This window comes from Sphingomonas sp. CCH10-B3, from assembly GCF_001556185.1.
Lineage (GTDB): Bacteria > Pseudomonadota > Alphaproteobacteria > Sphingomonadales > Sphingomonadaceae > Sphingomonas > Sphingomonas aquatica.
Window position 1 is genome coordinate 1 of sequence record NZ_LSIJ01000062.1, and the last position, 46236, is coordinate 46236.

Here is a 46236-nt window from a genome sequence, read left to right on the forward strand (position 1 = left end):
GTGTGGGGCACGCCGGGGGCGCTGCTGGCGGTGCCGCTGCTGATCATCCTGCAGACGATATTGGGTGCCGCAGGAAAGCCCGACATCGCCGGATTCCTGTTCGAACACGGCACGCTCGACCAGCGGCGAAGGCAAGGCAGCGCCGACATGCGAAACCCGCGATGATCGCGGTTGACAGGGTGGGGCGGCTCGCTTAGTTGCCGCGCCTCACGCTTCGCAAGCGGGTGTAGCTCAGTTGGTTAGAGCGCCGGCCTGTCACGCCGGAGGTCGCGGGTTCGAGCCCCGTCACTCGCGCCATGCGCGTTTCCCGACAGATCAGCGCCAGCGCCCGGTTTCGACCCATTTGAGCAGCGGGCCAAGCGGCAATATCCAGACCACGCCCGCCACCAGATAGAAAATCGTCTGCACGGCAATCGGCCAGCCGCCGACATAGCTCGACAGGCTGGTGACGATCGCGGCCCAGACGCCGATCAGCGCGATGATAAGGAAGGCACCCGCAGGTTTGCGCCAGCTGGGATTCATAGGATGTCGGGTCCGATCCATTGGTGTTCGGTCAGCACCGCGTGGAGCGGGATGTCCCACGCGTCAACCGGGACCTTGGGAACCTGTTGCGCCGACCAAGCAATGCCGATGCGCAGGGCGTCGGGAAGTGCCGCAAACGCGCGGTCGTAATAGCCGGCGCCCTGACCGAGACGGTTCAGCGCAGTATCGAATGCGACCAGCGGCGTCAGGATGAGGTCGGGCGCCACTTCATGCGCGTCATCGGCGGGCTGGCGCAGGCCGAAGGGGCCGCCGATCAGGGGCTTGCCCGGTGTCCAGCCGAGGAAACGCATTGGCCGGTCGCGAGCAGTGACGTGCGGCAGTGCAAGTTGCCAGCCAAGTGCCAGCGCGGCATCGGTAATCGGCGCGGGATCGATTTCTCCCGCGATCGGCAGATAGCTCGCCATGACGCCGGGGCGTTCCAATCGCGTCTGCAGGGCCGTTGGTACCCGAAGCGGTGGACCGGCAAAGCCCAGCCGCGCGGCCCGCAGCCGGGCTCGCAACGCCGCTTTGTCATCGGCGATCATGGCTTCGCTTTCCAAATAGCAAGTCGGGAATGTGGCGGGACCACCATGGGTCGGTTGCTTGAATATCCTCTGACGCCTGTAACGTCAGGTGGGGACCATGTTCTCAGACCAGAATCTGCAAAGGGACAGCCCCCTTGGATGATGATATCGCCTCAGGGATGTTCGCTAAGCTCGTACCGGGCAGTTCCCGCCACTCCTGAATTTAGGCGTTGTCGTCGTCTTTCTCAAGGGCCGTCGCCAGTGCCTCGAGCCGTTCGGCGAGTTGGTCGAGCAGCGGATGGTCGCCCGATGGTGCGCGCATCTCGGCATCGTTCAGCGCATCGGCCAGCATCAGTGCGACCAGCAGCATCGTGCGTTCACCACCGACGCCGCCCGAGGCGCGCTGGGCCGCTTCCCAGCGGCCCGCGACCATTTTGCCGAGCCGGATCAGATGCGCTTCCTGTCCGTCGGCGCAGCCGATGCGATGGTCGCGATCACCGATGCGGAGCGTGACTTCGGCCATCAGCCGCGCGCATCCGCGAGCAATTTGTCGAGCGCTTCGATTGCTTCGCCCATCCGTGCGCGCAGCGCGGCGTGGCGCCGGATCAGGGCCTGATGCGCCTCGGCGCGCGCGGCAATGGCTGTGTCGATCCGGGTGAGCGCGCGGTCGATCCGATCGGTCGCCGCCAGTTTTTCCTCCGTCATCGCGTATCGATAGCAGGCTCGCGCGGCACCGCAAGCACCGCCAAGGTTGACGCGGACGCGCGACGCCCGCAAAGACGCGGCCACATATCGACTCGCCGGAATTAGCCCCCTTGTCAGCGCTGAGCCCGGCCATCCGGGGATATTGATGGGCGTCGCCGACTCCGACTTAGCCAATGCCATCCGCGCGCTGTCGATGGATGCAGTGGAGGCCGCCAATTCGGGCCATCCCGGCATGCCGATGGGCATGGCCGATGTCGCAACGGTGCTGTTCACGCGCTATCTGAAGTTCGATCCCGCCGATCCGCAATGGCCCGACCGCGACCGCTTCGTGCTGTCGGCGGGGCATGGATCGATGCTGATCTACAGCCTGCTCCACCTGACCGGCTATGCGCGGCCGACGATCGACGACATTCGCCATTTCCGCCAGCTCGGCAGCCCGTGCGCGGGGCACCCTGAGAATTTCGAGCTGGCCGGCGTCGAATGCACCACCGGGCCGCTGGGGCAGGGGCTGGCGATGGCCGTCGGCATGGCAGTCGCCGAGCGGCATCTGAACGCGGTATTCGACGATGCGCTGGTCGATCACCGCACCTGGGTGGTGGCGGGCGACGGCTGCCTTATGGAAGGCATCAACCACGAAGCCGTTGGGCTGGCGGGGCACTTGCGGCTCGGGCGGCTCAACGTGCTGTGGGACGACAACCGCATCACCATCGACGGCGCGGTATCGCTGTCGTCGAGTGAGGATATCCCTGCGCGCTATGCCGCGAGCGGCTGGCACGTCGTCGAATGCGACGGGCATGACTTTGCCGACATCGCGCGCGCGATTGAGGAAGCCATCGCCGATCCGCGCCCCTCGCTGATCCGCTGCCGCACGATCATTGGCAAGGGCGCCCCCAACAAGCAGGGCACGTCGAAGACGCATGGCGCCGCGCTCGGCAAGGACGAAGTCGCCGCCGCACGCGAACATCTGGGCTGGAGCGCGGCGCCATTCGAAATCCCCAGCGACATTCGCGACGCGTGGCTCGATTTCGGCAAGCGTGGCGCGCCCGCGCGGGCGGCATGGGCTGAGCGGCTCGCCGCGCATGCCGACGGCGCCGAATTCACGCGGCGGATGGCGGGTGAGGTCGATGTGGAAGACGCGACCGGCTGGGCCTTCGCCAATTGGGACAAGGTGCCCGCGTCGGTTGCGACCCGCAAGGCATCCGAATTCGCGCTCGGCGGCCTGACCGCGGCGATGCCCGAGCTGATCGGCGGCTCGGCCGACTTGACCGGCTCGAACCTCACCAAGACGCCGGCGCTGACGACGTTGTCGGCGGACGATTACGCCGGGCGCTACATCAACTACGGCATCCGCGAATTCGGGATGGCGGCGGCGATGAACGGCATGGCGCTCCACGGCGGCGTGATTCCGTTTGGCGGCACGTTCCTTGTGTTCTCGGACTATGCGCGACCCGCGATCCGGTTGTCGGCGCTACAGCGCGCGCGTGTCGTCTATGTGATGACGCATGATTCGATCGGCGTGGGCGAGGATGGCCCGACGCACCAGCCGATCGAGCATGTGATGAGCCTGCGGATGATCCCCAATCTCGACGTCTATCGCCCGTGCGATGCGGTCGAGACGGCGGAATGCTGGGCGCTGGCACTGGCGAAGCAAGACGGCCCCGGGCTGTTGGCACTCTCCCGCCAGAACCTGCCGCTGTTGCGCGAGACGGGCGACATGCTGAGCGCGCGCGGCGCCTACCGCCTCCGGGCCGCCACCGCTGCGCGGCAGGTCGTGCTGATCGCGAGTGGCTCCGAAGTGTCGATTGCGGTCGAGACTGCCGACGCGCTCGAAGCGCAGGGCATCGGCGCCGACGTCGTGTCGATGCCGTGCTGGTCGCGCTTCGACGCGCAGGACGCCGCTTATCGCGCCGACGTCCTCCCCGCCGATGTGCTGAAAGTTTCGATCGAGGCGGGCACAACGCTGGGTTGGGAGCGTTACACCGGGGACGGCCTGCGCATCGGCATCGACAGTTTTGGTGCCTCCGGACCTGCGGGCGATCTCTACAAGCATTTTGGCCTGACGGCAGACACCATCGCGCCGAAGATCATCAATAAATTGAAGAACTAACGGAGTCTTTTTGACATGACAGTCAAGGTTGCAATCAACGGTTTCGGGCGCATTGGTCGGCTCGTCGCGCGCGCAATGCTCGAACAGGGCGACACCGGGCTGGAACTGGTCGCGGTCAATGACCTCGCCGACGCCAGTGCGAACGCCTGGTTGTTCAGCCGCGACAGCGTCCATGGCAAATATCCCGGCACCGTCACCGCCGAGGGCAATGACATCGTGATCGACGGCAAGCGCATCCGCGTCACCGCCGAGCGCGATCCGGCGAACCTGCCGCACGCCGAACTTGGCGTCGACCTCGTACTCGAATGCACCGGCTTCTTCACAGATCGTGCGAGCTGTCAGAAGCATCTCGATGCAGGCGCAAAGAAAGTGCTGATTTCGGCGCCGGGCAAGGGTGTCGACCTGACCGTCGTCTACGGCGTCAACCACGACAAGCTGACCGGCGATCACGTCATCGTGTCGAACGCGTCGTGCACCACCAATTGCCTCGCGCCGGTCGCCAAGGTCCTCAACGACGCGATCGGCATCGAGCGCGGGCTGATGACGACGGTGCATGCCTATACCAACGACCAGAAGATCCTCGACCAGGTCCACAGCGATCCGCGCCGCGCGCGTGCCGCCGCGATGTCGATCATCCCGACCACCACGGGTGCTGCCCGCGCGGTCGGCGAAGTGCTGCCCGAATTGAAGGGCAAGCTCGACGGCTCGGCGATCCGCGTGCCGGTGCCCGACGTCAGCCTCGTCGATCTGACCTTCACGCCAAAGCGTGACGTGACCAAGGACGAAGTCAACGCGATCCTGAAGGCAGCGTCGGAAAGCGGTCCGCTCGCGGGTATCCTCGATTACACCGACGAGCCCCTGGTCTCGATCGACCTGATGCACAATGCAGCATCCTCGACGGTCGACAGCCTCGAAACCGCCGTGATCGACGGCAAGCTGGTGCGCGTCGTCAGCTGGTACGACAATGAATGGGGCTTTTCGAACCGCATGGTCGACACCGCCAAGGCTATGGCGGCGTTCCTCTAAGCGATGGGCGTCCTTGCCGGGATTGCGCGGCACGGACGCCCGCGCGGGTCGATCGAATTGCTCGATACGGTCGAGGTCACGCGCGACGGCGGGCTGGCCGGCGATTTTCGCGGCGCGGTGAAACCCGGCGGGCGCGGGCGGCGGCAAGTGTCGCTGATCGAGCGCGCCGACTGGGACGCGGCCATGCGTGACCTTGGCGTGAACCACGATTGGTCGGTGCGGCGCGCGAACCTGCTGGTCGATGCGTTGGACTTGCCCCAGCAGCCGGGCAGGCGGCTGCGGATCGGTGCGGTGCTGCTCGAAATCACGCAGGAATGCGATCCGTGCAGCCGGATGGAAGAGATTGCGCCGGGGTTGAAGGCCGCGCTGACGGCCGACTGGCGCGGCGGGGCATTGGCAAAAGTGATCGAAGCGGGCCGCATCGCAATCGGCGACCCCATCAGCTTGGAGGACGAGGCGTGAAAGCTTTCAGGACGCTCGACGACATGGGCGACATCAGCGGCAAGCGTGTGCTGGTGCGCGAGGATCTGAACGTGCCGATGGCCGACGGCAAAGTGAGCGACGACACGCGGCTGCGCGCGACGGTACCGACGGTGGCCGAACTGGCGGATCGCGGCGCGATCGTGCTGATCCTTGCGCATTTCGGCCGGCCGAAAGCGCCGAGCGCCGAATTCTCGCTTCACCAGATCGTCGAACCCTATGCGGCCGTGCTCGGCCGCCCGGTCCATTATGTCGACTGGGAAGGCGATACCGCGGCGGTTGCGAAACTTCAGTCCGGCGATGTCGCGATCGTCGAGAACACGCGCTTCTTCGGCGGCGAGGAAAAGAATGATCCGGCGACCGTCGCGCGCTTTGCCGCGCTCGGCGATCTTTATGTCAACGATGCCTTTTCCGCCGCGCACCGCGCGCATGCCTCGACCGAGGGCCTTGCGCATGTGCTGCCCTCCTTTGCCGGGCGCGCGATGGAGGCCGAGCTCGACGCACTCGACAAGGCGCTCGGCAATCCCGAGCATCCGGTCGCAGCCGTCGTCGGCGGCGCCAAGGTGTCGACCAAGCTCGACGTGCTGCGACATCTGGTCGCGCGCGTCGATCACCTGATCATCGGCGGCGGCATGGCCAATACCTTCCTCGCCGCGCGCGGGGTGAAGGTCGGCAAGTCGCTGTGCGAGCATGAACTGACCGGGACGGCGGACGACATCTTTGCCGCGGCCGAAGCGGCCAATTGCACGATCCATCTGCCCTATGACGTGGTCGTCGCAAAGGAATTCGCGCCCAATCCGGCGTCCTTGCGGACTTGCAACGTCCATGAGGTCGCCGAGGATGAAATGATCCTCGATATCGGCCCGGCAGCGACCGAGGCGCTGGCGGATGTGCTCAAGACCTGCCGCACGCTCGTGTGGAACGGCCCGCTCGGCGCGTTCGAGACTCCGCCGTTCGATGCCGCGACGATGGCGCTCGCGCGCACGGCGGCGGCGCTGACGAGCGAGGGGTCGCTGGTGTCGGTCGCGGGCGGCGGCGATACCGTCGCGGCGCTCAACAAGGCGGGGGTGGGCGACCAGTTCAGCTTCGTGTCGACCGCGGGCGGTGCCTTTCTCGAATGGATGGAAGGCAAGCAACTGCCCGGCGTGGCGGCACTCGCGCGCTGATCCTGATCCCCGTGGTTGCGAAGGCTCGGGGGGGCGGCTAACAGCGCCGCAGCATTCGTATGCATCGAACCAGGGGAACCCCATGACGCCGACCGTCAAAGCCATTCTTGCCAATTATGAATCCGACAATCCCGGTGTGAAGGCCAATCTGGCACGCATCCTGATGCAGGGGCGACTGGGCGGCACCGGAAAGCTGATCATCCTGCCGGTCGACCAGGGTTTCGAGCACGGTCCGGCACGCTCATTCGCGGTCAACCCGCCCGCCTATGACCCGCATTATCATTTTCAGCTCGCGATCGATGCAGGGCTCAGCGCCTATGCCGCACCGCTCGGCATGATCGAGGCGGGCGCCGGCACTTTCGCCGGGCAGATCCCGACCATTTTGAAGGTCAATTCGTCGAACAGCTGGGCGACCAGCATCAACCAGGCACTGACCGGCAGCGTCGAGGATGCGCTGCGGCTTGGCTGCGCGGCGATCGGCTTCACCATCTATCCGGGCGCCGACGACGTGTTCGACATGATGGAGGAAATCCAGCAGATGTCGGCCGAAGCCAAGTCGGTCGGCATCGCCACCGTGATCTGGTCCTACCCGCGCGGCGGCAAGCTGTCGAAGAAGGGCGAACTCGCGCTCGACGTTGGCGCTTATGCCGCGCACATGGCGGCGCTGCTCGGCGCGCACATTATCAAGGTCAAGCTGCCGACCGATCACATCGAGCAGGACGACGCGCAAAAGGCCTATGAAGGCTTCGACGCTTCGACCCAGGCAAAGCGGGTCGCGCATGTCGTGCAGTCGTGCTTCAACGGGCGCCGGATCGTGGTGTTCTCGGGCGGCGCGGCCAAGGGGGCCGATGCGGTCTATCAAGACGCGCGCGACATCCGCGATGGCGGCGGCAATGGCTCGATCATCGGCCGCAACACCTTCCAGCGGCCGCGGGACGAGGCGCTCGCGATGCTCGACAAGCTGGTCGCGATCTATAAGGGCGAGGAAGCCTGAACCCGTTCGACCTCAGCAGCCGCGTCGCGCTGGTGACGGGCGCGGGGCGGGGGCTGGGGTTCGAGATTGCGCGCGCGCTGGCATTGGCTGGCGCGCGCGTCGTGCTAAACGGGCGTGACGAAGCGCGGCTTGCCGATGCGGTGGCGCGGATCGGCGGCGATGCCGTGGTGCGTGCCTTCGACATCACCGATGCGGCAGCGGTCGATGCGCATGTTGCAGCAATTGCTGCGCAGCATGGCAGCATCGACATCCTCGTCAACAACGTCGGGCAGCGCGACCGGCGGGCGCTCTCCGACTTCGCGGTCGCCGAAGTGCGGGCGCTGACCGAGGCCAATCTGATCGCGCCGCTGATGCTCGCGCGCGCGGTCGCGCCGGGGATGATCGAGCGCGGACGCGGGCGAATCATCAACATCACCTCGATCGCCGGGCCGATCTCGAACAGCGGCGATCCGGTCTATACGATGACCAAGGGCGGGCTGGCGGCGCTCACGCGCGCGCTTGCCGCCGATCTCGGCCCGCACGGGGTGACCGTGAACGGCATTGCGCCGGGCTTCTTCGCTACCGAAGCCAATGCCGCAATGGTCGCCGACGCAGGCATCGCCGACTGGCTGGGCCGGCGGACCTCGCTCAAGCGCTGGGGGCGGCCCGAAGAAGTCGCGGGCGCCGCCGTCTTCCTTGCCTCGGATGCGGCGTCCTATATCACGGGCGAGATCATCACCGTCGACGGCGGCTATCTCGCGCATTTTTAAAGGCAAAGCAGCATGAGCGACTGGTCCAGCGTCGACGATTATATTGGCGGCAAGCTGCTTGGCGATGATGCCGCGCTCACGGCGGCGCTCGTAGCGAATGCATCTGCCGGACTGCCGCCGATCGATGTTTCGGCAGCACAGGGCAAGATGCTGCATCTCCTTGCGCGGACAGCGGGCGCGCGCCGCATACTCGAAATCGGCACGCTCGGCGGCTATTCGACGATCTGGCTGGCGCGTGCGCTGCCCGATGGCGGTCAAGTCGTGACGCTCGAAATCGAGCCGTACCATGCCGAAGTCGCCCGAGCGAATATCGCGCATGCGGGACTTGCCGAACGCGTCGATCTGCGGGTTGGCGCCGCGACCGCCACGCTGGCGGCAATGCAGGCGGGCGGTGAGGGGCCGTTCGATTTCGTCTTCATCGACGCCGACAAGGAAAATGGCGAAGGCTATGTCCGTGCCGCCATCGCGCTGGGCCGTCCGGGGACGGTGATCGTCGTCGACAATGTCGTGCGCGAAGGCGGCATTCTCGATCCCGCAAGCGACGATCCCAGGGTCATCGGCACGCGGGCGCTGTTCGACTATGTAGCGGATGAACCCCGGCTCTCCGCAACCGCTGTGCAGACGGTGGGTGCGAAGAAATGGGACGGATTTCTGCTCGCGATCGTGCAATGACGGATGACATGATGCTTGACGACGACCCGCTCGGCCCGCTTGATCCCGATTTTGCCGCGCAGTTCGTGCGCGACGACCGGCGGCCGCCGTGCCAGCTCTACCTCGTTTCGCCGCTCGACGTCGGCGGCGGTTTTCCTGAACGGCTGAAGCGCGCGCTGGGGGCGGGGCCGGTCGCAGCCTTCCAGTTCCGGGTGAAGGGCGTCGATCAGCATGAAGCCGCGCGGCTCGCCGAGCCGCTCCAGCGCATCTGCGCCGATGCCGACGTCGCCTTCATCGTCAACGACAGCGTTGCGCTCGCGAAGCGGCTCGGCGCCGACGGCGTCCATCTCGGCCAGAGCGACGGCGATCCACGCGAGGCACGGCTGGCGCTCGGGCCGTCGGTGCAGATCGGCGTGACCTGCCACGCCAGCCGCCACCTCGCGATGGAAGCGGGCGAGGCGGGCGCCGATTATGTCGCCTTCGGTGCCTTTTACCCGACGACGACCAAGGTGGTCGAGCACCATGCGGACCCGGTGCTGCTCAGCTGGTGGTCGACGCTGTTTGAGCCGCCCTGCGTCGCGATCGGCGGTATCACGCCCGCCAATGCCGCGCCGCTGGTGGCGGCGGGAGCCGACTTCCTCGCGGTGTCGGGCGCCGTCTGGGGCAGCGACGAGGCTGCTGCGGTGGCCGCCTTCGACGCGGTGTTGCGCGGGTGAAGACCAGCCCTGTCGACGCCGTCCGCGACGCATCGCGGCAACGCGCGAGGCCGCGGTCCAGCCGAACGACGCGCTCGTCTGTCGGCGCCGCGATCCGTGCGGACAGCTTGCCCGATCCACAGCGCCCCGCTACAGCGCGTCGCTTGTTTCTAACCTGGCGGGACTTCCATGAAAATCAGCGGTGTCGACATTCGCCCCGGCAACATCATCGAATATGAAGGCGGCATCTGGCGTGCGGTTAAGATCCAGCACACCCAGCCCGGCAAGGGCGGCGCCTATATGCAGGTCGAAATGAAGAATCTGCGCGACGGGCGCAAAAACAACGTCCGTTTCCGTTCGGCTGAAACGGTCGAGCGCGTGCGGCTCGATACCAAGGACTTCCAGTTCCTTTATCCCGAAGGCGACATGCTCGTGTTCATGGACAAGGAAACCTATGAGCAGACGACGCTGCCGCGCGATCTGCTCGGCGATGCTGCTGCCTTCCTGCAGGACGGCATGGACGTGGTGATGGAATTGTACGACGAAGAGCCGATCAGCGTTCAGCTGCCCGACACGATCGAAGCGACGATCGTCGAGGCCGATGCCGTGGTGAAGGGCCAGACGGCGTCGTCGAGCTACAAGCCTGCGGTGCTCGATAACGGCGTGCGCGTGATGGTGCCGCCGCATATCGGCGCTGGCACGCGGATCGTCGTCGACGTGTACGAACAGACCTACGTCCGCCGCGCAGACTGACCCCGAAGCGTGGTTTCCCACTCCGGCCTCATCACCGTCATGGAGCGCGCCGCGCGCAAGGCGGCGCCGCGTCTTCGGCGCGACTTCAACGAAGTCCAGCTCTTGCAGGTCAGCCGCAAGGGGCCCGCCGATTTCGTCTCGATGGCCGATCAGCGCGCCGAACAGACGATCTTCGAGGAACTGAGCCACGCGCGCCCTGACTGGGCGTTCGTGATGGAGGAACGCGGCGATGTGACGGGCGACCCGACCAAGCCGCGCTTCGTCGTTGATCCGCTCGACGGCACCAGCAATTTCCTCCACGGCATCCCGCATTTCGCGATCTCGATCGCCGCCGAAGAGCCCAAGCCCGGCGGCAAATGGGAAACGATGGCAGCGCTCGTCTATCAGCCGCTGACTGACGAGAGCTTCTGGGCGGAAAAGGGGCGGGGCGCTTGGCTCACCGACCAGCGGCTGCGCGTGTCGGCACGGAATGACCTGTCCGAAGCCCTGATCGCGACCGGGATCCCGTTCCTGGGGCACGGCGATTTCGCCGAATGGAGCCGCATCTTCGGTGCGGTAGCGCCCGGTGTGGCGGGCATCCGGCGGCTCGGCTCGGCGGCGCTCGATCTCGCCTGGGTCGCGGCGGGGCGGTTCGACGGCTTCTGGGAATCAGGCTTGCAGCGTTGGGACGCGGCAGCGGGGATGCTGCTGGTGCGCGAAGCGGGCGGTTACATCACCGACTATCGCGGCGGCGACAAGATGCACGAACGCAGGGAGTATCTCGCTGCCAATGACGGGCTGCATTCGAAGCTGCACAAGCTGGTCGCGAGCGCGCTGCGCTAGGCAAGGCTTGAAGCTGCACGCTTCAAAATCCCTACGTCATTCCCGCGAAGGCGGGAATCCATAGGGGCTGGGGGCACAGATATTCGCGACCGTTTGCGATTATGGATCCCCGCCTTCGCGGGGATGACAAGCGAAGGCCCAAACTGGCAGGCGCTAGCTCACCAACTCCACCGCCACTGCCGTCGCCTCGCCGCCGCCGATGCACAGGCTCGCGAGCCCCTTGGTCCCACCCGTCGTCTGGAGCGCCGACACCAAGGTGGCGATGATCCGCGCGCCGCTCGCGCCGATCGGGTGGCCAAGCGCGCAGGCGCCGCCATGGATGTTGAGCTTGTCGTGCGGAATGCCCAGGTCGCGCATCGCGATCATCGGCACGACCGCGAAAGCTTCGTTGACTTCGAACAGGTCGACATCGTCGATGCTCCAGCCCGCCTTTTCGAGCGCCTTGCGCATCGCGGGCACGGGCGCGGTGGTGAACTGCGACGGCGCGTGCGCGTGCGCGGCGTGCGACACGATTCGCGCGACCGGAGTCAGCCCGAGTTCCTCGGCCTTTGACGCGCGCATCATCACCAGCGCCGCCGCCCCGTCCGAAATCGACGAGGCATTGGCTGCCGTTACCGTGCCGTCCTTGGAGAAAGCGGGCTTGAGCGTCGGGATCTTGGCGACATCGCCCTTCAGCGGCTGTTCGTCCTGATCGACCGTTACCGATCCCTTGCGCCCGGCGACTTCGACCGGGGTGATCTCGCGCACGAACTTGCCCGCCGCTTGTGCCGCTTGCGCGCGGGTGAGCGAGGCCACTGCGAAATCATCCTGATCGGCGCGGGTGAATTGGTACTCGGTCGCGCTATCCTCGGCGAAATTGCCCATCAGCTTGCCGGGTTCATAGGCATCCTCGAGCCCGTCGAGATACATGTGATCCTTCAGCACGTCATGCCCGATCCGCGCGCCGCCGCGGTGGCGCATCGACAGGTAAGGCGCGCCGGTCATGCTCTCCATCCCGCCCGCGACGACGATGTCGGCCGACCCGGCGAGGATCGCGTCATGCGCCATGATCGCGGCCTGCATGCCCGACCCGCACATCTTGTTGACCGTCGTCGCTTCGACATGGAGCGGCAGCCCGGCTTTCAACGCTGCCTGGCGCGCGGGCGCCTGCCCGAGCCCGGCGGGCAGCACGCAGCCCATGTAGATGCGCTCGACCGCTTCGCCCGACAGCCCCGCGCGCTCGATCGCCGCGCCCACTGCCGCTGCGCCGAGGTCGGTCGCGCTCGCGCCGCTCAGCGCCCCCTGGAAGCTGCCCATCGGGGTGCGGGCATAGGCGACGATGACGACAGGATCGGTGCTCATGGGGCGGCTCCAGCGCGAGAGAATTGGTTGCGCGCGATTTAGGGCGGTGACGCGGCGAATACAAATGCCCGCACGGGGAACAGCCACGCATGCGGCTGGTTATCGCGTCTTTGCGCGGAGCATAGCGATGGAAGACCTGCCGACGACCATCCTGAAATGGGCGGCATCGGGGAGCGGGATGGTCGCCGCCGCCATGGTCTCGCTCGATCTCGGGCGGCGGCTGACGGGGTGGGGATTCGTGATCTTCGTCGCTTCGTCGCTGTGCTGGATCGCGGGATCGGTGTTGACCAAGGACTTTGCGCTCGGCACGCAGAACGCCGTCTTGTTCGGGATCAACCTGCTGGGTGTCTATCGTTACCTCATTCGCAAGCGCCCTCCCGGCTGAAGGGCCGCTTTGGGCGGCGCTTCTTGGGGGATTGGGGGCAATCTTCGGCAGCTTCATCGCCGCGCTCGTCATCCGTTGGCCGGCCGAGCGATCGGTCGTGACCGGGCGATCGGCCTGCGATGCCTGCGGGCGCACGCTCGGTCCCGCCGAACTGGTGCCACTGCTCAGCGCGCTCGCGAGCCGGGGCAAATGCCGCTCCTGTGGTGCTGCGATCGACCCGCTGCACTGGCGGATCGAAGCGATTGCGCTGGCGGTGGGCGCAACCGCGGGCGCGCTTTTGCCGGGCGGCGAAGCCATTGCGGCGGCGGTATTCGGCTGGCTGCTGCTCGCGCTGGCCGCGCTCGACGCTACCGAGTTCTGGCTGCCCGACGAGTTGACGCTGGCGCTCGCGCTGGCTGGCGTGGCTGTTGGACTGCTGGGGATCGGCGCGGGAATGAACGACCGGCTAGTCGGCGGGGCGGGGGGCTTTGCCGCACTCTGGGCGATCGGCGCGGGGTACAGGGCGTTGCGGGGGCGCGAGGGGCTGGGCGGCGGCGACCCGAAGCTGCTGGGCGCGATCGGGCTGTGGCTAGGGTGGCAGCTGTTGCCGGCGGTGCTGTTCCTTGCCGCGCTGACGGGTCTCTGCGTGGTCCTCTTCCAGCTGCTAACCCGACGCGGCGCGGCGCTCAGTAACCGCTTGCCGCTCGGCACGCTGATGGCGATCGCGGCTTACCCGGCGCTGATCGTCATGCTAAAGCTGGCGGCATGAAAGCTGGTCTGTTCGCGTTGTTGCTCGCGGCTCCCTTTGGCGCGCAGGATCTGCCGAAGGCGCCGCTCGGCCAATTGCCGCGGTCGGTCGATGGCCTGCCGATCGGTGGCATCCCCAAGCAGGAATTGCCCCAGACGGGGTGCGCCACCTTCCTGTGGACCGCCACCCAGACCCGCGCCTTGGTGGCGATGCTGACGTCGGACCCTGCGCGCATCCGCTTCGCGCCGGACGGCAAGCTGACGGACCTGGTCCGTATCGGGCAGAACGGGCCGGGCGACTTCGGCTTTCTCGCGCACACCGATTACGCGGGCGGCGATCTGAAGGTCAGCGTCGAAATGGCAATCGTGCGGCGCGGCGACCTGACGCAAGGTGCGCTGACCGAGAGCGCGACGCTGACGATCACTCGCGAAGGCGGCGACAGCGTGATCGTGCCGGTGATCGGCATCATCGGCTGCGCGAGCTGATCAACTGACCTCGGCGCGCCGTGCCTCAAGCCAGCGGCGTTCGGCGTCGCCGGGCGCGAGCGCGAGCGCGGCGTCATAGGCGGCGCGGGCGGCGTCGTTCAGCCCCAGCCGATAGAGCAGCCCCGCCCGAGTCGCGTGATAGGGCAGGAAGTGCGCGAGACCGGGCGTATCGAGCGCGTCGACTTCCTCGAGCGCCGCCTGATAGCCGGCGACCTGCGCCAGCGCGACGGCGCGGTTGAGCCGGGTGATCGCATCGTCGCGCACGCTCAGCAGCGCATCATAGATCGTCAGGATGTTGCGCCATGGCGGCGGCTCGGCGAGTGACTCCCGCGCGCACCATTCGGCATGGATCAGTGCAGCCACCACGCGCGGGCGGCGGGGGCCGATCCGCGCGGCGGCGGCGAAATAGCGGCGGCCATCGGCGATCAGGGCGGCATCCCAGCGCGCTGGATCCTGTTCGGACAGGGGAACCATCGCGCCGTCGGCATTGACCCGCGCGGGACGCCGCGCCTCTGCAAAGCGCACCGTCGCGGCGAGCGCCAGCACTTCAGGCTCCTGCGGCAGCATTTGCGCGAGCGTCTCCGTGATGCCCAGCATCTCGCGCGCATAATCGGCATGCTGGCCTGTCCCCGCGCCATCGGCATGGGCATGAGCATAGGCGACTTCGATCGTGCTCAGCACCGCGTCGAGCCGCTCACCCCAGGCGTCGGGGCCGGGCACATCATAGCCGATGCCGGCGCGCGCGATCTTTCGTTTGGCGCGCACCAGCCGCTGCGCGAGCGTCGGCTCGGCAGTCAGGAAGGCGCGGGCGATTTCCTCAGTGGACAACCCACATACCAGCCGCAGCGTCAGCGCGGCGCGTGCCTCCGGGTGGATGGCAGGGTGGCAGCAGGTGAAGATCAGCTTCAGCCGCTCGTCGGGGATGGGGCTCGCGTCGAGCATCAGTTCCTCCGGGGTCGGCTCGGGTTCGGGGGCGGGCAGCGCGGCGGCCGCGCGCACGCCCGCTTGCCGCACCCGATCCAGCGCGACGCGCTCGGCGACGCGGTAGAGCCATGCGGCCGGATCGCGCGGGGCTTCGTCCGCCCAAACGGTCACGGCTCGCGCGCAGGCTTCGGCAAGGGCATCTTCGGCAAGGTCGAGATTGCGGAAGCGGGCGGCGAGCGCGGCAATGATGCGCCCACTCGCCGCCCGGAAAACCGCGTCGAGCGCGATGCTCACATGCCGGGCGGTGCCATGATCGGGCGCACTTCGACCGAGCCATTGGCTGCCAGCGGAATTTTCTTCGCAATCGCGATGGCGGCATCCAGGTCGGGCGCTTCGACCATATAATAGCCGCCGAGCTGTTCTTTGGTTTCGGCAAACGGCCCGTCGTGCAGCGTCTGGACTCCGCCCTCGGTCCTGATGGTCGTCGCCGTCGCAATCGGCTGGAGCCCGGCACCGTGCAGCATGGCCGAACCGATTTCTTCACCGAACGCCATATGCTTCTGGATGATCGCGCCCATCGCGGCGCCGGTGCCATCGTTGTAAACGGCTTCATCTTCGAAAATCATCAGCATGTATTTCATCGCCATTCCTCCCATCAGCGACCACTGCATCGTGATCGTACTTCGGAGACGGGCGAAGGGCAGTGGAATCGACAGCCGTGCGAGAAATTATTTTGGCGGCGGGTCGATCCGCCAGCCGATCGGCTTGAAACTGCCGCCGTTGCTCGCAGGCGCCGAGCAGGCAGTGAGCCCGATGATCAGGTCCATCGCCGCCATGAAGCTGATCGTATCGCCCGCGCGGCTGAGCGGGGGCAGGACCTGCAACGTGCCGTCGGGCGCGACGGGCACGTTCATGAAACAGTTGAACGCGACCGGGATCATGTCCTCGGTCACGTCATAGGGCGCGAGCGCTTCGGCGAGATTGCCGAAGCAGCCGCGGTGGCGCGGCTCGTTCGGGTAGAAATGGTCGAACGTCGCATGCGAACAGGGGATGAGCAGGAAATCATGCACGCCGACGCTGTCGGCGACGATCTCCAGCAGCACATTCGACCGGTTCGAATAGAGCTTGTGCCCCGTCGTCAGCCGGATCGTCTCGGCATAATCGAGCGTGCGCCCCGAACTCAGCACTTCGCCAATGTCGTCGGCGTTGTAGGCGAGCAGATCGGCGACCTGCACCCCCTGAATGTCGACGACGGTGAGCGTCTCGCCCTTGCCCAGCAGGAAGGCCGTCCCTGATCGCGGGGGGATTTCATTCATCCGCCGCACCGGCATAGCTGAACGGGCAGGTCCAATCGCCGTCAACCACGCGGCCAGAATATTGCCGCGCCTCGCTGGCCTCGCCGTGGCGGGCCAGCATCGGGTTGCGGCTGCCGGCGATGGCCTCGTCACGCACCATGATTTTTTCGCGCATGCCTTCGTATCGCCCCTCGGCGCGCAGCCGTTCGAACTGGTCGTGGAGGTTGAACACCATCGTCGGCCGCTCGAAGCGTCGCGCGGGGCGGCTGGCTTTGGGGTGCAGCCCGACGATGAAGAACGCCTGCCCGCCGAAGCTCAGCGAAAAATGCGCGTCCTCGGGGTCGGGAGAGACGCGCTCGTCATAGGGTTGGCCGCGCCAGACATCCTTGTCCGAAAGCGACTGCGCCCGATCCCATAGCGCTGCTTCGAACTCGGCTTCGGACAGGTCGGTCGGCCCTTCGAACACGATTGCCAGGCTGCGGAACATCGCCGGGTCGCGCGCATAGACTTCGCCGAACTTCAGCAGCTCGTCGTGGATGCGCAGGTCGTCCCACGCGCTCGCAATATTGTCGCAGGCAAGCACCCGTAGCGTCCCCTTGGCGAGCGCTGCCTTCGCGCCAACGCAGGGGAAGTCGCGGTCGTCGACATGCGCGAACAATTTGGCCTGCAACGCCTGCTGCGCAGCATGCTGCCAGTGAAACATCTGAAATCCCTGGGCTATTGATGAATGGCGCTTCAACGAAGCCCGGGGTTCGATGTTCCCTCAGTCGGGCAGGCGGGCCTTGGGAAAGGCGCCCCAGACGCCGTCATAGTCGGGCTGGGCCGACGCCAGCGCCGAGTCCGTCACGCGATACGGCCAGCAGCTTTCGACCATGAACGCCATCGTCCCGTCGATCTTGTGCGGGGCGAGATCGGCATTGGTGGCGCCCTGCCAACTGGTGACGTCGGGGCCATGCGCGCTCATCATATTGTGAAGCGACAGCGCACCGGGGGCGAAACCGCCTGCCTTGGCGTCATAGGCGCCGGTGATCAGCCCCATCGCTTCGCTCATCAGATTGCGGTGGAACCAGGGCGGGCGGAACGTATCCTCGGCCACCATCCAGCGCGGCGGGAAGATGACGAAATCGGCGTTCGCCCGGCCGGGCATGTCGCTCGGGCTGGTGAGCACGGTGAAGATCGACGGATCGGGATGATCGAAGCTGACCGTGCCGAGCGTGTTGAAGCGGCGCAGGTCGTACTTCACCGGCGCGAGATTGCCGTGCCACGCGACAACATCGAGCGGCGAATGATCGAGCGTGGTGCGCCACAGCTTGCCGCCGAATTTCTGGATCACCTCGAACGGCTCGTCGCGATCCTCGAACCAGGCGACGGGCGTCTCGAAATCGCGCGGATTGGCGAGGCCGTTCGAGCCGATCGGGCCGAGATCGGGGAGGCGGAAGGGGCTGCCGTGATTCTCCGCAAGATAGCCGCGCGCGGCGTCGCCGGTGAGGGCAACGCGAAAGCGGACGCCGCGCGGGATGATCGCGATTTCGAGCGGCTCGAGCGCGATCGCGCCGAGTTCGGTATGCAGCGTCAGCCCGCCCTGCTCGGGAATGATCAACAGCTCGCCATCGGCCGAGAAGAACACCTGCCGGTCCATGCTCGCGGTGGCGGCATAGGTGGAGAGCGTGACGCCGCTATGCGCCTCCGGGTCGCCGTTCCACAGCATCGTGGCGAGCGAGTCGACGAAGGTCGTCGCGGCATGGGGCAGGGGACGCGGGTCCCAGCGCAGCCGGTTGGGGCTGGCGGGCAGCGTGCGATCGACGGCGGGATCGGCAACCAGCGCATAGGGCGGGTGCGCGGCTGACGGGCGCAGGCGATAGAGCCACGACCGCCGGTTCTCGCTGCGCGCCATCGTGAAGGCGGCGCCGCTGAGCTGCTCGGCATAAAGGCCGAACGCAGGCCGCTGCGGCGAATTGCGCCCGACGGGCAGCGCGCCGGGGATGGCTTCGGTGGCGAAGTGATTGCCGAAGCCGGTGAGGTAGGTGGTCATGCCGGGTGTCGCTCCAAGATGATGTCGCGCACGACAACCGCCTTGCCGTTTGTGTCGCGGCGGATGGGGACGATGCCGTTGCCGCCCCGATTGACCATCGATTTTCGGTAAGCCGGGGTGACGCCGAATTCACCGTCGAAAACAATGTCGTCGATCCAATAGGGCCGCTTGCCGGGTTCGAGAACGGTCATGTGGATATGCGCGGGGATGGTGTCGTTGGGGTAGGGCGCGGGTTTGATCGTATCGAAGTGATAGCGCCCATCGGCGCCCGTCTTCACCCAGCCGCGCAATCGGCCGTGGCGACGGCTCCAGATCGTGGTGGTCGCGCCATTGGCGTAACGCCCTGCGGCATTGGTCTGATAGGCGTAGACGACAACCCCCGTGGCTGGCGTCTTGCCGTCGCTCTGGTAGACGACGCCGTCGATGGTCAGGGGCTCGCCCATGTCGACCCCCGGGCCGATCCGTGCCGAGTTCGTCAGCGCTGCGAGGTCGGTTTCGAGAGCCGCCTCGCACCCTTCGCACTGATAGAGGTTTGCGCGCGCCGTGGTTGCCGATACCGGGGAGGACACAGCTTGCGGCGCGCTGCCGCCGGCAGGTTGGCAGCCGACCAACAGCAGCGCCGCGAGCGCGATTGGCGGCCGCATCACTCCGCCGTCGCCGGGATCACCCCGCGCCGAATCTGATCGAGCTCGATGCTCTCGAACAGCGCCTTGAAATTGCCCTCACCGAAGCCGTCATTGCCCTTGCGCTGGATGATCTCGAAAAAGATCGGCCCGACCATATTCTCGGTGAAGATCTGGAGCAGCAGCCCACCGCCCGTCTCTGGCGCGCCGTCGATCAGGATTTTGCGCTTGCGCATTTCTTCGACGTCATGGCCGTGGCCAGGCAGGCGCTTGTCGATCAGGTCGAAATAGGTGTCGATCGTGTCCTGAAAACGGATGCCATTGGCGCGCAAGGTGTCGACGGTCTTGAAGATGTCGTCGGTCGCCATCGCGATGTGCTGAATGCCTTCGCCTTTGTAGTCCTTGATGAATTCCTCGATCTGCGAATGCTCGTCCTGGCTTTCGTTCAAGGGGATGCGGATCTTGTCGTCGGGCGCGGTCATTGCCTTCGAGACCAGCGCTGTCGCCTTGCCCTCGATGTCGAAGAAGCGGATTTCGCGGAAGTTGAAGATGCGCTCGTAATAATCCGCCCAGTAATTCATCCGCCCTCGCATCAGATTATGCGTCAGGTGATCGAGCGTGTGCAGGCCGACGCTGTTGTCGTTCGGTGTCGCGCCGGGGACGGGCTCGAAATCAATGTCGTAGATCGTCGTGCCGCCGCGCTGGTCGACCAGATAAAGGTTCGCGCCGCCAATCCCCTCGATCGCCGGGATGTTGAGTTCCGCCGGGCCGACCTTGCCCTCGACCGGCACCGCGCCGCGCTCGGTCGCGAGCTTCACTGCCTTGGCGGCATCGGCGACGCGGAACGCCATGGCATTGGCGGAGGGGCCGTGGGTGTCGCGGAAGCCAGCGACCTGGCCAGCATTTTCCATGTTGAGCAGGAAATTGATGTCGCCCTGCGCATAGCGGCGGACGTTCTTCGAGCGGTGCGTGCCGACATGAGTGAAGCCCATCTTGACGAACAGGTCCGCGAGTGCCTCCGGGTCGGGAGAGGTGAATTCGACGAATTCAAAGCCGTTGAGGCCCATCGGGTTGTCGTGGGTGGCGGCGGGCTGGGGAGCGGTCGCGGTGGTCATGGCAGGGGTCTCCGTGGCGGCGGATGGTATCAGATGAAACTATATAGCCGATTAGGGGCTAGCGGAAAAGGGGCATCGGTTGCCTATTCCGCGACTGTTGCCAGACGCCCGGCGGGAGTGGCAACACTCGCGCGATGACCTCGCTCAAGCTCGACGATTTCATGCCCTATCGCTTATCGATCGCGTCGAACCGCGTGTCGGCGGCGGTGGCGACGGCTTATGAGGCGCTGTTCGGCCTCACCATCCCGCAGTGGCGGCTGATCGCGGTGATTGCCGAAAGCGATGGGCTGACCCAACAGGCTTTGGGTGCTGCGACGCGGATGGACAAGGTGACGGTGAGCCGCGCGGCGGTGGCGCTGGTCGATCGCGGGCTGATCGCGCGCACGCCCAACCCCGACGACCAGCGATCGCACCTGCTGTCGCTCACCCCCGCCGGGCGGCTGCTCTACGACAGTGTCGCGCCCAAGGCGCTCGAGCTGGAGGCGCAAATCTTCGCCGGGTTCAGCAAGGCAGAGCTGGCCGATTTCGCGGCGATGCTCGCGCGGATCGAAGTGGCGGCCGCATCGATCGCGCCCGAACGGGGTTGATGCAAGCGGGCCGCGCGGTCTAATCAGCGCCGGTCCTCCCCGGGCCTGTCATTGCCAATCCAAGGAGGAATCATGTCCATCGTCGATCGCGCCGGGCTCGGCGTCGCGGAAGAACTCGCGCAGTTCGTGGAAGAGCGCGTGCTGCCGGGACTGGGGATTGCCGCCGAGGGCTGGTGGGCGGGCGTGGCCGACATCTTCGCGCGGTTCGCGCCGGAGAACGCCGCGCTGCTCGCCAAGCGCGAGACACTGCAGGCGGCGATCGACGCGCGCTATCGGGCGGGCGAGCCGGTAGACGAGGCGTTCCTGCGCGACATCGGCTATCTGGTGCCCGAACCGGCACCGTTCACGATCGGCACCGAGAACGTCGATGCCGAGATCGCGACGATGGCCGGGCCGCAGCTGGTGGTGCCGATCCTCAACGCGCGCTTTCTGCTCAATGCGGCGAATGCGCGCTGGGGGAGCCTGTACGACGCGCTTTACGGCACCGACGCGCTCGATGCGCCGCCCGCCCGGCCCGGCGGTTACGACGAGGCGCGCGGTGCAGCGGTGGTCGCGCGCGCGAAGGCGTTTCTCGACGAAGCCATTCCCGGCTGGCGCGAGGACGTGGGCCTCGTCGCACGCGGCGAGCAGTGCAAGCTGTTCCGCCATCACGGGCTGCACATCGAATTGCGGTTCGAGCCCAATCACATCGGCGCGAACGATCCCGATGGCCTGTCCGACGTGGTGCTCGAATCGGCGCTGACGACGATCTGCGATCTCGAGGATTCGATCGCGGCGGTCGATGCCGAGGATAAGGTCGCCGCCTATGCCAACTGGCTCGGCCTAATGAAGGGCGATCTGGAGGAGACGTTCGAAAAAGGTGGCAAGCAGCTCACCCGCAAACTCAACTCGGATCGCAGCTATGTCGGCATTGGGGGCGACCTGACGCTCCCCGGCCGCTCGCTGCTGTTCGTGCGCAATGTCGGCCATCTGATGACCACGCCCGCGATCACGCTCCCCGGCGGTGGCGAGGCACCCGAGGGCATAATCGACGCGATCATGACCTCCACGATCGCGCTTTACGACCTGCGCGCGCTTGGCGCGTTCCGCAACAGCCGCACCGGCAGCGTCTACATCGTCAAGCCTAAGATGCACGGGCCGGAGGAATGCGGTTTCACCAATCGGCTGTTCGATGCGGTCGAGGATCTGCTCGGCCTCGCGCGCCACACCATCAAGGTGGGGGTGATGGACGAGGAGCGGCGCACCTCGGCCAATCTCGCCGCCTGCATCGCAGCGGTGAAGGACCGCATCGTCTTCATCAACACCGGTTTCCTCGACCGCACCGGGGACGAAATGCACACCGCGATGCATGGCGGCGCGATGATCCCCAAGGCCGAGATGAAAGCGAGCGCGTGGATCAAGGCCTATGAGGATCGCAACGTCCGCATCGGCTTGGCCCACGGCCTGTCGGGCCGCGCGCAAATCGGCAAGGGCATGTGGGCCGCGCCTGACCGGATGGCCGACATGATGGCGCAGAAGATCGGGCATCCGATGAGCGGCGCCAACACCGCCTGGGTGCCGTCGCCGACCGCCGCGACGCTTCACGCGATGCATTATCATCAGGTCGACGTCTTCGCCCGGCAGCGGGAGATTGCGCACGAGCCGATCCCCGCGCTCGACGGCTTGCTGACCGTGCCGTTCGCGGGCGGACGCAACTGGACGGCGGAGGAAGTCGCACGCGAGCTCGACAACAACGCGCAAGGCATTCTCGGCTATGTCGTGCGCTGGATCGACCAAGGCATCGGCTGCTCGAAAGTGCCCGACATCAACGATATCGGCCTGATGGAGGACCGCGCGACCTTGCGGATCAGCTCACAGCACATCGCCAACTGGCTGCTCCACGGCGTCGCGACCAAGGCCGAAGTCGACGCCGCCTTCGAGCGGATGGCGGCGAAGGTCGATGCGCAGAATGCCGGCGATCCGCTCTATCGGCCGATGGCGGGGCATCCCGACAGCATCGCGCTGCAAGCTGCCCGCGCGCTGGTGTTCGAAGGGGTCAGCCAGCCGAGCGGCTATACCGAGCCGCTGCTCCACGCTTACCGCGCGCGGGCGAAAGGTCGGTAAAGCAACGCGCGGTGGTTATCGATTAACTGGTAGGTCGACCAACCAGCTTGAATTCATAATGATAATCGATGGTGCGCCCTTGATAGACGACACCCTCGATGTCGACGCGATAGGTTACGTCGGGTTGGATGTCGTCAGCGGTAAATTCGATGGCGGTGGTATAGCCGATTGCGTCCGTGCGCTTTGCAAATATCGATGTTCGCACCGCTTCACCGCCGCTGCTCATCGTGACTTTGGCGTTGGTCAGGTCGGCCCGCAGATTGTTCCATTTGTTTTGCTTGTCGACAATCGGGCTGAATGACAGCAACGCTTTGTCCTCAAACAACTCGATCGGGTAATCGCCGAAGGGATAGGCGACAAAATCGGGAAGCGTGGCTGTGACAGACTGCTCGCTGGCGAAATCGAAAATCTTGAGCGCCGACGCCCCGGAGCGCTGGCCATCCGGCGTTTCCCAGCCCGATCGACCGTAAGCGATGCGGGTGACGAAAGGGGAAAGTATCCACCGGCGATGCCCAGTCCCGCCGACGACATTTTGCACATCGGTGACCCAATCGCGAACGTCATCGCGGGGCGTGTCAAAACGCAAATGGGGCGACACCACGCCACCAGACAAATTGCTCGATCCGGCACCCTTGGCGGCGGCTTCCGAATAGCAGCGCCACGAGGGTCGCGGCCAATGTGACAAATCGCCTTGCGCGGCCATCACCAGCGATGCGGCCATCACTTCGCCGTCAGCTGTTGCGTCATACTCGACCGGCGGCAAATGGTGGTAAGCGCGGATCGCGTTGACGGCGCCCAGCGCCTCGGCTCGGGACGATGGCTTGAGTTCGCCCGCCTGGCAGATCGCAGGGTCGGGAAGCCGATCGAACAGCGCTGCCAGCTTGACCGCGAAATGGGGATCGGCGGTTCTGATCCGGGCGACGCGCGGCTCGGCGACAGACGATTGTCCTGCCGTCGCCGCGGCGATCAGCGCCGTTACATTTAGCAAATGCGCAATCATGGGTTGGCCTTGTCAATGTTGGGCTAGCTGTTGGGTCCTTGCCATCATATCAACGACAGGTCTGTGGCGATCGGTTTGGCGGATTTGATCGCGGCGCACGCGCAGGGTGGAGCATCAATCTCGTCGCCTGTCGTGCGCGCATTTTGAGCGCTCGAATGCACGTCAAACGTATGGCAACGTCCCATCGGGGTCCGGCGTCGTGCCTAGTGTGGTAAAATTACACATCCGCAACGATTCACGGCAATGTCACGTTTCTGCAATTTGAGCTTCATCAAGCTCCCCTAGGCGCCCCGCACGCATCGCCATCCTAGGCGCCGCGAAGGGGGTTGAAATGACATTCCGGAACCATCGTTTTCTGTTCGATTCCGCGCGTCTTGCGCTGACCGCGGGCATCGCCAGCGCTGCGCTTGCGACTGCAGCGCAGGCGCAGACCGCGCCGACACCGGCGCCTGCCGAAGAGCCTGCCGCCGACGAAGTCGTCGTCACCGGCTCGCGCCCGATCAAGGAATCGCTGGCAGCTGCGCTTCGCACGCAGCGCGAATCGGACTCGCTGGTCAGCGTCATCTCGGCGGACGGCGTTGGCCGCCTGCCTGACCAGAACATCGCCCAGGCCGTCAGCCGCCTGCCCGGGATCGCGGTCGAACGCGATCAGGGCCAGGCGCGCTACATCAGCTTGCGGGGCGCCCCCAATTACTGGACCACGCTGTCGTTCGACGGCATCAACGTCGTCAGCCCCGAAGGCCGCGACGCGCGCTTTGACTCGATTCCCTCGGCGATTGCGGCTCAGGTGATCGTGTCGAAGGCCGTGACGCCTGACATGCCCGGCGAAACCGTCGCCGGCAACGTCAACGTCATCACGCGCTCGGCGTTCGACTATTCGGGATTCAAGATCGCTGGCAAGGCTGGCTTCGGCGTCGCCGAGTATGGCAGCCGCCCGCAATATGAAGCCTCGCTGGTCGTGTCGAACCGGTTCCAGCTCGGCAGCGGCGAACTAGGTGTTGTCCTGTCGGGCAGCTATTTTGATCGCGCCCAGATCACAGACAATTTCGAGGTCGATTACGAACGCGTCGGTAGCGAAATCGGCACGGCGAATAACCTCACCACGCCGGCGACGGGGAACGACAAGCGCCCCGGCTGGGAACGGCGCTTCTGGGGGCATGAAGCCGAAAACAAGCTTTATCGCCTGACGCGGCGCAACTGGTCGTCGTCGATCCGGCTCGACTGGAAGCCCGATGCCGACAACACGATCTCGGCGCGGTCCCTGTTCACGATCTTCACCGACGACGAAGCCCGCGACAATTATCGCTTCGACCTCGACGATCGTCAGGGTGATCTCGTCACCAATGCCGCTGATTGCGCGCGCACCGTGAACCCCACGCCGACCACCAGCGGCTATGCCGATGTCTGCATCGGCAACACCCCGCAGGTCGGCACCGTCTATGGCGTCGACATTCGCCAGCGCGCGACGCTGCGGGCGTTCCGCCAGTCGATCTTTACCAACACCCTGACCGGCACGCACAATTTCGGTGAAGGCTGGCAGTTCACCTGGCTCGGCAACTTCACCCGCTCGCGCGACGACCGTTCGTCGGTGGGCGAAGCATCCTACGACAGCCCGTCGACGCGCAACCTGCGCCCCACCATCGCTTATGACTTCAGCGATCCGAACCGCTCGCGCCTGTTGCTGTTCAACACGGTCCAGCTCACCGGTCCCACCCGGTTCCAGGCCGGGACCCGCGTGACGCAGATCGACGCCTTCGCCAAGGCGCCAGTGTCGTTCACGGTGCTTGACGCGATCGACACCACCGATGCCTATACCGCGCGCTTTGTGGTGAGCCGCGAGACGCAGTTCCTGGGCGCCGACGCCACTTTCAAGGCTGGTTTCCAGTTCGACCAGCGTACCAAGGTGGCGAACGAGAACCAGATCACGCTCAACACCGCCGCGCAGTTTAACGCGGTTGGCTTGCCGCAAGATTACAACCAGTTCTCGATCGATCAGGCGTTCCTGGGTCAGATTCCGCTCGACTACAGCTTCCGCTATTTCGACATCAACCGGATGCGGGCAGTCAGCGCGGCGGCGCGCGCGAACTTCGCGTTCGCACCCAACACCGGGAACAATTACAACGTGCGCGAGCAGGTCTATGCCGGCTATTTGATGGGCACGCTGAAATATGACTGGGGCTCGATCGTCGGCGGTGTCCGTGTCGAGCATCTCAAGAACCGCGGGACTGCGGTTGCGACGATTGGCAACACCAACGGGCTTGTCACCGCGCAATCCAGCCAGACGCTGTTCTTCCCCAGCCTCCACGTGAACTGGAATGTCGACAGCACCAAGAAGCTGCGGCTGTCGTTCAACTCGGGCGCGGCGCGTGCCGATTACGACCAGCTGCGGCCGAACGTGGTTGTCAATGATGCCAACCAGACGATCTCGGGCGGCAATCCTGCCGTCAAGCCTGAGCGCGCCTATGGCGTCGACGGCTATTTCGAATGGTATCTGAAGCCGCAGGGCTACATCAGCATCGGCGCTTTCTACAAGCAGGTTGACGACGTTCTGTACACGCAGCGCCGGACCTTCGGGTCGGATGCGCTCAACGCGAACGGCATCGATCGTTCGGGCTATTTCTTCACCGGCATCACCAACGGCGGTTCGGGGCGGCTGTTCGGCATGGAAGCGACAGCCCAGTTGCAGCTCGATCCGTGGACGCGCGACCTTGGCCTGCCGGAGTGGATGGGCGGCTTCGGCATCAACAGCAACGTGACCGTTAACAACAGCGAAGTCACCAAGCCGGCTACCGGCCTGGTGCCCGCCCGTAAGGTTCGCTTGCCGGGTACGTCGGACCTGCTTTACAATATCGGCGCCTATTATGAAAAATATGGCCTGTCGATCAACTTCCAGTATCAGTGGCGCAGCGACTATCTCGATACGATCGCGAATGATCTGACCGACGCCGGTGACACCTATTGGGCAGCCGACGAAGAAGTTGACATGTCGGTTCGCTATGCATTCACCAAGAATTTCGAAGTTTACTTCGACGTTCAGAACATGTTCAATCAAGCGGGCCGTCGGTATTCCGAGCCGGGCAATCTGCTGACCGCGCTCGGCGTCCCGACTCCGACCACCACCGGCCAGACGATCGAATGGGAACGGTTCGGCCGCCGCTATTCGGGCGGTGTCCGCGTTACTTTCTGATAAGGGGAGAGTGGGTGACGGGGCGACCCGTCACCCACGTTTCTTGCGCGGCCACGAAACGAGCCGAAACGGTCGCGCGGCTCGGGAGTTGTTATGGCAAAGCCTTTGGTCGCCAGTGCCCTGCTGGTCCTGTCGCTTGCAGGCTGTGCTTCGGTTGAGCGTGCGGCAGCACCTGCCTCCGCGCCGCCGTCATCGGTGTCGTTCCTGGCGTTCGGCGATTCGGGGTACAGCCTCGACTATCTCGACCCCGAAGATCTCAACCCGCCGCTGACCCGCGAGCAGTTCATCGCCAAGGCGCGGGCAAGCTGGATCAAGGACAAGCGGCCGATCGCGGAATTCACGCCGCCGCCGATGGTCGCGCATCCTTCGAACGGCGGTTTTGTGGCAGCAAGCGGCCTGATGCCGGTTGCAAAGGCAATGACCGATTATTGCCGCAACAGCGCGCGCTGCCAATTCGGCGTGATGCTCGGCGACAACATCTATCCCGATGGCGCAACGCTCGGCGCTGACGGTCGCGATGATGCCAAGCGCTTTCAGGATCTGTTTGCGACGCCCTATGGCGCATTTGGTTGGGGCGACGCCGATTTCCGGATTTACGCGACGCTCGGCAACCACGACTGGCACACCTCGCGCGAGGGAGCGCTCGCGCAGGTGCGCTATCTGAGCGAAACGCGGCCTTTCTATATGGACGGGCTCGCCTATGCAGCGCAGCCACCTGCCGCCAAGGGGATGGTCGAGATTTTCTCGATCGACACCCATGTCCTGCTGGCGGGCGAGAAGGTGCTCGACGGCAAGCTCGCCGACGACGGCAGCGAAGTGCCGACCACCAAGCTCGATGCCTCGGAACCATGGGCGACCCCCGCGACTGATGCCGAGCGCGCGATGGTCGCCAATCTCGAGCAGCGGTTGAAAGCGTCGAAGGCGCGCTGGAAAATCGTGATCGGGCACCACCCGCTCTGGTCGTCGTCGGGCGGCAAGTTCGAACAGGCGCGGACGCTGCGCGCGGTGCTGCTGCCGACCTTGTGCCGCTATGCCGATCTCTATCTCGCCGGGCATGAGCATACGTTGGAAGTCGCAACCGATAGCTGCGCAACGGCGGCACCGGGCGAAGGGCTGGCGGCGCTGCCCAACATCGTGTCGGGCGCGGCAGCGAAGCAGCGCCCGCTCAACACCGCCTTCATGGCGCATCAGCAGCGCAACTACCCGCAATATCGCCCGCTCTATGTGCGCGGCATGATCTGGGGCTTTGCGCATCTGACGCTCACCGACAGCGAAGCGAAGGTGACGATGGTGTCGACCCCCAACGATGGCAACGGGCAACCCAAGGTCGAATTCACCCAGATCTTCACGCGCCGCAACCGAGCCGGCAACTGACGCGTCGTCGATGATGGCGTGGCCTTTGCGCCGCCCGTGAAAATCGAATATCAGGTATGGGCACAGGAGATGCCCAAATGGATCATGTCGACGTCATCGTGGTGGGGGCCGGGATTTCCGGCATCGGCGCGGGCTATCACTTGCAGGACAAGGCGCCCGACCGCAGCTACATGATCCTCGAAGGGCGCGCCGACATGGGCGGCACCTGGGACCTTTTCCGCTATCCCGGCATCCGCTCCGATTCCGACATGTACACGCTCGGCTATATCTTCGAGCCATGGACCGAAGCCAAGGCGATTGCCGACGGGCCGAACATCCTCAATTACGTCAAGCGCACCGCGGCCAAATATGGCATCGACAGGCACATCCGCTTCAACCACCACGTCAAGGCGGCAAGCTGGTCGACGCAGGATGCGCGCTGGACGGTGACCGCGACGCATGACGGGCGCGACGTAGAGTATAGCTGCAATTTCCTCTTCATGTGCTCTGGCTATTATAATTACGCCAAGGGCCACCGGCCCGAATTCGTCGGCGAGGCCGATTTTGCGGGGCAGATCATCCACCCGCAATTCTGGCCCGAAAGCCTCGATTACACCGGCAAGCGCGTGGTTGTAATCGGTTCGGGCGCGACCGCCGTCACGATCGTGCCCGAAATGGCGAAGACCGCCGGGCATGTGACGATGCTGCAACGCTCGCCGACCTATGTCGTGTCGCGCCCGTCGGAGGATGCGATCGCCAACCGGTTGCGCAAGTTGCTGCCAACCAAGCTGGCCTATGGGCTGGTGCGCTGGCGCAACGTGTTGTTCGGCATGTATTTCTACAATGCCGCCCGCAAGCACCCCGCTCAGGCGAAGGAGCGCGTGCTGGAGATGCTGAGCGAGCATCTGCCTGCCGAGACGATCAACGAGCATTTTACGCCGCGCTACAATGTCTGGGACCAGCGGCTGTGCCTGGTGCCCGACGGCGATCTGTTCAACGCGATCAAGGCGGGGACGGCGTCGGTCGTGACCGACACGATCGACCGGTTCGACGCGGGCGGGATTGTGCTCCATTCGGGCAAGCGGCTCGATGCCGACATCGTCGTGACCGCGACCGGGCTCGAACTGCAATTGCTCAGCGACGTTGCCTTCACTGTCGACGGCGAGGCGCGCGACTTGTCGAAAACCTATAATTACAAGGGCATGATGTATAGCGACATGCCCAATCTGGCATCGTCCTTCGGCTATACCAATGCCAGCTGGACGCTGAAGGCCGATCTTACTTGCAGCTATGTCTGCCGCCTGCTCAACACGATGAAGAAGCGGGGCATGCGGCAGGCGACGCCGCGGATCGAAGGCGATCTGCAGCCCGCGCCGTTCCTCGACTTCACCTCGGGCTATGTCACCCGGGCGATGGAGCGTTTCCCCAAGCAGGGAAACAAGCAGCCGTGGCAGGTCCACCAGAATTATCTGAAAGACCTGACCGCGCTTCGCTTCGGCTCGGTCGACGACGAAATGGAATTTTCCAATCCGGTGCCGCGCGCGGTGCCGGTCGCTACCGGTGAAACCGTCCCCGCCTGACGTCAGCCTGCCGCTAATTTGCCCGCAGCGCCCCGGCGCGCTGTCCGGAGCGCCGCGCCGCTAGTCAGTGAGCCGCGCTGGTGGCCGGACAATCAGCCAAGCCGCTACGGCGATTTTTGGCGTAACGGCATTTCCGCCCTTGCTAGTTCGTTCGAACAAACTAAATGCGGCACCGACATTGGTCCAACCGGAAGATTCGCGCGCTTGGCTCACGATCGGCTTCTCGACATTGCGATCCGCGAATTCGGGCTAAAGGGCCTCGAAGGCGCGAGCACGCGCAGCATCGCGGCGGCGGCGGGCACGGCGATGTCGGCTATCACTTATCATTTCGGCGGGAAGGAAGGGCTGTACCTCGCCGCCGCCGATCACATCGCCGCGCAAATGGGCAAGGACATGGGCGCCGCGCTCGATCACGCTGCGTTGGACGCCACCGATAATCCTGCCGCTGCCCGCGCGGCGATTCACATGATCATGGGCCGCTTCTGCGACAAGCTGATGGAGCCCGATGCCGAATCGAAATCGCTGTTCATCATCCGCGAACAGATGCACCCGACCGAGGCCTTTGACCGCATCTATGGCGGCATGATGGGCCAGATGCTCGAAACGCTGGTGCGGCTGGTCTGCATCGCCAGCGGCGATCGCGACGAAGCACGCGCGCGCCTGCTGACGGTGACGCTGATCGGGCAGGTGATCGTGCTGCGCGCGTCGCGAGCATCAAGCCTGCGGCTGTTGCATGCCGACGCTGTCGACGAAGCGCTGGTGAACGCGCTCAAGACGCGCGTCGCCGCCAATGTCGACGCCATTCTCGATTCTATCATTTCGACACGACAGGAACCGCAATGAACGATGTGAGCATGCCGCACGACACGGCGAAGCCCGCCGATCAACCCGTCGCCGACGCTCGTCCGCCGCTGTTCCGGCGGCCACTGTTCTGGCTGATCCTGCTCGTGGTCGGCGGCGTGGTGATCGGCGGGGGTACGCTCTACTGGCTCGATGCGCGGCAGTATGAATCGACCGACGATGCTTTCGTCGACGCGCATATCGTGCGGATCGCGCCGACGGTGGCGGGGACACTGCTGCAAGTCGCCGATGTCGACAATCGCCATGTCGAAGCCGGTGCGCTGCTTGGCGTCATCAAGGCGCAGAATCCGGCGGCGCAGCTCGCCGAAGCAGAGGCAGGCGTCGCGCAGGCTGAAGCACAGATCGAAACTGCCCGCGCGCAGGCGGTTGCAGCCGAGGCGCAGCGGGCGCAAGCAATCGCGCAGGCGCAGGCCCCGCTCGCGGTTGCGCAGAAGGCGGCGCAAGACCTTGCGCGCTACGAACAATTGCTCAAGCTCGACCCCTCGGCAGTCGCAGGGCAGCAACTCGATGCGGCGCGCGCGCAGGCCCGTCAGGCAGCAGCCGAAGCGGCGGCTGCGCGGCGCCAGATCGTCAATGCCGACGCCAATATCCGGGTGACGCAGCGCCAGGTGACGGCGGCGCAGGCCGCTGCCGATGCGCGGCGGGCGGTGGTACGGCAGGCGACGATCACGGTCGGCGATTTCCGGCTGACGGCGCCGGTGTCTGGACAGGTCGTCAACCGCTCGGTCAACATCGGCTCCTATGTCGCGCCGGGGACGCCGCTGATGTCGATCGTGCCCGATCGCATCTGGGTGACGGCGAATTTCAAGGAAACCCAGCTCAAGAACATGCGGCGCGGCCAGCCGGTCGAGCTGCGCGTCGATGCCTTTCCCGACGTCGAGTTCCGCGGCACCGTCGATTCGATCCAGCGCGGAGCAGGGCAGGCCTTCTCGCTGCTGCCGGCGCAGAACGCGACCGGCAATTTTGTGAAGGTCGTCCAGCGCGTGCCGGTGCGCATCGAATTCGACATCAAGAACGGCCCCGATCCGCGCCGCTACCCGATTGGCCCGGGCATGTCGGTGGTGCCGACCGTCAAGGTGCGCTGAGCCGTGGCCAGCGCAGCCGCGCCCGAGGTCTGGAACGCCGACCGATCGGCGGCGGGACGGATCAACCCGTGGCTGGTGGTCGCGATCATCAGCCTGCCGACCTTCATGGAAGTGCTCGACACGTCGGTCGCCAATGTCTCGCTAAGCAACATCGCCGGCGGGCTGTCGGTGACGACCGATCAGGCGACCTGGGTGCTGACGAGCTATCTGGTCGCCAATGCCGTCATCATTCCGATCAGCGGCTGGTTGTCTGACGCGATCGGGCGCAAACGTTATTTCCTGCTGTCGATCGCGCTGTTCACGGCAGCGTCGCTGCTGTGCGGGATCGCGACCAATCTGGAAACGCTGATCTTCGCGCGGATCCTGCAGGGGATCGGCGGCGGCGGGCTGGCACCGGTCGAACAGTCGATCCTTGCCGACACCTTCCCGCCCAAGCAGCGCGGCATGGCCTTTGCCGCCTTTGCGATCGTGATCGTGGTGGGGCCGGTGCTCGGGCCGACGCTCGGCGGGTGGATCACCGATACGGCGAGCTGGCACTGGATTTTCCTCATCAACGTGCCGGTCGGGATCATTGCCTTCCTGCTCACCCAGGCGTTCGTCGACGAACCGGCGGCCGTGAAGGCCGACCGCGAGGAAAAGATTAGGGGCGGCCTGCGGATCGATTATGTCGGCGTGATCCTGGTGTTCCTCGGGCTCGGCTTTCTCGAACTGACGCTCGATCGCGGCGAGCGCGAGGACTGGTTCGAAAGCACCTCGATCGTGGTGACGGCGTCGATTGCGGCGGTGTCGCTGGTCGCGCTGCTGATCTGGGAATTCAATCAAGACGATCCGGTGGTCGACGTGAAGCTGCTCAAGACGCGCAACTTCCGCATCACGCTGCTGACGATGTTCATGACCGGCATGATCCTGTTCGGGACGACGCAGCTGATCCCGCAGATGCTGCAGGTCGTGCTCGGCTATACCGCGTTCAACGCCGGGCTGGCGCTGACGACAGCGGGTATCGCGACGCTGGTGATGGTGCCGGTGGTCGGGCGGCTGACCGGCATGGTCGATGTCCGCTGGCTGATCTTCATCGGGCTGATGGCGCAGGCCTATGCGATGTGGCACATGACCGGGCTGACGGGCGACATCTCGTTCGCCGATGCGTCGACCGCGCGGCTCTATCAGGCAGCGGCGCTGCCGTTCCTGTTCATCCCGATCAACACGGCCGCCTATGTCGGGCTGCCGCGCAACAAGACCGCGCAGGCATCGAGCCTGCTCAACGTCGCGCGCAATCTGGGGGGCAGTCTGGGCATTTCGATGGCGCAGACCTTGCTGTCGACCTATCAGCAGGTGCACCAGTCGCGCGTCGTCGAAACGCTCAACCCGGCCAATCCCAACTACAATGAATGGCTTGCGCAGGCGCAGCAGCTTGCCCCAGGCGACCCGACGACGCCGCTCGCGCTGATGTATCAGACGATGCAGCGGCAAGTGGCGATGCTCGCCTTTCTCGACGTGTTCCGGACGCTGATGGTGGTGATCATCATCGTCGCGCCGGTGGTTTTTCTGATGCGCCCGACCAAGGGCGGCGGTGGCAGCGAAGGAATGGGACATTGACGAAGCGCATCACGCTCGCGCTCGGCGGCGCGGCGGCCCTGCTGGCGAGCTGCACCGTCGGCCCCGATTACCAGCGGCCCGAGCTGGCGGTGCCGGCGGCCTATGCGCGCGGGGCGGAAGCGCCCGGCAGTGCAGTTGATCCGGCGAGGTGGTGGACGGCGTTTGGCGATCCGCGGCTGACCGCGTTGATCGAGAAGGGGCTTGCCGACAATCCCGACATCGCGGTGGCGGCGTCGCGGGTCCGCGCGGCGCGGCTGCAGGAAATCGTCGCGCGCGCAGCCGGCAAGCCCGCGATCAACGCCGCTGCACAGGCCAGCCGGGTCGAGTTTTCGAAGAACGCGGGCTTTGCCTCGCTCGCCCGGCTGTTTCAGGGCGGCGGCACCGGAGGGTCGGGGGTGGCCGCACCGGGTAGTGGCATTTCGACGCTCGCGCTCGGTTTCGACGCCAGTTGGGAAATCGATCTGTTCGGCGGCGACCGGCGCGGAGTCGAGGCGGCGCGGGCGCGCGGCGAGGGCGCCTTGTGGAGCGCACGCGACGCCGCCGTCACGCTCGCCGCCGAAATCGCCGATGCCTATTTTGCGCTGCGGCTCGACCAGGAGCAGATCGCCATCGTCGAACGCCAGGCCGCCGATCAGCGGCGCGGGCTGGAGATCGCGGGCAACATCGCCAAGGCCGGGCTGACGCCCGATGTCGATGTCGTGCGCCAGCGCGGCAGCCTGTCGGCGACGCTCGCCCGGCTCGAGCCGCTGAAGGCCGATGTTGAAGTGCGGATCCACGCGCTCGGCATTCTGACGGGGCAGGCGCCCGAGGCATTGCTTGCCGAGCTGAGCGCCCCCGGTCCGGCGCTGGCGCCGCCGCCGGTGGTGCCGGCCGGGCTGCCGAGCGACCTGCTGCGGCGGCGGCCCGACATCCGCGCGGCCGAGCGCGAGCTCGCCGCGGCGACTGCCGACATCGGTGTCGCGGTGTCCAACCTCTACCCCAAGTTCAGCCTGACCGGGGCGGCGCAATTGCTGTCGTCGTCGCTGTCAAATCTCGTGTCGCGCGACAGCGTGCAGGCGAACGCCGGTGCGGCGGCAATGTTCCCGATTCTCGACTGGGGGCGACGCAAGGCCAGTGTCGGGCTCGCCAGGGAAGCGCGCGAGCAGGCGTATCAAGCCTATCAGGCGACGGTGCTGCGGGCGCTCCGCGATGTCGAGGACCCGCTCAGCCGGATCGATGCCGAGCGGCGGCGCAATGCCGTGCTCCGTCAGGCGCTCGCCGATGCCGAGCGGACCGCGCGCGCGGTCGAGGCGCAGTACCGAACGGGCTTTGTTGCGCAGGATGCGCTGCTCAATGCGCAATTCCAGACGCTGGCAGCGCGAGAGCAACTGGCGGCAAGCGACGCGCTGCTGCGGCAGCAAACGGCGGCGTTGTTTAAGGCAATTGGTGGGGGCTGGTCCGAACCGGCATGATCGATCGACCGCAGCACGGCGATTTCAGCTAAAGGGCGAAGCTGGAGCCCATCACGAGATTGCGCCGAGCCCAGAGACATGATTCGCAACGGCGCGTTAACCGCGATTCGAATCGGTTTGTTAACTATTTGGACGCGCTTGCTAAATTGTTAACGAGTATGCCGACTAACGCTGCCGAGGCAGTGGTATCGGCCCGGAAGCGGATCAATTCGCCAAAAAATTCAGCGACTTCCTGATCCGTCCGGGCCGATGGTTAGGTTACCAGGGACGAATTTCTTCGCCATGAAGAAGCGAAAGAAGGAACTCGAGCATTAACTTTCTCCCAAATCGCGCAGCGAATGCGCGTCTATCTGTTTAACGAAGTTTTAACTAAAAGACAATGACTGGCGCGGCTTGGGAACGCCAGCAACGGTGCGGCGGGCTGCGCTTAACGCTTCATTCAAACCTCGGGCGTACAGCCGCTGTTGATGGTGCGCGCGGATCAGTTCGGCTTGGGCCTGTCTGGCGTCGGCAACCGGCGGTGGAACCTGTTTGCCTCGGCCGCTGCGGTCAGCAGCACAGTTCTTTCTCCGCAAACGCCGATCGGTACAGCGCGTCTGCCCTATTGTGACGCAAGCTTCGGCAGCTTCCGCTCCGGTGGAAAAATTCAACCTTATGAAGGCGATTCCGGCGGCGTCCCGCTTACGGTGTTGCCATGGCGCTTCCTCGCGTTGCTGGAAATCGTCAATTTCGCGCCACTCCGCCGTCATTTGGGCACGCCGCGGGCCGATTGCCTTGTCCTGGATGTCGCTGATCGGGTCGCTGAGCAGCAGCCGGAGGCGCGACTGGCCGTGGTCGGACGGACGACGATCGAAGTCGCATTCGAAGGCGACGATCTCTCCGACCTGACAAATGCGCTAGACACGATTGTGAAGCTGTTTGCGGCACCAATTGACCTTGACGGCGAACCACACCGGATCGAGCTGGCCATCGGCGCGGCGGCAGCGGAAACGTCGGCATCAGACGAGGTGCGGCTGGTCGAGGAAGCCGAGGAGGCGCTGGCGCAGGCTCGCAATGCCCAACACCCCGTAATCCGCGATCTGACGGCGGGCACGCAGGGTTTCGACCGATTCTCCCTGGTTCGCGACTTGAGCAAGGCGCTGAGCCGCGGCGAAATGTTCCTGCAGTATCAGCCGAAGGTCCACCTGCGGCAGCAGAAGATATCGAGCGTCGAAGCACTCATCCGCTGGCACCACCCGGTTCGGGGCCTTATCCTTCCCGGCGATTTCATCCCGGTGGCCGAAGAGACGCGGCTGATCGGTCCGCTGACTTTGTGGACGATCGAGCAAGTGATTGCCGATCAGCGCGAGTTGGCCGATCAGGGGCATGACCTCCCGATCTTCGTAAACATCTCCGGACAATTGCTTGGCGATGCTGCATTTGTCGCGCGCGCATGCCAGATCGTGAAAGCCGCGAACACAAACATCGGCTTTGAAATCACGGAAACGTCGGTGATCCGTGATCCCGAAACGGCGATCGCCCATCTTCAGGTCTTCGCCGAAATGGGAATCACGATCGCAATCGACGATTATGGCGCGGGGCTTTCCTCGCTGGCCTATCTCAAGCAGTTGCCGGCGAAAGAGCTGAAGATCGACAAGATGTTCGTGATCCAGCTGACCAGCAGCAACCGCGATCCGCTGATTGTGCGCTCGACGATTGACCTTGCGCATGCGCTCGACATGGAAGTCACTGCCGAAGGCGTCGAGACGCAGGCGGCGATGGCGTTGCTGAGCGTGATGGGATGCGACATGGTCCAGGGCTTTCTGATCAGCCGCCCGCTGTCGATTGCTGCGCTCAAGCATTTTCTCGACGACGAGAAGCACCTCGCTATCGCTGCCGATCCGCGCGCCGCTTTCAACCGACCTGCAAGCTTCTGGAAAAGCGCTTCCTGACGTTCCGTTAGGGAGGGCTTAATCCTGTTGCGCCACAATCTTGATATTCGGCAGGAGGTGGCAATGCGCGTGGCGGGTTCGTTTTGTGCAATCGCGCTGGCGATTACGCCGACTTCGGTTGCTGGACAGCCAGCAAATTCGCAAATCGCGCAATCATTACCAACCGAGGACGCAGCTTCGTTGCTGCTGCGCGCCAAAGACCAAATGCGTGGCAATCCGAGCGACGCGGTCAAGTTGGCGGTTCGCGCTGAACGCCTCTTGGCCAATGGTGCAACATCGACACCGCGCAATGAAATGATCGCGGAGTCGTTGTGGCTTCAGGGGGAAGGGTTGCTGCGGCTGCGTGATGCCGATGCTGCAGGCCAAAAGATCGAGCAAGCACTTCGACTACTTTCTGATCGAACACGCCCAACGCTTCTGCGCGGCGACCTTCTGCTTTCGAGGGGCGGTGTTGCCACCGCAAAGGCGAATGTGGCCGAGGCGCTTTCCGATTATCAGCAGGCCCACAACATATTTCGTGCAATTCGTGAAACTAGGAAACAAGCAATTGCGCTTCGTCAGATCGCCTCACTTTACCGCGAAGCGGGCGAGGTCGAAACTGCGATGCGATACGATCAGCAGTCGGTCGAAATTTATAATGATGACCCAACTCTTGCCCTCAGTGCATTTAACAATCGTGGTAATGCATACGATCAGCTCAAACAATTTTCAAAAGCTGAGTCGGAATATAAAAAGGCTTTGAAGATTGCACAAGAAATTAATAGTCAAACTTATCAAAATACAATTCTGCGAAATATTGCGCGAGTACAGATCGGGTCAGGTCGCCTTCGCGAGGCGCGGATACCGCTTGCGCAGGCGGCAAAAACTGGTCGCCACGATGGGCGCTCTCCAGAAGTTGCATTGCTGGCAGAGCTCGCATTTAAGGAAAATGAACCGCAACGCGCCGCCAAAATTCTTGCGACATATTTTGCCGGGGTGAACTTGGCAGAAACGGAAATCAATGATCGGGATGCTCACGATACCGCATTCCGGGCGTTCAGTGCGATTGGACGTCCCGACGTCGCGCTGCGGCACCTCGAAGCCCTGAAGCGGCTCGACGACAAAACCGCCAGCCTGACCGCCTCGGCGAATACCGCGCTGATGGCGGCGCGGTTCGACGATGCCAACAAGGATGCCAAGATCGCCAATCTCAAGGCCGATGAAGCCCGCCGCAAGTTCGAATTCGAACAGGCGCGCACGCGGCTGCTCGGCTGGATCTTTGCGGGCGTTATCGTGGCGACGTTGATTGTCGTGTCGATGCTGGTGTTCGGCATCGTCACCATCCGGCGCAGCCGCAACAAAGTGCGGGCTGCCAACGTCGATCTGGCCGAGACCAACACGGCGCTCGAAAAGGCACTGGCGGCGAAGACCGAATTCCTCGCGACCACCAGCCATGAAATCCGCACGCCGCTGAACGGGATTCTCGGCATGACGCAGGTGATGCTTGCCGACACCGCGTTGCCGCCTGCGACCCGCGACCGGCTGGGCGTGGTTCACGGCGCGGGCGTGACGATGAAGGCGCTGGTCGACGACATCCTCGACGTGGCGAAGATGGAAACCGGCAATCTGACGGTCGAAGCCGTACCCGTCGACCTGCACAAGACGCTGTGCGACGTCTCCCGACTGTGGGAGGAGCAGGCGCGCGCAAAGGGTGTCGCCTTGCGGATCGATATCGCCGCCTGCCCGCAGATGATTGTCGGCGATGCTGCCCGGCTGCGTCAGATCGTGTTCAATCTACTGTCCAACGCGCTCAAATTTACCGAGAAAGGGGCGATCGACTTGCGGGCCGAGCAGCATCCCGACGGGCAATTGCGGATCGCGGTAAGCGACAGCGGCATCGGCATTCCGGCCGACAAGCTCGACGAGATTTTCGAATCGTTCAAACAGGTCGATGCCGGGACGACGCGCCGCTATGGCGGGACCGGGCTGGGGCTGTCGATCTGCCGCAACCTTGCCCGCGCAATGGGTGGCGATGTGACCGTCGAGAGCATGATCGGCGTCGGATCGACCTTTGCCATCACCTTGCCCTATCGCCCCGTCGTCGCGCCGGAAGCTGCACCCGAAGTGGCGGCGGCAGCGGCCGATCTGTTGATCGTCGATCGCAATCCGATTGCGCGCAGCCTGTTGCGCGCGCTGCTGGCGCCGCATGCGCAAACGATCGTCTGCGCCGACAGCGTCGCCGACGCTGTCGCGCTGATCTCGACAGCGCAACCCAAGATCATTTTGGTCGACGAGAGCGCCGTTCGCGCGGAGGCCGATGCCGTCGCCGCGATCGAAGCAGTAACGCAGGCGACCGCGGGGCGTGCGGCCGTCAATCTGATGTGGGCCAGTCCCTCGGACGATGCGCGTCAGCGCTTCGCTGCGGCAGGCGTCGATCAGGTGATCGCCAAGCCGATCGCCGGTCCGGCACTGGTGCAACACGTTATTGCCAAGCGCGATACGGCACCGGAACGCCTTGTATCATGTGCCGCTTGACGCGATAGGGTCTGACGATGCGTTGTGTTAGGATCGCGGGCGGAATGCTCACTGGAGTACGGCGATGAACGTGTTGTTCGTCGAGGACGATCCGATGAATCGACGTGTCGTCAAGGACATGCTTGACGTCGCCGGCGCCAATATGACCGGTGCCGAAAGCGCCGAGCGCGGCCTTCAGCTCATCGAGGAGCAGGATTTCGACATCGTCCTGATGGACTTGCGGATGCCCGGCATGGACGGGATTGAGGCGATTCGGTACCTGCGCGCCCGCGCCGACGCGAAGTCCAAGCTGCCGGTGATCGTCGTTACCGCCGACACCGCTGTCGACCTGCGCGATTATTGCTTGCGCGAAGGCGCCGACGAAGTGCTGTTCAAGCCGGTCGCCATGGACTCGCTGTTCGACGCAATTGGGCGGCTGCTTGCGCGGCGTTCGGGCGGCATGATCGGTTAGACTCCGCACGCTTTCTTCAAAAATTGCGACATTCATGCTTGGGGCGTTGCATATCGTCCAGTGCACGTTGCTTATCATCTCCGGGGCATGGCGAGCCAAAGGGTGCGGCTCTAGACCTCAATTGGGGAAGCCGCGTTTGTTGAGTGGAGATGTGAATGGCTGAACAGATTATCGATCGACTGCTGAAGACGCTGGATGTCGCGATCGATGCCTTTGCAATCTGCCAGGTTGATAGCGGACTGAAACTCGTCGCGCGCGGCGGGCCTGATATTGAAGTTCACTACGTACTGTCGGGAACGATGTACATTGCTGTCGCGGGCGATCCGCCGGTCGCTTGCGGTCCGGGGTCGATCGTGCTGGTGCCGCCGCATGTGCGGCAGGTCATCGGTGCCGATCCTGCGGTCGGGCGCGAGCTGTTGGCAATCGATAATTGTACGCAGACGGGGGCCGGCCTGGTCAAGTTCGACGTCACCAATGGCGGCGAGGGTGACCTGCGCTTCGTTTGCGGGCTGATCACGGCCAATATCTCAGGGTCGTTCGGCCTGCTCGATGCCGTGCGCAAGCCGATCATCGAGGATTTGCACGCCGAGCCACTGATCCGCCTCAGCTATGAAATGATGCTCGACGAGCTGGAAAACCCAGGGCTCGGCTCACGGGCGTTGACGGGGTCGTTGATGAAGGCGTGCTTGCTGGTCCTGTTGCGTCGTCATTTCGCGCGCAGCGGCCATGAAACCAGTCTGCTGAGCACGCTGCGCGACCCGCGGCTTGGCAAGGCGGCGGCGGCGGTCCTCGACAAGCCTGCAGCGCGCCACAGCGTTGCCGCGCTCGCATCGGTCGCGGGGATGAGCCGCTCAGCCTTCGCACGCGAATTCAGCCATGCCTTTGCGATGAGCCCGATGGCCTTCGTCGCCAAGACGCGGCTGCACCATGCTGCTGAAATGCTGCGCGCAACCAACATGCCGGTGAAAGTGATCGCCGCGAGCATCGGCTTTTCGAGCCGCAGCCATTTCAGCCGCGCCTTCCGCGACGCCTATGGGGCCGATCCCAGCGCTTACCGGCGCGCAGCGGTCGACGCCGAGACATCGCGCGCGCCAATAGAGTTGAATGGCGTGCAGGCAGCCGCCTGATCCGTCACCTCGGCTGCTGGATGGAGGCCCGACCGGGAATCGAACCCGGGTGCAAGGATTTGCAGTCCTCTGCGTCACCACTCCGCCATCGGGCCCCAGCCCAGCCGGGGAGCGGAGCCCAATGCGCGGCGCGATCAATCGTGTCAACCGCCTCGGGATAAAATCAAACGCGTCGCTTGGCGGCGCGTCGCGGGCGTTATACAAGCCGAACGGTTTCATAAAGTGTATTGCATAGCTAAGACAGCTGTGCCAAGGGGATCGGCATGGAAATGATCGCAGAACCCGTCCAGCAAGGTGCCACGCCGGCGGTCGATTTTGCCGCGATGCGCCAGGCGATGGTCGACAGCCAGCTGCGCCCCAATGCCGTCCATGACGCACGCGTCGTCGCGGCCATGGCGGTGGTGCCGCGCGAGTCCTTTCTGCCGGAAACGCTGGCACCGGTTGCTTATGCCGATGTGAAGCTGCCGCTCACGTCGGGGCGCACCACCAACCTGCCAGTGGCGACGGGCCGGTTGCTGACGCAGGCGGGGCTGCGCGCCGATGATCGGGTTCTGCTGATCGGTGCCGCGGGCGGCTACACTGCCGCCGTGCTTGAGTTGCTGGTCGACTCGGTACTCGCGGTCGAAAGCGATGCGACATTGGCCGCCATGGCCCGGACTGCACTCGCGGGTATGCCGCGCGTGACCTTGGTCGAGGGCGCACTTGAGGCTGGCCACGCTGCCAGGGCGCCATATGATGTGATCGTCGTCGACGGCGCGATCGAACATGTGCCGCAGGCGCTGATCGACCAGCTTGCGGTCGGCGGGCGCGTGGTGGCGGGCCTGATCGATCGCGGCGTGTGCCGACTGTCGCTGGGTACGCGCAGCGAAGGCGGCTTCGGCGTCGCCGATTTTGCCGATTTCGACGGTGCGCACCTGCCCGGGTTCGCCGTTCCAACGGGATTTGTGTTTTGATCCGAACGATGTCCTTCGGGCGCTTGCTCGCCGGCCTCAGCCTCGTCGCACTTGCCGCACCGGCAGCAGCGGAAACGTTGCGCGAGGCGCTGGCGAAGGCGTACCGCACCAATCCGACGCTCGAGGCGCAACGCGCCAATTTGCGCGCGACCGACGAAACTGTGCCGCTGGCGCGCGCGCCATCGTTGCCGCAGGTTCAGGTGCAGAGCACGTACAGCGAGAATGTCGTGCTGCCGATCACGGCCTTCACCGCACCGTCGCGCATCAGCCAGACGCAGGCGAGCCTGTCTTATTCGCTCTATGCGGGCGGATCGATCAAGAATGGCGTTGCCGCGGCCAAGCTGCGCGTCGAGGGCGGTCGGGCGACGCTGCGCGGCACCGAAGCCGATTTGTTCACTGCCGTCGTCGCGGCCTATATGGATGTCATCCGCGATTCAGCGGTCGTCCAGCTCAACGAACAGAATCTGCGCGTGCTCGACGTCAACTTGCAGGCATCGCGCGACCGGTTTCAGGTCGGGGACCTGACGCGCACCGATGTCGCCCAGTCCGAAGCGCGGCTCGCGCTCGCCCAGAGCCAGCTGCAAACTGCGCAGTCGCGCCTGATATCGAGCCGTGAGAATTACATCCGGCTGGTCGGCACGCCGCCCGGCGACCTCGATACGCCACCGCCGCTGCCACCGCTGCCGAACGATCCCGATGGCGCGGTCAAGATCGCGCTAGCCGACAACCCGACGCTGCTCGCCGCCCGCAAGGCGCTTGAGGCAAGCGGCTTCGACATCAAGACGGCGCGCGCAACAAAAAAGCCGACGGTCGATGCTTTTGCGCAGGGCAATTATACCAACTACCTCGGTACGCTCGGTCGCATCGGCACGATTCAGCCACCGCAGTTTGACCGCACCGCGCAGTTCGGCTTGAGGCTAACCTTACCACTCTATCAGGGCGGCGCCCCGGCTGCGCGTGTCCGTCAGGCGCAGGCGCGCGAAAGTCAGGCCTATGAGCAGCTGACCGAGGCCGAGCGCGGCATCGTGTCGCAGACCCGCTCGGCTTTCGCTGCCTATCGTTCGTCGCTCGAAGTGATTCAGTCGGCCGAAGCCGCGGTCAGCGCCAACCGGCTCGCGCTCGAGGGTGTTCGCGCGGAAAACAGCGTCGGCAATCGCACGATCCTCGAAATCCTGAATGCCGAGCAGGAATTGCTCAATTCGCAAGTGACGCTCGTGACGGCGCGGCGCGATGCCTATGTCGCGGGCTTTGCCGTGCTAGCGGCAATGGGCCATGCCGAGGCCAAGGATCTGGGGCTCGACAGCGGGCCGCTTTATGATCCTGCGGCGAACTACAATCGGGTCCGCCGCCGTATCAACGACTGGGACGAGGATCCCGCGCCGCGCCCGGTTGCGACCTCGACGGTCAATTCGCCGGCGCAGGATGCGCAGGTCGTGAAGTCGCTCGACCCGCTGCTCGGCAATCCGCCGCGCGCGACGCCGGTTGACAGCACCCCGACAAATCAGCCACCTGTGCCGAAGAAATAGGGCGCCGAGGATAGGGCGATCGTAGTGCGAGGCATCAACATGGGGGATTTGAGCGCCGAACCGTCGATGGAAGACATTCTGTCCTCGATCAAGCGGATCATCGCCGAGGAAGGCGAAACCGCAGCGCGCGGCAAGCGTGCCGCTGCACGCCCTGCGCCGCGGGTGGTCGCCGAGCCCGCCAATGAAATCCTCGAACTGCGCGAAGCGATTGCCGAGCCCGCACCAGCGCCTGCTGCGCCGGTGGCCCGGATCGTGCCGCCAGCCGCCGAAATGCCCGACAATGAACCGATCGTCTCGCCGAAAGCGGCGGAGGCCAGCCGAGGCGCACTCGATGCGCTGTCGCGGCTGCTGACCAAGCCCGAGCCGACCAGTGACGGCACGCTCGAAGGGCTGGTGCGCGAAATGCTGCGGCCGATGCTGCGCGAATGGCTCGACGCGAAACTGCCCGAAATCGTCGAGGCGATGGTCGCGCGCGAGATCGAGCGGATCAGCCAGGGCCGCTGATCGCCTTCGCCAACTGATTACGGGGTTGGCCAAGCCATATCCGCACCGCTAGACGGGCGGGATGAGCGAGCTTCCCAAGACCTTCGACCCTGCCGACATCGAATCGCGCTGGTATGCGCATTGGGAGGGCAGGGGCCTGTTCCGTCCCGACCGGCCCGGCGCCGAGCCGTGGACGATCGTCAACCCGCCGCCGAACGTCACGGGCTCGCTCCACATCGGTCACGCGCTCGACAATGCGCTGCAGGACATTCTGGTCCGCTATGAGCGGCTGCGTGGCAAGGATGCGCTGTGGGTGGTCGGCACCGATCACGCGGGCATTGCGACGCAGATGGTGGTCGAGCGGCAGATGGCCGAGCGGCAGGACAAGCGCACCAATTACACGCGCGAGGCTTTCGTAGAGAAAGTGTGGGCGTGGAAAGCCGAAAGTGGTGGCCAGATCACGCGCCAGCTGCGGCGGCTCGGCTGCTCGATGGACTGGGCGAACGAGCGCTTCACGATGGACGAAGGCTTCAGCAAGGCGGTGCTGAAGGTGTTCGTCGATCTCTATAATCAGGGCCTGCTGTACCGCGACAAGCGCCTCGTCAACTGGGACCCCGGCCTTGGCACCGCGATCAGCGATCTCGAAGTCGAGACGCAGGAAGTCCGCGGAAGCTTCTGGCATTTCCGCTATCCGCTGGCGGATGGCGTGACATTGCCCGACGGGACCGATCATCTGGTGGTGGCGACGACCCGGCCCGAGACGATGCTCGCCGATATGGCGGTGGCAGTGAATGCGGCGGACGAACGCTATCAGTCGGTGATCGGCAAGTTCGTGATCCAGCCGATCACCGGGCGGCGGCTGCCGGTGGTCGCCGACGACCATGCCGACCCCGCGCTCGGTTCGGGCGTCGTGAAGATCACCCCAGGGCATGATTTCAACGATTTCGAGGTGGGCAAGCGCGCCGGGATCGAGCCGCGCGACATGCTCAACATGTTCGATGCCAGGTCGGATGTGGTGCAGACCGCGGACGGGCTGGTGCCGACCGAGTTCATTGGGCTCCATCGCTTCCGCAAAGACGGCGTTGACGGCGCGCGTGAGTTGGCGGTCGCGTGGATGAAGGAACACGGCTTCCTCGTCCCGCATGTCGACAAGGAGGGCGTCGAGCACGACGCCGAGCCGCGCACGATCCAGACGCCGTTCGGCGACCGCTCGGGCGTGGTGATCGAGCCGTGGCTGACCGACCAATGGTATGTCGATGCGGCGACCTTGGCGAAGGGGCCGATCGAGGCGGTGCGGTCAGGCGCGATCGAGATCGTGCCGAAAAGTTGGGAAAAGACGTTTTTCAACTGGATGGACAACATCCAGCCCTGGTGCGTGTCGCGCCAGCTGTGGTGGGGGCACCGGATACCGGCTTGGTTCGCCGATGACGGGCGCGTTTTCGTGGCGTTGAGCGAAGCGGAAGCTCAGGCGCAGGCCGGCGAAGGCGTGCACTTGACGCAGGACGAAGACGTCCTCGACACTTGGTTCTCCTCCGCGCTGTGGCCGTTTGCGACCTTGGGATGGCCCGAGCAATCTCCCTCTCCCCTTGGGGGAGAGGGTCGGGGAGAGGGGGCGCCGCACGCGGTGTCGCCCGTGGCAGCCCCTCACCCAACCCTCTCCCCGGAGGGGAGAGGGCTATTGAACGGCCGCTACCCCAACGACGTGCTGATTTCCGGCTTCGACATCCTGTTCTTCTGGGACGCGCGGATGATGATGATGGGGATGCACTTCATGGGCCCGGAGCGGAGCGACCCAAAAGACAAAGTGCCGTTCCGCAAGCTCTATCTGCACGGCCTCGTCCGCGCGGCGGACGGACAGAAAATGTCCAAGTCGAAGGGCAACACCGTCGATCCGCTCGGGCTGATCGACCAATATGGCGCCGATGCCTTGCGCTTCTTCATGGCAGCGATGGAAAGCCAGGGCCGCGACATCAAGATGGATGAATCGCGCGTCGCCGGTTACCGCAATTTCGCGACCAAGCTGTGGAACGCGGCGCGCTTCTGCCAGGCGAACGGCATTGGTGCGAGCGCCTCGGTGGCGCCGCCCGCCGCGACGCTCGCGGTCAACAAATGGATCATCGGCGAAGTCGTGCAGACCGTGCAGGCGGTCGATCTCGCGCTCGCCGACCTCCGCTTCGACGGCGCCGCGAACGCGATCTACCAGTTCGTGTGGAGCCGCTTCTGCGACTGGTATCTCGAACTGATCAAGCCGGTGCTTTCTCCCCTCCCGCTGGCGGGAGGGGCCGGGGGTGGGGAGGAGACCTCTGCCGATGCGCCGACCGATGCGC

At 64.9% G+C, this 46236-nt stretch carries 43 protein-coding genes, 2 tRNA genes and 1 pseudogene; 32 read left to right on the forward strand and 14 right to left on the reverse strand.

What is annotated here, in order from left to right:
- Both AX672_RS18610 and AX672_RS10670 read left to right on the forward strand, forming a co-directional pair.
- Positions 1 to 165: pseudogene (locus AX672_RS18610) on the forward strand (AI-2E family transporter); the annotation flags it as partial.
- 55 nt (positions 166 to 220) lie between these two features.
- A tRNA-Asp gene (locus AX672_RS10670) sits at positions 221 to 297 on the forward strand.
- Between the two features lie 18 nt (positions 298 to 315).
- Here the strand turns inward: AX672_RS10670 and AX672_RS10675 are convergent.
- The 4 genes from AX672_RS10675 to AX672_RS10690 all read right to left on the reverse strand — a co-directional run bounded on the left by AX672_RS10675 (position 316) and on the right by AX672_RS10690 (position 1751).
- Complete coding sequence (locus tag AX672_RS10675) at positions 316 to 522, reverse strand: DUF2842 domain-containing protein (RefSeq protein WP_066651211.1); 207 nt, start codon at positions 520 to 522, stop codon at positions 316 to 318.
- Positions 519 to 1067 (reverse strand): 5-formyltetrahydrofolate cyclo-ligase, encoded by a 549-nt coding sequence (locus AX672_RS10680; RefSeq protein WP_066651288.1) that lies wholly within the window; start codon positions 1065 to 1067, stop codon positions 519 to 521. The genes AX672_RS10675 and AX672_RS10680 overlap by 4 nt, the downstream gene beginning before the upstream one ends.
- Before the next feature lie 202 nt (positions 1068 to 1269).
- Positions 1270 to 1569 carry a cell division protein ZapA gene (locus AX672_RS10685; protein WP_066651214.1) on the reverse strand — a complete coding sequence of 100 codons (300 nt, stop codon included), beginning with the start codon at positions 1567 to 1569 and terminating at the stop codon, positions 1270 to 1272.
- Positions 1569 to 1751: a hypothetical protein gene (locus AX672_RS10690; RefSeq protein WP_066651216.1), complete on the reverse strand. Its 183-nt coding sequence runs from the start codon at positions 1749 to 1751 to the stop codon at positions 1569 to 1571. The genes AX672_RS10685 and AX672_RS10690 overlap by 1 nt, the downstream gene beginning before the upstream one ends.
- Before the next feature lie 145 nt (positions 1752 to 1896).
- Between AX672_RS10690 and tkt the strand changes: the two genes are divergently transcribed.
- The 10 genes from tkt (at position 1897) to AX672_RS10740 (ending at position 11194) form a co-directional block, all read left to right on the forward strand.
- Entirely contained in the window at positions 1897 to 3858 is a 1962-nt protein-coding gene (gene tkt / locus AX672_RS10695; RefSeq protein WP_066651219.1) for a transketolase, read from the forward strand.
- Positions 3859 to 3873: 15 nt separating this feature from the next.
- The gene (gene gap / locus AX672_RS10700) at positions 3874 to 4884 is read left to right on the forward strand and encodes a type I glyceraldehyde-3-phosphate dehydrogenase (RefSeq protein WP_066651221.1); all 1011 of its coding nucleotides are present in this window, start codon (positions 3874 to 3876) and stop codon (positions 4882 to 4884) included.
- A 3-nt stretch (positions 4885 to 4887) separates the two neighbouring features.
- Positions 4888 to 5346 carry an MOSC domain-containing protein gene (locus AX672_RS10705; protein WP_066651224.1) on the forward strand — a complete coding sequence of 153 codons (459 nt, stop codon included), beginning with the start codon at positions 4888 to 4890 and terminating at the stop codon, positions 5344 to 5346.
- A 23-nt stretch (positions 5347 to 5369) separates the two neighbouring features.
- Positions 5370 to 6530 carry a phosphoglycerate kinase gene (locus AX672_RS10710; RefSeq protein ID WP_066651290.1) on the forward strand — a complete coding sequence of 387 codons (1161 nt, stop codon included), beginning with the start codon at positions 5370 to 5372 and terminating at the stop codon, positions 6528 to 6530.
- Positions 6531 to 6612: 82 nt separating this feature from the next.
- Complete coding sequence (locus tag AX672_RS10715; RefSeq protein ID WP_066651226.1) at positions 6613 to 7524, forward strand: class I fructose-bisphosphate aldolase; 912 nt, start codon at positions 6613 to 6615, stop codon at positions 7522 to 7524.
- Positions 7521 to 8273, forward strand: a complete 753-nt coding sequence (locus AX672_RS10720; RefSeq protein WP_066651229.1) for an SDR family oxidoreductase — start codon at positions 7521 to 7523, stop codon at positions 8271 to 8273. The genes AX672_RS10715 and AX672_RS10720 overlap by 4 nt, the downstream gene beginning before the upstream one ends.
- A 12-nt stretch (positions 8274 to 8285) precedes the next feature.
- A complete protein-coding gene (locus AX672_RS10725; RefSeq protein ID WP_066651232.1) occupies positions 8286 to 8945 on the forward strand; it encodes an O-methyltransferase in 660 nt (219 codons plus the stop codon).
- A gap of 11 nt (positions 8946 to 8956) precedes the next feature.
- Positions 8957 to 9640, forward strand: a complete 684-nt coding sequence (gene thiE / locus AX672_RS10730) for a thiamine phosphate synthase (protein WP_066651292.1) — start codon at positions 8957 to 8959, stop codon at positions 9638 to 9640.
- 168 nt (positions 9641 to 9808) lie between these two features.
- Complete coding sequence (gene efp / locus AX672_RS10735; protein WP_066651235.1) at positions 9809 to 10372, forward strand: elongation factor P; 564 nt, start codon at positions 9809 to 9811, stop codon at positions 10370 to 10372.
- A 9-nt stretch (positions 10373 to 10381) separates the two neighbouring features.
- A complete protein-coding gene (locus AX672_RS10740) occupies positions 10382 to 11194 on the forward strand; it encodes an inositol monophosphatase family protein (RefSeq protein WP_066651237.1) in 813 nt (270 codons plus the stop codon).
- Positions 11195 to 11347: 153 nt separating this feature from the next.
- On the opposite strand, the gene AX672_RS10745 is transcribed toward AX672_RS10740, so the two are convergent.
- On the reverse strand, positions 11348 to 12535 hold the full coding sequence (locus tag AX672_RS10745) for an acetyl-CoA C-acyltransferase (protein ID WP_066651238.1): 1188 nt from the start codon (positions 12533 to 12535) through the stop codon (positions 11348 to 11350).
- Between the two features lie 127 nt (positions 12536 to 12662).
- On the opposite strand from AX672_RS10745, the gene AX672_RS10750 reads away from it, so the two are divergent.
- Genes AX672_RS10750 through AX672_RS10760 form a run of 3 tightly spaced genes read left to right on the forward strand, consistent with a single transcriptional unit; the run spans position 12663 to position 14132 of the window.
- Positions 12663 to 12920 (forward strand): hypothetical protein, encoded by a 258-nt coding sequence (locus AX672_RS10750; protein WP_231731283.1) that lies wholly within the window; start codon positions 12663 to 12665, stop codon positions 12918 to 12920.
- A gap of 31 nt (positions 12921 to 12951) precedes the next feature.
- Positions 12952 to 13668, forward strand: a complete 717-nt coding sequence (locus AX672_RS10755) for a prepilin peptidase (RefSeq protein ID WP_231731284.1) — start codon at positions 12952 to 12954, stop codon at positions 13666 to 13668.
- Positions 13665 to 14132, forward strand: coding sequence for a hypothetical protein (locus AX672_RS10760; protein ID WP_066651241.1), 468 nt, complete (start codon positions 13665 to 13667; stop codon positions 14130 to 14132). The genes AX672_RS10755 and AX672_RS10760 overlap by 4 nt, the downstream gene beginning before the upstream one ends.
- Here AX672_RS10760 and AX672_RS10765 read toward each other — a convergent pair whose 3' ends face one another.
- The 7 genes from AX672_RS10765 to hppD form a co-directional block, all read right to left on the reverse strand.
- Positions 14133 to 15350, reverse strand: a complete 1218-nt coding sequence (locus tag AX672_RS10765) for an RNA polymerase sigma factor (RefSeq protein WP_202189311.1) — start codon at positions 15348 to 15350, stop codon at positions 14133 to 14135. It abuts the gene before it with no gap.
- Positions 15347 to 15697 (reverse strand): YciI family protein, encoded by a 351-nt coding sequence (locus tag AX672_RS10770; RefSeq protein ID WP_066651303.1) that lies wholly within the window; start codon positions 15695 to 15697, stop codon positions 15347 to 15349. The genes AX672_RS10765 and AX672_RS10770 overlap by 4 nt, the downstream gene beginning before the upstream one ends.
- Before the next feature lie 87 nt (positions 15698 to 15784).
- The gene (locus AX672_RS10775; RefSeq protein ID WP_231731286.1) at positions 15785 to 16372 is read right to left on the reverse strand and encodes a DUF1989 domain-containing protein; all 588 of its coding nucleotides are present in this window, start codon (positions 16370 to 16372) and stop codon (positions 15785 to 15787) included.
- The gene (gntA, locus tag AX672_RS10780) at positions 16365 to 17054 is read right to left on the reverse strand and encodes a guanitoxin biosynthesis heme-dependent pre-guanitoxin N-hydroxylase GntA (protein ID WP_066651246.1); all 690 of its coding nucleotides are present in this window, start codon (positions 17052 to 17054) and stop codon (positions 16365 to 16367) included. Before gntA ends, AX672_RS10775 begins: the two co-directional genes overlap by 8 nt.
- Before the next feature lie 60 nt (positions 17055 to 17114).
- Positions 17115 to 18383 carry a homogentisate 1,2-dioxygenase gene (gene hmgA / locus AX672_RS10785; RefSeq protein ID WP_066651248.1) on the reverse strand — a complete coding sequence of 423 codons (1269 nt, stop codon included), beginning with the start codon at positions 18381 to 18383 and terminating at the stop codon, positions 17115 to 17117.
- Positions 18380 to 19027, reverse strand: a complete 648-nt coding sequence (locus AX672_RS10790; protein WP_066651249.1) for a dioxygenase family protein — start codon at positions 19025 to 19027, stop codon at positions 18380 to 18382. The genes hmgA and AX672_RS10790 overlap by 4 nt, the downstream gene beginning before the upstream one ends.
- Positions 19027 to 20121, reverse strand: coding sequence for a 4-hydroxyphenylpyruvate dioxygenase (gene hppD, locus AX672_RS10795; RefSeq protein ID WP_066651252.1), 1095 nt, complete (start codon positions 20119 to 20121; stop codon positions 19027 to 19029). The genes AX672_RS10790 and hppD overlap by 1 nt, the downstream gene beginning before the upstream one ends.
- A 134-nt stretch (positions 20122 to 20255) precedes the next feature.
- On the opposite strand from hppD, the gene AX672_RS10800 reads away from it, so the two are divergent.
- Both AX672_RS10800 and AX672_RS10805 read left to right on the forward strand, forming a co-directional pair.
- Complete coding sequence (locus tag AX672_RS10800; RefSeq protein WP_066651254.1) at positions 20256 to 20708, forward strand: MarR family winged helix-turn-helix transcriptional regulator; 453 nt, start codon at positions 20256 to 20258, stop codon at positions 20706 to 20708.
- Positions 20709 to 20780: 72 nt separating this feature from the next.
- Positions 20781 to 22811: a malate synthase G gene (locus tag AX672_RS10805; protein WP_231731287.1), complete on the forward strand. Its 2031-nt coding sequence runs from the start codon at positions 20781 to 20783 to the stop codon at positions 22809 to 22811.
- 22 nt (positions 22812 to 22833) lie between these two features.
- Here the strand turns inward: AX672_RS10805 and AX672_RS10810 are convergent, their stop codons facing one another.
- Positions 22834 to 23811: a CAP domain-containing protein gene (locus AX672_RS10810; RefSeq protein WP_066651256.1), complete on the reverse strand. Its 978-nt coding sequence runs from the start codon at positions 23809 to 23811 to the stop codon at positions 22834 to 22836.
- 331 nt (positions 23812 to 24142) lie between these two features.
- On the opposite strand from AX672_RS10810, the gene AX672_RS10815 reads away from it, so the two are divergent.
- From AX672_RS10815 to AX672_RS10865, 11 genes are all read left to right on the forward strand, one after another.
- Positions 24143 to 26998: a TonB-dependent receptor gene (locus AX672_RS10815; protein ID WP_066651258.1), complete on the forward strand. Its 2856-nt coding sequence runs from the start codon at positions 24143 to 24145 to the stop codon at positions 26996 to 26998.
- A 93-nt stretch (positions 26999 to 27091) separates the two neighbouring features.
- Positions 27092 to 28372: a metallophosphoesterase gene (locus AX672_RS10820; RefSeq protein ID WP_066651259.1), complete on the forward strand. Its 1281-nt coding sequence runs from the start codon at positions 27092 to 27094 to the stop codon at positions 28370 to 28372.
- 77 nt (positions 28373 to 28449) lie between these two features.
- The gene (locus tag AX672_RS10825) at positions 28450 to 29931 is read left to right on the forward strand and encodes a flavin-containing monooxygenase (protein WP_168727444.1); all 1482 of its coding nucleotides are present in this window, start codon (positions 28450 to 28452) and stop codon (positions 29929 to 29931) included.
- Between the two features lie 204 nt (positions 29932 to 30135).
- On the forward strand, positions 30136 to 30774 hold the full coding sequence (locus tag AX672_RS10830) for a CerR family C-terminal domain-containing protein (RefSeq protein ID WP_066651260.1): 639 nt from the start codon (positions 30136 to 30138) through the stop codon (positions 30772 to 30774).
- Positions 30771 to 31877, forward strand: a complete 1107-nt coding sequence (locus tag AX672_RS10835; RefSeq protein ID WP_066651265.1) for an HlyD family secretion protein — start codon at positions 30771 to 30773, stop codon at positions 31875 to 31877. Before AX672_RS10830 ends, AX672_RS10835 begins: the two co-directional genes overlap by 4 nt.
- A gap of 3 nt (positions 31878 to 31880) precedes the next feature.
- Positions 31881 to 33473, forward strand: a complete 1593-nt coding sequence (locus tag AX672_RS10840) for a DHA2 family efflux MFS transporter permease subunit (RefSeq protein WP_066651267.1) — start codon at positions 31881 to 31883, stop codon at positions 33471 to 33473.
- A complete protein-coding gene (locus tag AX672_RS10845) occupies positions 33470 to 34924 on the forward strand; it encodes an efflux transporter outer membrane subunit (RefSeq protein ID WP_066651269.1) in 1455 nt (484 codons plus the stop codon). Before AX672_RS10840 ends, AX672_RS10845 begins: the two co-directional genes overlap by 4 nt.
- A 467-nt stretch (positions 34925 to 35391) precedes the next feature.
- The gene (locus AX672_RS10850; protein WP_168727445.1) at positions 35392 to 36855 is read left to right on the forward strand and encodes an EAL domain-containing protein; all 1464 of its coding nucleotides are present in this window, start codon (positions 35392 to 35394) and stop codon (positions 36853 to 36855) included.
- Positions 36856 to 36882: 27 nt separating this feature from the next.
- The gene (locus AX672_RS10855; protein ID WP_168727446.1) at positions 36883 to 39369 is read left to right on the forward strand and encodes an ATP-binding response regulator; all 2487 of its coding nucleotides are present in this window, start codon (positions 36883 to 36885) and stop codon (positions 39367 to 39369) included.
- A 64-nt stretch (positions 39370 to 39433) separates the two neighbouring features.
- Complete coding sequence (locus tag AX672_RS10860) at positions 39434 to 39820, forward strand: response regulator (protein ID WP_066651276.1); 387 nt, start codon at positions 39434 to 39436, stop codon at positions 39818 to 39820.
- 155 nt (positions 39821 to 39975) lie between these two features.
- Positions 39976 to 40947, forward strand: a complete 972-nt coding sequence (locus AX672_RS10865) for an AraC family transcriptional regulator (RefSeq protein WP_066651278.1) — start codon at positions 39976 to 39978, stop codon at positions 40945 to 40947.
- Between the two features lie 21 nt (positions 40948 to 40968).
- Here the strand turns inward: AX672_RS10865 and AX672_RS10870 are convergent.
- Positions 40969 to 41042, reverse strand: a tRNA-Cys gene (locus tag AX672_RS10870).
- Positions 41043 to 41216: 174 nt separating this feature from the next.
- Here AX672_RS10870 and AX672_RS10875 point away from each other — a divergent pair.
- The 4 genes from AX672_RS10875 to AX672_RS10890 form a co-directional block, all read left to right on the forward strand.
- Positions 41217 to 41900, forward strand: coding sequence for a protein-L-isoaspartate O-methyltransferase family protein (locus AX672_RS10875; RefSeq protein ID WP_066651316.1), 684 nt, complete (start codon positions 41217 to 41219; stop codon positions 41898 to 41900).
- An 8-nt stretch (positions 41901 to 41908) separates the two neighbouring features.
- Positions 41909 to 43426 carry a TolC family outer membrane protein gene (locus AX672_RS10880; RefSeq protein WP_066651281.1) on the forward strand — a complete coding sequence of 506 codons (1518 nt, stop codon included), beginning with the start codon at positions 41909 to 41911 and terminating at the stop codon, positions 43424 to 43426.
- A 39-nt stretch (positions 43427 to 43465) separates the two neighbouring features.
- Entirely contained in the window at positions 43466 to 43930 is a 465-nt protein-coding gene (locus tag AX672_RS10885) for a DUF2497 domain-containing protein (RefSeq protein ID WP_066651284.1), read from the forward strand.
- A gap of 61 nt (positions 43931 to 43991) precedes the next feature.
- A partial coding sequence (locus tag AX672_RS10890; RefSeq protein ID WP_066651286.1) for a valine--tRNA ligase occupies positions 43992 to 46236 on the forward strand: 2245 nt, incomplete at its 3' end.

Coding starts and splice junctions, on each gene's coding strand:
- AX672_RS10675 (WP_066651211.1), bottom strand. CDS start 522: ATGAATCCCAGCTGGCGCAAACCTGCGGGTGCCTTCCTTATCATCGCG.
- AX672_RS10680 (WP_066651288.1), bottom strand. CDS start 1,067: ATGATCGCCGATGACAAAGCGGCGTTGCGAGCCCGGCTGCGGGCCGCG.
- AX672_RS10685 (WP_066651214.1), bottom strand. CDS start 1,569: ATGGCCGAAGTCACGCTCCGCATCGGTGATCGCGACCATCGCATCGGC.
- AX672_RS10690 (WP_066651216.1), bottom strand. CDS start 1,751: ATGACGGAGGAAAAACTGGCGGCGACCGATCGGATCGACCGCGCGCTC.
- tkt (WP_066651219.1), top strand. CDS start 1,897: ATGGGCGTCGCCGACTCCGACTTAGCCAATGCCATCCGCGCGCTGTCG.
- gap (WP_066651221.1), top strand. CDS start 3,874: ATGACAGTCAAGGTTGCAATCAACGGTTTCGGGCGCATTGGTCGGCTC.
- AX672_RS10705 (WP_066651224.1), top strand. CDS start 4,888: ATGGGCGTCCTTGCCGGGATTGCGCGGCACGGACGCCCGCGCGGGTCG.
- AX672_RS10710 (WP_066651290.1), top strand. CDS start 5,370: ATGGGCGACATCAGCGGCAAGCGTGTGCTGGTGCGCGAGGATCTGAAC.
- AX672_RS10715 (WP_066651226.1), top strand. CDS start 6,613: ATGACGCCGACCGTCAAAGCCATTCTTGCCAATTATGAATCCGACAAT.
- AX672_RS10725 (WP_066651232.1), top strand. CDS start 8,286: ATGAGCGACTGGTCCAGCGTCGACGATTATATTGGCGGCAAGCTGCTT.
- thiE (WP_066651292.1), top strand. CDS start 8,957: ATGCTTGACGACGACCCGCTCGGCCCGCTTGATCCCGATTTTGCCGCG.
- efp (WP_066651235.1), top strand. CDS start 9,809: ATGAAAATCAGCGGTGTCGACATTCGCCCCGGCAACATCATCGAATAT.
- AX672_RS10745 (WP_066651238.1), bottom strand. CDS start 12,535: ATGAGCACCGATCCTGTCGTCATCGTCGCCTATGCCCGCACCCCGATG.
- AX672_RS10750 (WP_231731283.1), top strand. CDS start 12,663: ATGGAAGACCTGCCGACGACCATCCTGAAATGGGCGGCATCGGGGAGC.
- AX672_RS10760 (WP_066651241.1), top strand. CDS start 13,665: ATGAAAGCTGGTCTGTTCGCGTTGTTGCTCGCGGCTCCCTTTGGCGCG.
- AX672_RS10770 (WP_066651303.1), bottom strand. CDS start 15,697: ATGAAATACATGCTGATGATTTTCGAAGATGAAGCCGTTTACAACGAT.
- AX672_RS10775 (WP_231731286.1), bottom strand. CDS start 16,372: ATGAATGAAATCCCCCCGCGATCAGGGACGGCCTTCCTGCTGGGCAAG.
- gntA (WP_066651246.1), bottom strand. CDS start 17,054: ATGTTTCACTGGCAGCATGCTGCGCAGCAGGCGTTGCAGGCCAAATTG.
- hmgA (WP_066651248.1), bottom strand. CDS start 18,383: ATGACCACCTACCTCACCGGCTTCGGCAATCACTTCGCCACCGAAGCC.
- AX672_RS10790 (WP_066651249.1), bottom strand. CDS start 19,027: ATGCGGCCGCCAATCGCGCTCGCGGCGCTGCTGTTGGTCGGCTGCCAA.
- hppD (WP_066651252.1), bottom strand. CDS start 20,121: ATGACCACCGCGACCGCTCCCCAGCCCGCCGCCACCCACGACAACCCG.
- AX672_RS10800 (WP_066651254.1), top strand. CDS start 20,256: ATGACCTCGCTCAAGCTCGACGATTTCATGCCCTATCGCTTATCGATC.
- AX672_RS10805 (WP_231731287.1), top strand. CDS start 20,781: ATGTCCATCGTCGATCGCGCCGGGCTCGGCGTCGCGGAAGAACTCGCG.
- AX672_RS10810 (WP_066651256.1), bottom strand. CDS start 23,811: ATGATTGCGCATTTGCTAAATGTAACGGCGCTGATCGCCGCGGCGACG.
- AX672_RS10815 (WP_066651258.1), top strand. CDS start 24,143: ATGACATTCCGGAACCATCGTTTTCTGTTCGATTCCGCGCGTCTTGCG.
- AX672_RS10820 (WP_066651259.1), top strand. CDS start 27,092: ATGGCAAAGCCTTTGGTCGCCAGTGCCCTGCTGGTCCTGTCGCTTGCA.
- AX672_RS10825 (WP_168727444.1), top strand. CDS start 28,450: ATGGATCATGTCGACGTCATCGTGGTGGGGGCCGGGATTTCCGGCATC.
- AX672_RS10835 (WP_066651265.1), top strand. CDS start 30,771: ATGAACGATGTGAGCATGCCGCACGACACGGCGAAGCCCGCCGATCAA.
- AX672_RS10850 (WP_168727445.1), top strand. CDS start 35,392: ATGGTGCGCGCGGATCAGTTCGGCTTGGGCCTGTCTGGCGTCGGCAAC.
- AX672_RS10860 (WP_066651276.1), top strand. CDS start 39,434: ATGAACGTGTTGTTCGTCGAGGACGATCCGATGAATCGACGTGTCGTC.
- AX672_RS10865 (WP_066651278.1), top strand. CDS start 39,976: ATGGCTGAACAGATTATCGATCGACTGCTGAAGACGCTGGATGTCGCG.
- AX672_RS10875 (WP_066651316.1), top strand. CDS start 41,217: ATGATCGCAGAACCCGTCCAGCAAGGTGCCACGCCGGCGGTCGATTTT.
- AX672_RS10880 (WP_066651281.1), top strand. CDS start 41,909: ATGTCCTTCGGGCGCTTGCTCGCCGGCCTCAGCCTCGTCGCACTTGCC.
- AX672_RS10885 (WP_066651284.1), top strand. CDS start 43,466: ATGGGGGATTTGAGCGCCGAACCGTCGATGGAAGACATTCTGTCCTCG.